Here is a 57,671-nt window from a genome sequence, read left to right as displayed (position 1 = left end):
CTGCAGCGGCAACGGCTACAGGTATGGGAGCGGTATCGGCTTCAGTACTGAGCTTTTTATCACAAGGCGATCACTTAGTTGCATCAAGTGCGCTTTATGGTTGCACCTTTGCTTTTTTTGCGCATATGTTGCCGCGTTGGGGCATTGAAGTCACCTTTGTGGATATGACCAATGAAGATGAGTTACGTGCTGCAATAAAGCCAAACTCAAAAATGATATTTGCAGAAACCCCGATAAACCCAACGATGGCCGTTATTGATTTAGCACTTATTGGTGATGTATCAAAACAGCATAATTTAATAAGTGTGGTCGACAATACCTTTTTAACGCCGCTGCTACAGTCACCTAAACAATACGGCATCGATATTATTATGCACAGTGCTACCAAGTATTTAAATGGTCACGGCGATGTAGTCGCAGGTATTGTGTGTGGATCCCTTGAGCACATTACACATATTAAAATGACGGTGTTAAAAGATATAGGCGCGACGATTAGCCCACACGATGCATGGTTAATTAACCGAGGCTTAAAAACATTAGCTATACGGGTAGAGCGTCATTGCCAGAGTGCGCAAACAATTGCTGAATATTTAGAGGCTCACCCTCAAGTGAGTAAAGTGTACTATCCTGGACTGAAGTCGCACCCAGGTCATCGGTTTATTGGTAAGCAAATGAAAGCTGCTGGCGGTGTTATTGCTTTTGAAATTAAAGGGAGTTTAACCGACGGTGAGCAGTTTATTGATAGCATGAAGCTATGTACTTTAGCGGTTAGCTTAGGCGATGCCGAAACACTTATTCAACACCCTGCATCGATGACCCATTCGCCTTACACACCCGAAGAAAGATTAGCAGCCGGAATTAGTGATGGTTTAATTCGCTTATCTGTTGGGCTTGAAGATGTTAATGATATTATTAACGATCTCAACCAAGCATTTACTAAAATATCGTAACGTGTAATTTATTGTTTACAGTGATTTCGATCTGTAAGTACTGTTAAATATAGGGTGTGTTTTTATCTTTGCTCTGATGTAATTATAAATTTACGATCTGTGCAATATGCGAAAGTATTGATCTGAGTCAAGCTATTAAACTTTTGTTCACTTTTGCATAGTATGGCTACATCGAATAGCCGAGCATGTGGCTATTATTTTGACACCGATTTAGGGTTTAAACCCAAAGAAGGTATTTATGGCTAAAGCAAGTAATTACACCTCTAAAACACCAGATGAAAATGGCGTTATACATTGGAGCGATGAAGAAAATAAAATTTGGTCTGAGCTTGTAGCACGCCAACTTGCGTGCATTGAAGGCAAAGCCTGTAACGAGTACATGGAAGGGTTAAAAAAAATTAACCTACCGCATGATCGTATTCCACAGCTAAGTGAGCTAAACGAAGTGTTATTGGCAACAACAGGTTGGCAAGTAGCACCTGTACCTGCACTTATCGACTTTGATGAGTTTTTTAGACTACTGGCCAACAAGCAGTTTCCTGTTGCTACGTTTATTCGTAGCCGTGAAGAATTTGATTATTTACAAGAGCCAGATATTTTTCATGAAATATTCGGCCACTGTGCCATGCTAACAAATCCTGACTTTGCTGAATTTACGCATAAGTACGGGCAACTAGGTTACGCGGCAGAGAAAAAAGACCGCGTTTATTTAGCGCGCATGTATTGGTTTACGGTCGAATTTGGTTTGATGCAAACTGAAAAAGGATTACGTATTTACGGGGGCGGTATTTTATCAAGCCCAGGAGAAACCCAATACGTGTATTCAGATACACCAGAAATTAATCCAATGAATGTGCTAGATGTGCTGCGCACGCCATACCGTATTGATATTATGCAGCCGCTGTACTACACCATTAATTCGATTCATGATCTGTTTGAAATATCGCAAATGGATATAATGACTTTAGTTGAGCAAGCTAAGGCGCTTGGTTTACACGAGCCGAAATTTCCCCCAAAAGAAAAATTAGCTAGTTAGTTTTTTAATAAAAGTAACACTAGAATTAAGGATTTAAAATGTCTTCATTAAGTGAACAAAAATGTGAAGCCTGTCATGCAGATGCTCCAAAAGTATCAGATGCAGAATTGGCTGAATTAATTAAAAAAATCCCTGATTGGGTGCCGGAAGTACGCGACGGTATTATGCAATTAGAGCGCGTTTATAAGTTTAAAAACTTTAAGCAGGCTATTGCATTTACCAATAAAGTTGGCGATATGGCTGAAGATGAAGGCCATCACCCTGGTCTATTAACCGAATGGGGTAAAGTAACTGTTACTTGGTGGAGCCATTCAATTAAAGGTTTGCATAAAAACGATTTTATTTGTGCCGCTAAAACAGATGATTTGTTTAACGCGCTGTAATTAATTATATTTGAGTTAATAAAAAGGCACTTTACAGTGCCTTTTTTATTTTTAATTACCGTTTTACCAATATTGACTGCATCCGTTAAGCTTTATCGGTATTTAACATGTCATCATGTTCGGCCATATCCCAAGGAAGTTCGCCTGGGCTATTACCTAGAAAGTGTAAGTAGTTCTCAAATTGGTCGAGAATATCTTTCACAATATCATCTTCAGTGTAGCCATAAACATCGTATGACAGACCACCACGACGTAAAAACACGTCGGCCTTATAATACTTTTCAGCATCGTTGTTATCAGGCTTTAGCTCTGAGTAAGCAAAGCTTGGCATAGGATGCTCGGTAAGGCGAATATCATAAACAAAATCCACATGTTCATGGCGCAGTACCGTTAAATGAGCGCGGCCTAAATCCGTATCAAATTCCACCACTGCATGCCATTGTCTAGATTTCAATTCTGCTTGTACGGCTTTCATTGCCTCAACTACCACGCTACCAATAAAAGTATGTACTTTTTCTTTATTAGGGTAATTGACCATAGCCGCTAAACGACGCTTCCAGTGAGACAAGTTAATGTTGCGGCTATTAAGTGTATGTGCTTGCAAGCTGGTGTCTCGATGGCCTTCAATTTTTAGAGCTCGCCAAAGCCCCGCCGTGGCAATTAGCATAATAATAGCAAAGGGTAAGGCACTGGCTATGGTCATGGTTTGCAGCGCACTTAGTCCGCCTGCCACTAATAAAACAGCCGCCACAGCACCTTCAAGTACCGCCCAAAACACGCGTTGCCAAGCCGGCGTATTAATGCTTCCTCCAGAGGCGAGTGAATCAATGACTAAAGAGCCTGAATCAGATGATGTAACAAAAAAAGTTATGATCAAAATGACAGTGAGCAGTGAAATGAAAAATGACAGTGGTAACACTTCAAATAATTGAAATAATGCGACGGCATGATTTGCTTGTACATCGCCAATAAGCGTATCAAACCCCTCATTCATAATTAAGTTAAGTGCGGTATCACCAAAGACTGAAAACCATAAAAAGGTAAAAATAGTGGGAACTAACATTACCCCAACAACAAATTGTCGGATGGTCCTACCACGGCTAATTTTTGCGATGAACATACCCACAAACGGTGCCCACGCAATCGTCCAGCCAAATATAAATAAAGTCCAGTTACCAATCCAATCACTGCGACTATAAGCTTGTAAATTAAAAGTACGCTCAACAATACCGCTTAGGTAGCTGCCGGTATTTTGTAAAAATGATTCTAAGATGTGAATAGTTGGGCCAATGAAAAACACAAAAGTCATTAGTGAAACCGCTAAGGTCATATTCACAATTGATAATCGCTTGACCCCTTTATCCATACCGGCCACTACTGAGAGCGTAGCTGCCGCAGTAATTACGGCAATCGCGGTAATTTGCACTGTGGTATTAATAGGGATGTTTGGCCATAAGTAATGTAGGCCAGCATTTATTTGGGTAACCGAAAGCCCTAGTGTAGTGGCAATACCAAATAAAGTACCTAATATGGCAAATACATCCACAGTATGGCCGATTGGGCCATAAATTTTATCGCCAATAAGTGGATACAAGGCAGAGCGAATAGACAGTGGTAAGCCATGGCGAAATGCAAAATAAGCAAGCACTAAACCAACAATTCCATAGATAGCCCAAATATGAAATCCCCAATGGAAAAAGGCAATTTGCATTGCCTGCTTGGCGGCATCAACGGTTTCAGCCGCCCCCGATGGCGGGGATGCGTAATGCAGCACAGGTTCAGCAACACCAAAATAAAGCAGTGCCACGCCATAACCGGCAGAAAAGAGCATGGCAAACCATTCACCAAAGCTGTATTGTGGCTCTGCATGATCAGGGCCTAATTTTATATTCCCCCAGCTAGAAGCCGCGACTGAGACAATAAATACCAAGAAAATAGCGACAGACAACATATAAAACCAGCCAAAGGTTTCAGTAATCCACGCAAGGGCAACACTAAATGCCTGACCAGCGAGTTCAGGGTTACTACTTGTACCAATCACCAAAAGTAGAATAATAAATACGGCGGGCAAAAATACAGGTAGCAAAATGGTTGAGCGTAAAGCAGTTTTTGTCATATTAATCCTTAATATTAATTGCTAACTTTCAAGTATGCCTGACTACCTTATTATAAATTCACTAGGGTTGGCTAATTTTGCAGCTTAAAAATGTCACTTTTTTAAATTAAAGTTAATATATACAGCAGCTTGGTTTTAAAAAAGAAAGTAAGAGAAAGTTGATGCGAGAGTATTAAGTATTTATTTTAGAGGGGTATAGCCTTATATAGACTAAGGACTAAATCGAGTCTTAGCGTTTCCAATCACATTGTTTTACCAGCTCAAACCAAGGGCTGGTAAAGTCTTTAGCGACAATAGGGGCGGGTAAGGTTACAGCTACATCTAGCTTGTTGGCTAAATAGCGCGCGACCAGTTGTTTCATTTTATCGCTTTCTAATTGCTCATACGCTGTTTGTAACTGTTGTTTGTCTTTTTGGCTTATAAAACCCCCGGTCAAATTTTTGTAGCCTATTTCAAGCCAAAAAAGTAATGCTTGTTTCGCTTCGTTGGGAAAGGCATGGGTTAATGTGGCCGTTGGGCTATAGAGTCGCTCAAAATTAATTTGCTGCTCTTGAATCAAAAAAACCATTAATAAATTAAGCCCGGTTGAGATTTGCCCCGCGCGTTTATCAATGTTTTGGTTATTTCTTAATGCACTTCTAAAATAGCGCTCAGCTTCGGGTATATTGCCCTCATCCAGGGCTAAATAACCTAAGTTACTTTCTATCAGTGCGGTTACATTGGGAAGCTGTAATTGTGTGGTGATCTTATGACTGTCGAGGTATAAAGCACGCGCTTTTGCAAAGTCATCTTGCGAGCGAGCAACCAATGCCATACTGTTGGTGAGTGTTAAGCGTTGACGATCGTTTTGCGCATATTTGTAAGCACATTTAAATGAGTACTGGGCATCGTCTAAATATTCTGCATGGCGAAGCCATATTCCCAAGGCACTCATAATGGTGGTCAGTTTTTGTTTGAAATAGTCAGTTTGATGATGCTGAAATATTGCGTCAATCGATGTATAAAGCTCGTCATAGTGACTTGTAGGTACTGCTGTACGGGCATAGATAAGGTGCCAGCGGATAAATAATTCTGGCGGCATGAGTTGTAACCCTGTGAGGTTTTCTAAAATAGTAATAGATTGAGCTGGATTAACAGTAAGATAATCTTCGGCTTCGTCTAATTTTTTTTCAAAGGTATTGAAGTCATTAGCAAAGACGTGTTTTGAACATAATAATATCAACCAACTTATTACAAAAAGCCGCAACAACTTAACCTCGACAATCGAACTATGCGTTAATTCACTATAGTTGTTGGCATCTAACAAAGCAACGCAATTAAAGGGGACAGGTTTGTGAGAAAGTATTTTAAAATCACTAAAAAAGCCCTAAAGCTATACAAGCTTAGGGCTTTTTCTGTATGTAATTAAATTTTAGCGAATACACATTAACTTAATGTGTCGTTGGGTTTCGTTTTATTCAACCCAACCTACGTTTAACATCAACCTGCTTAGCGCTAACAGCTAAAAACTTACAGCTGCTCTTAATCATCAATCGAGCGCAGTAGGGCATTAATGCCCACTTTTTCGCGAGTTTGTTTGTCTACTTTTTTCACAATAATAGCCGCATACAAGCTATGGCTGCCATCTTTTGAAGGCAGTGCACCTGGAACCACAACAGCGCCGGCAGGCACGCGGCCATAGTGAATTTCACCGGTTTCACGGTCGTAAATACGGGTACTTTGGCTAATGTAAACCCCCATTGAAATAACGGCGCCTTCTTCAACAATTACGCCTTCAACAATTTCTGAACGTGCGCCAATAAAACAGTTGTCTTCAATGATGGTAGGATTCGCTTGTAACGGCTCTAAAACGCCGCCTATGCCTACGCCGCCAGATAAGTGTACGTTCTTGCCAATTTGAGCACATGAGCCCACTGTCGCCCATGTATCAACCATGGTGCCATCGTCAACAAATGCACCTATGTTTACGTACGATGGCATTAATACGACATTTTTACCTACAAAGCTGCCTTTACGAGCAACGGCGTTGGGTACGACACGCATGCCGCCTTGCTGAAATTGCTCCGGCGTGTAGTCGCTAAATTTAAGCGGTACTTTGTCGTAAAATTGGTTTACGCCGTCGTTCATTGGCTGATTTTCACGAATTCTAAATGAAAGTAGTACTGCTTTTTTAAGCCACTGGTGAACAACCCATTCGCCTGAAATTTTCTCTGCAACGCGAGCAGCGCCGCTATCTAATAGCTCAAGCGCATCTATAATCGCTTGTTTAACATCGCTTGATACTGTAGCAGGGCTAATGCTGTCGCGGTTATCCCACGCATTTTCAATCATGGTTTTTAAATCTGACATAGTGTCCTCTTATTCAATTTCGGCGTTGAGTTTTTTACGTAATGCCTGATGAATTTTTGCTTGCTCTTCATCAGTCAGCGCTTGATATTCGTTATTTGATACCACAAAGAAATCTTCTGCACGTTCGCCTACCGTGGTAATACGTGCGGCATGTATGTGGAGTAAGTAAGCTTGAAAAACCTCGGCTATTTTAGTTAATAGTCCAGGTATATCAACCGCTTGAATTTCTATTAAGCTACGATCCTTACGAGGGTGCGGGCGCAGTACAATTTTAGGTTTAATATTAAAGTCTTTAAAACGCTGTGATCGGCTCTTTTTAAAGCGTATTTTTTTACGTGGATCATGAAGCGCTTGCTCTAATCCGCGTTTAATCGATTGTGCGCGGCTACTGGCAATCGGATCGCCGTTAACTTCTAAAATAACAAAGTTGAACAGTACGTAGCCATCTTTGGTGGTCAGTACTTGGGCGTGCTGAATTTGCGCTTTTTTAGAGCCAATAACACTTACCAGTCGAGCAAAGAGGGCACCTGAATAGGGGCTATAAGCAAACACTTGGGTACCGCCATGCATCGCTTTATTAGAAACGATAACACTGGGCTGGCTTAAATCAGTGCACTTGAGTAAGTGCTCAGTATGCCAAGAAATTTGTTGCTCACTAAAAGCGGTAAAGTAATTTGCTTTAAAACGGCTCCAAATTAAGTCAATTTGCTCCTCGTGATAATGCAAATTAAGCAGGCGTTGCTTAGCTTGGTGCTTTTTATCACGAATTTGGTCGCGTTGATCCATTGGGTTTTCAAGCCCAAGGCGCAAGGCGCGCTGTGTGTGCAAATAAAGCTCGCGCAGCAGCGTGTTTTTCCAGTCATTCCATAGGTTGTCATTGGTGGCTCGAATATCAGCCACGGTTAAACAATAGAGGTAATCGAGTTGGCGTTCGGTTTTTACTCGCGATGCAAAATCTTTTATTACATCGGGGTCGTTAATATCTTTACGTTGCGCAGTTACCGACATAAGTAAGTGATTGCTTACCAACCACGCTATGAGTTTACCATCTGAAGAGGCAAAACCATGCAGCTTTGAAAACGCTATGGCATCAACAGCGCCCAGCTCTGAGTGATCGCCACCACGCCCCTTAGCAATATCATGAAAAATACCAGCCAAATAGAGTAATTCGGGCTTATCCATACGCGTGACTATTTCACTGCAAATTGGAAAATCACTAATACTGGTTTTATCGAAGTATTGGTAAATATTATTAATTAATTTATGGGTATGTTCATCTACGGTATAGGCATGAAACAAATCAAACTGCATTTGGCCAAAAATATTGCGCCACTGCGGAAGGTAAGCCGCAATCATGCCGTGCTTATGCATCAGCGTAAATGCACGGCCCATGCCGTTAGGGTGCTTTATAATACGTAAAAAAGCTTCGCGGCACGCAGCATAATCTTGTAAGTCACCTAATAAGCGACGACGCACTTGGCGGATAGTTCGAATAGTGCTTGGGTATATATGGGTAATTTCTGGGTGATCAGCAATGTGCTCAAATAATACAAAAAGTTGGTCACGCCTAAAAAATACTGACGGACTTTTTACCCGAATTTGATGGCCAACGCGTTCAAAATTGCGGTCAAGCTCTTCAACGGTGGCTTGACTGCTGTCTGGTGAAATACTTTGCTCAAAGTACGAAAGTAGCATTTGATTAAGTTCACGAACACGGCTCATTATTCTGAACAAGCGTTTCATCATGCGCTCAACAGAGGCTTTTCCATCACTACCAAAACCCAAAATTTCAGCCGCTTGCGGCTGGTGATCAAACAATAAACGGTTTTCTGAGCGACCCGCGGCTAAATGCAAAGCAAAGCGAATGTTCCATAAATTTTCAAGGCACTCTAACAGTTCTTGATATTCTTCGTGAGTTAGGTAGCCGTGATTTATCAGCTCTTGCAGGGTTTCGGCTCTAAAGTGTTTTTTAGCAACCCAAATAATCGTTTGTAAATCGCGCAGCCCGCCTGGATTTTCTTTTATATTAGGCTCTAGATTATAAGCCGTACCATGACATTTTTTGTGGCGTAAATTTTGCTCTTGTACTTTTGCAACAAAGAACTCTCCAGAGCCCCATACAGGCCTTTCGATGAGGTGACTTTTGAGCTTTTCGAATTCAATATGGTTGCCGAAAATTAATCGGCTTTCTAGTAGGCTGGTGGCAAAGGTAACATCTTCACGTTTTTGCTCTATGGCTTGTTCAATGGTACGTACACTGTGACCTATTTCTAAATTAAGATCCCACAGCATAGTGACAAACTGGCCAATTTTTTCGCAAATATCGTCATTGGGTTGCTGGGTAACAAGCAGTAAAAAGTCAATGTCGGAGTAGGGATGAAGTTCACCGCGACCATAACCTCCTACAGCAATTAAAGCGAGATCTGGCTCGTGGGCTAAATCGAAAACATGAAAGAGTTTAATCAGTAACCGGTCTATAAATTCTGCACGGGCGTTTATTAGATTACCAACGGGTTGTTTTGAGAATTCATTATGCAACCATTTATAAAAATAGGCGGAGCAATCGCGGTATTCGCTAAGTTGCTGAGCATCATTGAGCAACTTTTTTACTTTGTTAGGTAATGCCACTTAGGCTGGCTCCTATATATGGACTGCATTATAAGTCTTGGATTAAGTTATTTTTATACTGTGTTTGCTGCAAAGGGAATAAATCATGTTATTTCCCTTTGCAGCAAACCACTTAATCTGTACGCAGGCTAAAGCCTGTTATTACTATGATTAAGCACACACTACTATTAGTGCTCGATGATTCTATCGATAGTATCATCTGATCGTAGTGTTAAAATTTCAACACCATTTTCAGTTACCAGTAAGGTATGTTCCCACTGAGCTGATAAACTACGGTCTTTTGTTACCACAGTCCAGTCGTCTTTTAGTAATTTACATTGGCGTTTGCCTGCATTGACCATGGGCTCGATTGTTAAACACATACCGGCTTTTAATGTTTCGCCTGTACCTGGTTTTCCGTAATGCATTACCTGTGGTTCTTCATGAAATTCACTGCCAATACCGTGCCCGCAGTATTCACGGACGATAGAGTAATTAAAGCTCTCTGCATATTTTTGAATAGCTGCACCAATATCACCAAGGCGAACACCCGGTTTTACCATTTTAATGGCAAGGTAAAGGCTTTCTTGAGTCACTTCTGCAAGGCGTTTGCCTTGAATGTTAGGTGTGCCAACATGGAACATTTTTGAAGTATCACCATGGTAACCATCTTTAATAACAGTAATGTCAATATTGACACTGTCACCGTCTTTTAATGCTTTGTCGTTCGGAATTCCGTGACAAATTACATGATTTACCGAGGTACAAATTGATTTTGGAAAACCATGATAATTAAGAGGAGCAGGAACGGCATCTTGCACATTAACAATATAATCATGACAAATTGTATTTAGCTCATCGGTGGTGATACCTGGTACCACATGTGGTTCGATCATTTCTAGCACATCAGCAGCCAAACGGCCGGCTACACGCATTTTCTCGATTTCTTCAGGGGTCTTAATCACAGCGCTCATTGAGGCTCCAAAGTTGCGTTTTTAGATGATTATCGTCGCACAATTTTTGCACGAGACGTTGAGTATTTAATTTTAATATGGTATAAAGCGCGCCGTCTTTTTACAAATAAATTCTTAAATGATTTTTTGTATTTAAGGCAAACACAATTTTATTTTAACACACACACGTATCGTCACATACACTTGGGTGCATTTCAGTTTCATTTAACTGCGGTGTTGGTGCTATGGGATATGTGGAGGCCTAACCCTAAACAACTTAGAGGATTTACAAAATGGCAAACGTTTCAATGCGCGATATGCTTCAAGCTGGTGTTCACTTTGGTCACCAAGCACGTTACTGGAACCCTAAGATGAAGCCTTTCATCTTCGGCGCACGTAACCGTGTACATATCATCAACCTTGAGCAAACTGTACCAATGTTCAACACTGCACTTAAGTTTTTATCTGGTGCTGCTGCAAACAAAGGTAAAGTTCTTTTCGTTGGTACTAAGCGCGCAGCAAGCGAAGCAGTAAAAGAAGCTGCTTTACAAAGCGATCAATTCTTCGTTAACCACCGTTGGTTAGGCGGCATGTTGACTAACTGGAAAACAGTTCGTCAATCAATCAAGCGTCTTAAAGACCTTGAAGCTCAAAGCCAAGACGGTACTTTCGAGAAGTTAACTAAGAAAGAAGCGTTAATGCTTACTCGTGAAATGGACAAGCTTGAAAAAAGCCTTGGTGGTATTAAAAACATGGGTGGCCTTCCAGACGCTATCTTTGTAATCGATGCTGACCACGAGCACATTGCTATCCGTGAAGCTAACAACCTAGGTATCCCAGTTGTTGCAATCGTTGATACTAACTCTAACCCAGACGGTGTTGATTACATCGTACCTGGTAACGATGATGCTATCCGTGCAATCAACCTTTACACTAGTGCTGTTGCAGCTGCGATCACTGAAGGCCGTGAGAGTAACATCGTTGCTCAAGCTGAAAAAGATGACTTCGTAGAAGCTGAGTAATTAGCTGTCATCAAGTCTTCATCTTTTAAAGGTGAAGACTTGCTATTCTTGTGGAGCGGGTAACCCGCTTATCTAAACCTGATTTCAGATTTGAGGATTTACTAATGGCTGTAACTACTGCCCTAGTTAAAGAATTACGCGAGCGTACTGGCGCTGGCATGATGGATTGTAAAAAAGCGTTAACTGAGACTGATGGTGACATCGAGTTAGCGATTGAAAACATGCGTAAGAGCGGTGCTGCAAAGGCTGCTAAAAAAGCAGGTAACATCGCTGCTGAAGGTACTATCATCATCAAGCAAAACGCGGGTGTTGCAGTACTTGTAGAAGTTAACTGTCAAACTGACTTCGTAGCTAAAGATGCAAGCTTCTTAGCATTTGCTAATAAAGTTGCAGATGCTGCTATCGCTGACACTTCATCTATCGAAGACTTACAAGCTAAGTTTGAAGAAGATCGTGTTGAGCTAGTAACTAAAATTGGTGAAAACATCAATGTACGTCGTCTTCAGTACATCACTGGTGAGCAACTAGTTGAGTACCGTCACGGCGAGCGTATTGGTGTTGTTGTTGCAGGTGTTGCTGATGAAGAAACACTTAAGCACGTTGCAATGCACGTTGCTGCTTCAAACCCAGACTACCTAACGCCAGATGATGTACCTGCTGATGTTGTTGAAAAAGAAAAGCAAGTACAAATCGACATCGCGATGAATGAAGGCAAGCCTGCTGAAATCGCTGAGAAGATGGTTGTTGGTCGTATGAAGAAATTTACTGGTGAGGTTTCTCTTACTGGTCAAGCTTTCATCATGGAACCTAAAAAGTCTGTTGGCGAAATTCTTAAAGAGAAAAACGCAACAGTTACTGGCTTTGTACGTATGGAAGTTGGTGCAGGTATCGAGAAGAAAGAAGAAGATTTTGCTGCTGAAGTTGCTGCTCAAATTGCAGCTGCTAAAGCTAAGTAAGATTAGCTATTTGTGATGCCAAAGGAAAATAGATGCAATTAAAGTACTATTTGCTTTTGCGTCACGCTTAGAAATTCTTTAAAATAACCGCGCTTTTATGTTTAACATAAGCGCGGTTATTTTTTATCCATAATTCAATAAAAGTTGGCCCCAAAACTATGACTATCAATCGCAAACCTATTTTTAGACGTGTTCTTCTCAAATTAAGTGGTGAAGCTTTAATGGGAGACGAAGGCTTCGGCATCGACCCTAAAGTTTTAGATCGTATGGCACAAGAAATTAAAGAGCTCGTAGAACTCGACGTAGAAGTGGGTTTAGTTATTGGTGGCGGTAACTTTTTACGTGGTGGCTCACTAGCCGAAGCGGGTATGAACCGCGTTGTTGGCGACCACATGGGTATGCTTGCAACCGTCATGAATGGCCTTGCTATGCGTGATGCGTTGCACCGTGCATTTGTAAATTGCCGTTTAATGTCAGCCATTCCTTTAAATGGCGTATGTGATGCGTATAACTGGGCAGAAGCCATTAGCTTATTAAAAACAGGTCGCGTTGTTATTTTTGCAGCCGGTACGGGTAACCCGTTCTTCACAACTGACTCTGCAGCGTGTTTACGTGGCATTGAAATTGAAGCTGACACAGTAATTAAAGCAACCAAAGTAGATGGTGTATTTAGCGATGATCCGGTTAAAAACCCAGATGCGACACTTTACCGTCACTTAAGCTACAATGAAATTATTGATAAAGAACTAAAAGTAATGGATTTAGCGGCATTTACATTAGCTCGCGACCATAATATGCCATTGAGCGTATTTAATATGAATAAATCAGGCGCATTAAAACGCGTAATAATGGGTGAAGAAGAAGGAACCCTTATTTCTTCACAAGCCTCAGATGAAGTTAGTAACTAGATTAGGATTAAACCGTGATTAACGATATTCAAAAAGATGCGCAAGCGCGCATGCAAAAAAGTGTAGCAGCACTTGGTAGTCAATTATCTAAAATTCGTACTGGCCGTGCTCATCCTGCAATTTTAGACGGCATCATGGTGTCGTACTACGGCGCACCAACACCGTTAAACCAAGTTGCAAATGTAACAATTGAAGACTCACGTACATTGGCTATTGGTGTATTTGATAAGTCATTAGCGCAAGCTGTTGAAAAAGCGATTATGGCATCTGACCTTGGTTTAAATCCAATGTCTGCAGGTACAGTGATCCGTGTACCACTTCCTCCATTGACTGAAGAACGTCGTAAAGATTTAATTAAAATCGTACGTGGTGAAGTAGAAGGCGGTCGTGTTGCTATTCGTAACATTCGTCGTGATGCAAATGGCGATATTAAAAACTTATTAAAAGATAAAGACATCTCTGAAGATGAAGCGCGTCAAGCTGAAGATGCTATCCAAAAAATCACTGATAAGTTTATCAAAGAAATGGATACGCAACTAACAGCGAAAGAAGCTGAGTTGATGGAAATCTAATTGCTAATCTAGGCTCGGATTAACAGCTTTACTAAAGTAACTAAGTCGTTGTTTATATGCCTTCGCACTTAACTTTAATTGTGTGATTTTAAAGAGTAACAGATTGTGTTTACTCTTTGCTATTGGCTCGATTATCAGTAAATACAGGGTTGTTAGCTGTATAATTATTTGCTTTATGTAGATTTATTATCACGGGTACAGGTTAAAATTATTAGTTTTGAAACGCCGTCTGGGGTATACTAGGCGGCGTTTTTTTATGGAATACACAAAATTTATGGTTCTAGACGCTGATACAATTTCACAGCAATGTTTACCTAAACATGTTGCCATCATCATGGATGGGAACGGGCGTTGGGCACAAGCTAGAAATAGACCTCGTGTATATGGGCATAAAAAAGGCGTGGATGCAGTTCGTCAATCCGTGCAGTTTTGTACTAAATTAGGAATACAATCGTTAACCTTATTTGCTTTTAGTAGTGAAAACTGGCGCCGCCCTGAAGACGAAGTAAATACACTTATGGAGCTTTTTTTATTTGTACTGAGTAAAGAAGTTAAAAAGCTGCATAAAAATAACGTAAAACTAACCATCATTGGAGATTTATCTCGATTCTCTGAAAGCTTGCGCGCTAAAGTACATACAGCTCAAGAACTAACAGCGAACAATACCGGGCTGCACTTAAATGTTGCGGCAAATTACGGTGGTCGCTGGGATATGACTCACGCTGCTAAGCAAGTTGCTTTACAAGTAGCGAATGGAGAAATTGACCCAGCAGATATTACAGAAGAACATATTGCACAGCATATGAGTATGGCAGATCAAGCTCAGCCTGATTTATTGATCCGTACCGGTGGCGATGTCAGAATTAGTAACTTTTTACTTTGGCAGGCAGCCTACGCTGAACTTTATTTCACAAATACACTTTGGCCTGACTTTAATGAAGCTGCTTTTGCAGAGGCCATTGCATGTTACGTTGCCAGAGAGCGACGTTTTGGTTGCACGGGCGAACAAATAAAACAATTACTCGCTCAAACCTAAAATAGATTAAGGGTCATCATTTTGTTAAAACAACGTATTTTAACCTCACTAGTGCTAGCGCCATTAGCACTGGCTTTGGTTTTTTACACCCCACTAACGTTATTTAGTTATTTTGCGGGTGCTATTGTATTAATGGGCGCGTGGGAATGGTCTGCCTTTATGGGACTATGCGATAAGCTAAAACGTGGCGCCTTTGTGTTATTAGTGGCAGTATTACTAGGGTTACTCAATTTGCATTGGCCTATAGAGACTCTATGGCAAGATGGTCAACTTGTAGGCGATGCTAATTACTTATTTACCTTGTCGTTTTCTTGGTGGTTGGTAGCCAGTTATTTAGTGTGGCGTTACCCTGCTATGGCGAAAGGGTGGAACGAAGGGCTTGTGATGCGCGGCATTGCTGGTTTGTTGACCTTAGTACCGCTATGGCTTGCACTTAACACACTGCGTAGTGCGCAATATACGGAATCTACTCACTATGGCTCTATGCTCATTTTAGTTGTATTAGGCATTGTATGGAGTGCCGATATAGGCGCTTACTTTACAGGTAAAAGTTTTGGTAAACATAAGTTAATGCCTAAAGTTAGTCCAAATAAAACCATAGAAGGCCTCGCAGGTGGCGTGGTTGCTGCGGTGTTATTTGTACTGGCTTTTTGTTATTACACTAACGTTGATACCTCTGTATGGCCTATTTATGCAGTTATGACAGCGTTTATTGCCTTGTTTTCTGCGGTAGGTGATTTACTTGAGAGTATGTTTAAGCGCGAAGCGGGACTTAAAGATAGCGGCAGTTGCTTACCAGGACACGGTGGTATTTTAGACCGTATTGATAGTTTAACTGCGGCAGCACCGATGTTTGTTATTTGCTTTGCTTGGACGCTTAGCTTATGAGTGCTGTGCAACAACTGGTTATTTTGGGTGCGACGGGGTCGATAGGTCTTAGCACGTTAGATGTTGTTGCAAGAAACCAACAGCAATTTAAAGTTTTTGCATTGACCGCAGGACAAAATGCAAAAAAAATGGCTGAACTGTGTATAGCTCACCAGCCTCGTTATGCTGTAATGGCATCTGAATCGGCGGCTAAGCAGCTTTCTGCGCTTTTAAAGCATGAGAGTAAAACGCAAGTAATGCATGGCGAGAAAGCCATGAGTGAGCTCTGTGCTCATGGTGATGTTGATACGGTTATGTCAGCGATTGTCGGTGCAGCCGGATTACTACCTACCTTGAGCGCTGTTGAAGCGGGCAAAAAAGTATTGCTTGCCAACAAAGAGTCACTGGTGATGTCGGGTCAGTTATTCATTGATAAAGTTAAAAAGCATCAAGCAACTTTATTACCCATCGACAGCGAGCATAATGCTATTTTTCAGTGTTTACCTAGTGCTTTACAAAATACCCAAGGGCAAGTAAGGCTTGAGCAACATGGGGTTAGCAAAATTTTATTAACTGGCTCAGGTGGCCCGTTTTTAAATCGCGATATCAATACCCTTAACACCGTTAGCGTCAGTGAAGCGGTTGCTCATCCTAATTGGTCTATGGGGCAAAAAATATCAGTAGACTCAGCTACGATGATGAACAAAGGCTTAGAGTTTATTGAGGCTAAATGGTTATTTAACTGTGATGCAAACGATATTGATGTGGTGATTCATCCTCAAAGTATTATCCATTCTATGGTGCAATACCAAGATGGCTCTATTTTAGCGCAAATGGGTAACCCTGATATGCGCACCCCGATAGCGCATGCACTTGCGTATCCAGAGCGCATTGATGCGGGTGTCAAGCCGTTAAATTTTTCTGATATTTGTGATTTTTCGTTCACTAAACCTGATTTCTCACGTTACCCCAATTTAAAGCTTGCAATTGCAGCCTGTGATGCAGGCCAAGGAGCCACCACCACCGTTAATGCGGCTAATGAGATTGCAGTTAATGCGTTTCTTCAGGGGCAGATTGGGTTTACGGATATTTATAAAGTGAATGCGCAAACGCTAGACGCCGCACAATTTACTGATGCGAAAACACTCGATGAAATTTTAGAGTGTGACCGTTTAGCTCGCATCAGTGCTGCGCAGTTTATAACAAAAGTGGTGCATTGATATGTTCGATTTTTTTTGGAATTTAGGTTCGTTTATACTCGCACTAGGCATTTTAGTAACCGTTCATGAATATGGTCATTTTTGGGTTGCGCGTAAAGCGGGTGTAAAGGTACTGCGCTTTTCAATTGGTTTTGGTAAACCCTTACTAAAATGGCACGATAAATATAATACTGAGTACGTTATTGCGGCAATCCCGCTGGGCGGATACGTGAAAATGCTCGACGAGCGTGTTGATGAAGTGCCTGCCAATCAACGTCATTTATCGTTTAATGCTAAATCAGTTCAAGCCCGCATAGCCATTGTGGCAGCAGGGCCGATGGCGAACTTTTTGTTCGCTATTTTTGCTTTAGCGGTGATGTACATGGTAGGTGTGCAAACCATAAAACCAGTTGTGGGTAGTGTTGTTGAAGGCAGCCGAGCTGAACAAGCCGGTATTATGCCAACCCAGCAAATTATTAAAATTGGTGATGACGACATAAGTAATTGGCAAGATGCGACCTTTTCTTTGATGTCTCATTTAGGTGATAAAAGCGTTGCCGTAACCTTACGTAACGAAAATTATCAGCAAACAGTGCAAACACTTAACCTAGATGGTTGGAAGCTTGATCAACAAGATGTACCGCCGCTCAGTTCGTTAGGTATTGTACCGTTTCGTCCTCAGGCAACCTTGGTTATTGCCGCTATTACTAAAAACTCAGCTGCTGAACAGGCTAATTTACAGGTTGACGACGTTATTTTAGCTGTGAATGGTGAAACAATGACCAGTTGGCAGCAATTAGTTAATCTTATTACTCAATCGGCTAACAAATCCTTACAATTTAGTGTAAAAAGACAAGATAGTATAAAAACAATAACAGTTACTCCAAAGAGCCGGGTCGTCAGTAATGGCATAGAGCAAGGCTTTTTGGGTGTTGCTCCCGTTGTAGAGCAGTGGCCTGATGATTTTGTAGAGACTAGACATTATGGGCCACTAGATAGTATTGTGCTGGGCACAAAAGAAACATGGCGTTTAATTACGCTGAGTTTTGACATGATAGGTAACTTAATAACAGGCCAAGTGTCGGTTAAAAACCTAAGTGGGCCAGTCGGCATAGCTGTAGGCGCCGGCACCAGTGTTAGTTATGGATTAGTCGCATTTTTAAGCTTTTTAGCTTTGATAAGCGTTAACTTGGGAGTATTTAATTTACTTCCTCTGCCAGTGCTTGATGGTGGGCACTTAATGTATTACATAATTGAACTTTTTCGTAAAAAGCCAGTCTCTGAAAAGACACAAGAGTTTGGTTTTAAAGTGGGAGCCTTGCTACTCATTTTTCTAACATGTTTCGCTTTGTTCAATGATGTATCGCGCTTGTAGTTATGTAAGCGTGGTAACGACAAATTAGAACACGATTGTAAAGCTCGTAAATATTTAATTTTCGATGCTAAGCGGTAATACAGTTGTAAAGGATAAAGATAATAAAATGGCTATAAAAAAACATTTGGTAGTTTCAAGTTTATTGGGTGCAAGCTTTGCAGCCCTAGGCCAAAACTCCTTTATTGTTGAAGATTTAAAAGTTGAGGGATTGCAACGTGTCGCACTTGGTGCTGCATTAACGCATATTCCTATTAACGTGGGCGACAATGTTGATGAATATACAATTTCAAAAACAATTAAGTCACTTTATCGCTCTGGTCACTTTGACAATATAAAAGCGTTACGTGATGGTAATAACGTTATTTTTAAAGTAACTGAACGTCCAACCATTAGCTTTATTGAATTTGAAGGCAATAAAGACATAAAAGATGAGCAGTTAAATCAGTCACTCGATCAACAAGATATTCGCCAAGGCGAGCCGCTTGATAAAACGGTAATCGATAACATCGAAAAAGGCCTGATTGAATTTTTCCACAGTATTGGTAAATACAATGCAAAAGTGGATATCAGTGTCACTAAATTACCACGTAATCGGGTTAAATTAAGACTTGAGTTTGACGAGGGCGATGCAGCCTCCATTCGTCAAATTAACTTAGTGGGTAATGAGCTTTTCTCAAACGAAGAGTTATTGCAACTAGTTGAGTCGCAGCAAGACTTACCATGGTGGCAGTTTATGGGTAGCGACCGCTATCAAAAACAAACCATTGAAGGCGATTTAGAGAAAATTCGCAGCTTTTATTTAGACCGTGGCTATTTACGCTTTAATATTGACTCAACTCAAGTATCAGTTAGCCCTGAACGTGAGTCTGTTTATGTAACGGCAAATATTACCGAAGGCGTTAAATACAAAGTGAAAGGCTTTGATTTCATCGGTGATTTACTCGGTCGTGAAGAATTAATAAAAAGTGTTATTCCACTGCGTACAGGCGAGCTTTATAACGGATCAGTGGTTACCTCATCAGAAGAATTTATCAAAAGCTACTTGGCGCGTTTTGGTTACGCCAATGCTGAAGTACGTACGATTCCAGAAATTGATGACGAGAACCAAGAAGTACAATTGACTCTGTCGGTTGACCCAGGCAAGCGTGTGTATGTTCGTCGAATTATTGTAGGTGGTAACCAAAACACGGCTGATGAAGTACTGCGCCGTGAAATGACACAGCTTGAAGGTGCATGGTTATCTAATCAAAACCTAGAGCGTTCTAAACTACAAATTCAACGTTTACCTTATATGGAAACCGTTGATTTTAATGTGGTGCCAGTTCCAGGTGTTGATGACCAAGTAGACGTTGACTTTACTGTTAAAGAGCAGTCAGCGGGTAGCTTTAATGCGGGCCTTGCCTATGGTTCATACTTAGGTCTGCAGTTTAATATTGGTGTAACCGAGTCTAACTTTTTAGGCACAGGTAACCAAATTGGCTTTAACATTAATACTTCACGCGGCTCTGAGCGTGTCAGTGTATCGTATACCGACCCTTACTTTACGCCGGATGGCGTATCGCAGGGCAGCAGCATCTTTTACAGTAACTACGATGCCAGTCAGTTTAGCTTGATTGACTATAAGTCAAAAAGTTATGGGTTAGGGACAAACATTGGTTTCCCAATTGATGCCATTAACCGTATTAACTTTGGCGCACGTTGGATAGAAGAAGAGTTGTCAGATATTGCTGAATATGAGCAAACACGTGTACTACGTGAAACCTTCCTCGATCCAGAAAATCCAGATGCGGGCTTTGAATTTACAAAGTACGAGCTAAGTGTTGGTTGGTCACGTGTTACAGTTAACCGTGGTTTATTCCCAACGGCAGGTTCACGACAAACATTAAACTTAACAGCCACAACGCCAAACTCTGATTTACAGTACTTTAAATTAAATTATGATTCGCGTTTTTACTGGCCGATTTCTAACGATCATCGTTGGGTTTTCTCAACGCGTGCTGCATTAGGTTATGGTAATGGTTATGGCTCTACCAATGGCTATGATCAAACTTTACCGTTCCAAGAATACTTCCGTATCACTGAAATGGAATTACGTGGCTTTGATAGAAATACCATTTTACCGCGTGCTGTTTCGCGTATACCGCAATCAATACCAGGTACGCCATCAGGTGATGGCACAACCACAGGCAACATTGGTGGGGCGTCAGAGTTTGACGTGCTAATACCACAAGGTCGTATTGGTGGTAATGCTAAAGCAGTGGCAGGTATGGAGCTTATTGTACCTACTCCATTCTTAGATGAAGAGAATACTAGCTCAGTGCGAACGAGTTTCTTTGTTGACGCTGCCAATGTATGGGATACCGAATTCAGTGTTGATCGCTATCAAAACTTAGGGATTGATGAGCGTGCAAAATTAGATGACTACTCAGACCCAATGCGCTTTAGGGTTGCAACCGGTTTATCATTACAGTGGATCTCACCTATGGGTCCGATGCTGATCAGCTTTGCGTATCCGTTGCAAAAAGAAGAAGATGACGATACCAAGACCATCAGTTTTAATATTAGTAACACTTTCTAAAGGAGTTTATTGTGAAAAAATTATTCAAATCAACAGCAGTTGCCGTTTTAGCTACACTTATGATGGGTACATCAGTTAACGCTTTTGCTCATAAAGTGGGTATTGTAGATATGCAAGAAATCTACAAGCAGCTTCCACAAATGGCTAAAATTGAACAGTCTCTGCAAACTGAGTTTGCAGAGCGTCGTCAAGAGCTTGAAAAGTTACAAGGTGACATTCGCTTTGAAGCTGAAAAGTTTAAGCGTGAAAGCACTACAATGAGTCAAGACCAAAAAGACGCATTACGTGATAAAATTCAAGGTATGCAAAAAAATCTTGCTGAAAAAGGTCGTCCTCTAGAGCAAGAAATTAAATCACGCCAAAATCAAGAGTTGGCTAAAGTTCAGACTCTAATCATTGAAACAATCCAAGAGATTGCTAAAAAAGGCGACTTCGACGAAGTTAAAGTAAAAGACACAACAATTTACTTTAACCCTAAAGAAGTAACTGATCTTTCTGAAAAAGTTGTAGACGCTGTAAGTAAGAAATAATTAATCTATGCAAAATTATACGCTTTCGCAAATTGCGGAACTTCTAAGCGCCGAGCTACAAGGTGATGGCGCTTTAGAAATTAAAAAAATAGCAACACTTGCAAATGCCCAGACTGGGCATATTGCATTTTTAGCGAACAAGAAATATCGCTCTCAGCTTGAAACAACACAAGCCAGTGCTGTGATACTGAGTCCTGAGGATGCGCCTTATTTTTCAGGCAACAAAATCATCGTCGCCAATCCGTATGTGAATTACGCCAAACTCGCTCAGTTAATGGATACCACGCCACGTAGTGCCATTAGTGGTATACACCCAAGTGCGGTTATACATGCCAGGGCGCAAGTCAGTAAAAGCGCAGCCATAGGCGCGAATGTTGTAATTGAAGCTGACGCTGTGATTGGCGATAACGTACAAATTGGTCCGAACAGTTTTATTGGTGAACGTGTTAAAATAGGCTCAGGCACCAAACTATGGTCAAGTGTGAGCGTTTATCATGATGTTGAGATTGGCGCAGACTGTTTATTTCAAGCGAATACTGTTATTGGCAGCGACGGTTTTGGTTATGCGAATGAACGTGGTCAGTGGCTTAAAATTCCACAACTAGGCTCAGTGATCATTGGCGATAAAGTCGAAATTGGTGCAAGCACCACCATAGATCGTGGTGCACTCGATGACACTATTATTCACAGTAACGTTATTATTGATAATCAGTGTCAAATAGCACACAACGTTGAAGTTCAGTCAGGCACTGCAATTGCCGGTTGTACTGTACTTGCAGGCAGTGTCAGCATAGGTAAAAATTGCCAGATTGGCGGCATGACCGCAATTAACGGTCACATGTCTGTATGTGATGGTGTTATAATTACTGGTATGAGTATGGTGACTAAATCGATCACCGAACCGGGTATTTACTCATCCGGTATGCCTCATACGACTAACAAAGAATGGCGAAAATCAATTGCTCATTTGCGTAACCTTTCAGACATGAAGTCACGTCTAAAAGCGCTTGAAGCATTGAATAAGTCATGAACGTTGAACACTAATAAGGATGCTATTTTGGCAAACGAATTAAATAGCCTTGATATTCAAGAAATTTTAAGTTTATTACCGCACCGTTACCCGATGCTTCTGATTGATCGCGTTATAGATTTCACCCCTGGTGAATCGTTACATGCAATTAAAAACGTATCGATTAATGAACCCATTTTCACCGGCCATTTCCCAAACCAGCCGATTTTCCCTGGTGTGCTAATATTAGAGTCAATGGCGCAAGCAACGGGTCTATTAGGGTTTAAAACGGTTGAAAATCGTAGTGAAAACGAACTTTACCTATTTGCAGCCGTAGACAATGCTCGTTTCAAGCAGCCGGTTGTGCCAGGTGATACCATGCATCTTCATGTTAAGTTTTTAAAAGAGCGTCGTAACATATGGAAATTTGCGGCTGAAGCTAAAGTTGACGGCAAAACAGTGTGTAGCGCCGAAATCATGTGTGCTAGAAGAGAGTTTTAATTGTGATCCATGCTACGGCAATAATCGAACCGGGTGCAAAACTTGGTAACAATGTGTCAGTTGGACCATACAGTTACATCGGTAATGATGTTGTTATTGGTGATGACTGTATTATTGAGTCTCACGTTGTTGTTAAAGGGCCTGCTACTATTGGCTCTGGTAACCATATTTTTCAGTTTGCTTCTGTGGGCGAAGCCTGCCAAGACAAAAAATATAACAACGAACCAACAAGCTTAATTATTGGCGACAATAATGTTATTCGTGAATGTGCGACTATTCATCGCGGTACAATCCAAGATGAAGGTGTTACCAAAATAGGTAGCAATAACTTATTTATGGCTTACACTCACGTTGCACACGATGCGGTGATTGGCGATAACGTTATTTTTGCAAATAATGCCAGTGTAGCGGGTCACGTTCATGTTGGTGATTGGGTTATTTTAGCGGGTAACTCAGGTGTGCATCAATTTTGTAAAATTGGTGCTCATGCATTTGTTGGTATGTATTCTGGTGTAAATAAAGACGTACCTCCTTTTGTTACCACCATTGGGATGCCAGCAGGCCCTGCAGCAATCAATACCGAAGGTATGAAACGCCGTGGTTTTGAAAGTGATGAGATAATGGCAGTACGCCGCGCGTACAAAGCGTTTTATCGTAAGAGCTTAGGCGTTGATGAAGCGATAGAATCGCTTTCAGAAGACGCTGAAAAATACCCTGCTGTGCAGCTGATGATTGATTTTGTTAAAAGCTCAGAGCGCGGTATTGTGCGTTAATACAGAGCATTTTAATTTATAAAAAAACCACCTCTGAGTAATCAAGGTGGTTTTTTATTAGCTGATATTTGATTAATAACTCAGCCATGAAGTGCATGTTGCTATGTTTATTAAATTCAGTCTCTACTCAGGCTTACCTTATTACACTCCCTACACATTTTCCTATAAAGTATAAATAATGAAACGGATAAAGTTAGTATTGTTTTCAATGCTATTGGTTATGTTAACTGCTTGTAGTACTGCGCCAAGGCAAATAATTAATCAACAAAGTGATATGTCAGAGCGAGGTAAAGCATCATTCTATGCAGACAAATATCATGGCAGAACCACGGCTAATGGCGAACGTTTTAGCCAACAGGCGGCAACGGCTGCGCATCTAAGACTCCCATTTGGTACAAAAGTGAAAGTTACCAATATTGCTAATAATAAGTCTGTAGTGGTCAGAATTAATGACAGGGGGCCTTATATTCGGGGTCGAATTATTGATTTATCTAAGGCGATGTTTAAAAAAATAGCCGACCCTAAAGTCGGCGTTATTGATGTAACGGTCACCGTTATTGATAAAAGTAATACTGCTAAGGACTAAAAGCGGGTCGTTAACGCCACATAGTCAGGGTGTTCATTGAGCAATTGTTGATGTGAACCTTGAGCGATGATTTGTCCACTGTCTAACCAGATGACACTATCCATTTGCGATAACAACGCTGGATCATGAGTAATTGTTAATACACTAGCATGCTCTTTTAGCTGTAAAATACTGTTCATAACGGCTTGTTTAGAAATATTATCGAGCCCTTCAGTGGGTTCATCGAGCACTACAATGGCGGGTTGTTGCAGCAGCGCTTGTGCCAAGGCAATGCGTCTTGACTGGCCTTGAGAGACACTGCGTCCCCCTGTACCTAAACGAGTATTTAAGCCTTCTTTTAGCGCGCTAAACCAGTTACCCAGCTCGGCTTGTTTTAACGCCGCTGTCATTTGTTGCGGTGTTGCATCAGGTGCCGCATAGGCAAGATTATCGCTTAATGTACCATCAAAAATATGATGTTGCTGCGCTAAAATATTTAATGTTTTTGCACGGCTTTCATTATTTAAATTATGCAGGTTTATTGTTTCTTTTTCGCTTTGTAAGCTAATTGCACCTTGTTGCAGAGGCCATAAACCGCTGAGTAAATTCACTAAGGTTGTTTTACCACTGCCGCTTCGTCCAACAATCGCCACTTTATGCTTTGCAGGTAGCTCAAAACTCACATTATTTAATGCCTGCTTTTGGCCATAGTGGTAGCTAATTTTATCTAGCGAAAGTGTCCATTTTTTATTATGTGAATCAATAACCTGTGAAGGTACCTCGTTTTTCTTCAGTACTTTATCTTCAAGGGTAAATAGTCGCTCAGCTGCTTTTAATACATTAGGTAGTTCAATAAACGCGTTGGGTAGTAACAATACGCTTTCAAAACTGGCCAGTACAAACAAACTCAACATCGCCAATTCAACATTTACCATCTCGGCGCTAAACACCAGCGGCACAATAGTGACAATGCTGGCGAGCATAGCCAGTTGTACTATGAGTAAGCTCAAACCATCAGCATTGCCAAGAGCCTTATGACGAATAAATAATTGCTGGTTATACTGCTTACTTAACTGATCACACTTAGTGAGTTGTTGGTTTCGAGCTTGGTAAATATTTAGTTCTCTAAGACCCGTTAAGGTATCAGATAGCTCAGCTCTTAATTGGGCGCTGAGTAATGTTTCTTGGTGGCTGTTTTTATCTAATTGTCTGCTCAATATAGCGGGTATAACCACCCCAATAACAACGATACCCGTAAAGCAAATTAAGGCTACACTTGGGCTGTAAGCAGACATAAACAGCATAATAATAGGCACAGTGAGTAAGGCTACCAACATCGGCAGCAACACATTTAAATAAAATTTATCTAGTGCGTCTACATCATTTTGTAAGCGGTTAACTAAATCGGCACTGCGGCTCATAGCCAAATCAAGATTATTAAGTTTACTGAGTGTGGCGAACATATTTACTCGTATTTCACTTAACAATAAAAATGTGGCGTTGTGAGTAACTAAGCGTTCAGCGTAACGTGAAGCGGTGCGCACAATCGCCAAAAAACGAATGGTGCCAGCTGGGGTAAAGTAGTTCATATGGACGCCTGCAATTCCTGCGGCAGCCATAGAAGCTAAAAACCAGCCGGAAATAGCGAGTAAGCCTACATTAGCTAGCACCGTGAGTGACGCTAGAAACGTCCCTAGAAGCATCGCTTTATAATGAGGGCGGCACAATTTAAGTAAACGAATAAAGTTAGTCATTAGTCGCTCCATGTTGCGCTGTTTGCAGCAGCTTTGCAAATTCGCCAGCTTGCTGGCTGAGCGTTATAAAGTCGCCTTGCTGAGCGATGGCACCGTTTTCCATAACGATAAGTTGTTTGGCATTTCTTACTGTATTTAAGCGGTGCGCTATGGTGATCACTAAGTGTTCTTTTGCATACTCAGCAATAGCGTTTTGAATGAGCTGTTCAGTTTGACTGTCTAAATGAGCGGTTGGCTCATCAAGCATTAAAATAGGGGCGTTTTTTAAAAATGCACGAGCTAAAGCAATACGCTGCTTTTGCCCTCCAGAGAGCCCTTCGCCTTGTTCACCTATTAAGGTGTTAAACCCATCAGGTAAGTCGTTAATAAATTCCAGCGCACCAGCTTGCTGCGCCGCCTGCTCAAGTGCTGCATTTGAAACGCCTGGGTTACCTAGCTTTATATTAGCGCCAATGGTGTCGAAAAATAAGGTTGGCTTTTGTGGGATCCAGGCAATGTTTTGTTGTAATTGGCTTATATCGGCTGTCGTCAATGATTGTTGGTCAATGGATATGTGTTGTATTACTTCTGGGTGAAAACCAAGCATGCAATCAAGTAGGGTGCTCTTACCTGAGCCGCTAGCTCCCACAATGGCTACTAGTCCTGTGCTTGGCAGGGTTAAATTAATGTTATTAATTCCCTCATTGCTATTAGGGTAACTAAAATTGAGATCATGGACGCTGATAGTGCTGTTACCCTCCATGTTTATATGAGCTGTGTGGTTATTATTTTTTGATGGCAGTGGTGCATTTAAAATGATTAGCATATCTGCAGCAGCACTAATTCCTTGTAAGCGCGCATGATAATGGCTGCCTAATTGGCGAAGCGGTAAGTAAAATTCAGGCGCTAGCAGCAATACTACAAAGCCGGTTGCAAAATCGAGCGTGCCAAAAAATAATCTAAAACCAATAATAACCGCTACCAGTGCCACACTAATTGTGGCTAAAAACTCCAGTGCAAAAGAAGATAAAAAAGCAATTTTTAACACGCTTAGCGTTGCATGCCTAAAATCATCTGAAATTTGGGCTATTTGCTTTAGCTCTTTGCGCGTAGCATTAAACAATTTTAGTTGGGTAAGCCCTTGTATGCGGTCAAAAAAGTAGTTGCCTAATACCGCCAGTTGTTGCCAGCGCTTTTGGTTAAGCGCTTCTGCCTTATGACCAACTAGAATCATAAAAAACGGAATAAGTGGTGCGGTTAATAAAAATATCAGTCCCGCTTTATAATCGGTCGGAAATATAACCACTAATATTGCCAGAGGAATAAGCGCACTATAGGCAACCCCTGGTAAGTACTTTGCATAGTAGTCATGCAGAGCTTCTACACCATTGTGCAGCGTGTTGAGCGTAGCGCCTTGGCCGTGTTGTTCTATATAACTTGGCCCAAGTAGCGTGAGTTTATCGAGTAAAGTTTGGCGAATAGCCGATTTGATTTTAAGCGCTGCAAATGCGCTTAAGCGCTCACTTAACGCTAAAAAAATGGCGCGCAGTAAAATAATACCCGCTAAAGGCCATAAAAAGTGGGTTACTTGGGCTAAATTACGCCCTTCAAACATCACATCATGAATGGTTTGTGCAAGTAAATAAGCGCCTGCAATCATTAAAATCGCATTAACTGTACCTAGGGCAATGCTTAGCTTTAACCACATTGCTGCCGGTTTACTTTGCTGCTTTAAAAAAGCGCGCAGAGACTGTTGCTGCGCGCGATTAGGTCGGGGGTTAGTCGTCATTATGAGTTGTATTATGCTCGTTTAATAAATCATGGGTGGCTTGTTCATCATCAGCAATGCTGTTTTTATTTTGATGAAACTCATACCACATTACATTTATTACGCCTAAGGTACAGGCAAGTAATACACCTAAAATCCACGCGAAATACCACATAATTTAGTCTCCTTAATAGCTGCCGTGAGGGTTGTTTTCAATTTCATCAACCGTCACTCTGCGCCACATTTTTACATAACACCACGTGGTGTAGGCTAAAATGAGTGGCACAAATATAACCACAGCAATAAACATAACATTGAGTGTTCTGTGGCTTGATACCGCATCCCAAATGGTTAAGCTAATATCAGGGTTGTTACTTGAGGGCATAATAAATGGGAATAACGAAACGCCCGCGGTCATAATCACTCCAATTAACATCACACTGGTTGCCAGTAAGCCTAAAGCGGGTTTATTTACTTTAGAAAACAGCAGTGCACACAGTGCCATTGCAAATGCCAAAATAGGGAAGGTCATTGTCCATGGGCGTTCGCTGTAGTTATTAAGCCATGCGCCTTGGGCGGTTGTGACTACTTTTGCCAGTGGATCTGCATGGCCTTGAGTATCACCCATAGAAACAATTTGATAGCCCGTTAGGTTGGCAACCCACACACCAGCCGCCGCAAATAACACTATAAAGGCAAGTAATGAGTAGCGACCGTATTGTCCTGAGCGCTCAGCGACCTGATCTGCGGTGCGCAGTTGTAGCCACATTCCCGCGTGTGCAATTAACATGGTAATACTAACTAAGCCGGCAATGAGCGCAAACGGATTAAGTAAAGCAAAAAACGACCCTTGGTAACTGACTCTTAATAAATTATCGATATTAAACGGTACACCCAAAAACAAGTTACCAAACGCTACACCAAATACCAGCGCAGGTATGGCACTACCGGCAAACAAGCCCCAGTCCCAGTTATTACGCCAGCGTTTAGAGTCAACTTTAGAGCGATAATCAAAGCCAAGAGGCCTAAAAAATAATGCAAATAACACCAGCATCATGGCAAAGTAAAAACCAGAAAACGCTGCGGCATAAACCATAGGCCACGCTGCAAACAAAGCTCCGCCTGCAGTAATAAACCATACTTGGTTACCATCCCAGTGGGCACCAATGGTATTAATAACGGTACGCCGTTCACTGTCTGTTTTGCCCACAATACGCAGTAACATGGCAACGCCCATGTCCATACCATCGGTAATGGCAAAACCAATTAACAGCACACCAATAATTAACCACCAGAGCATTTTTAATGTTTCATAATCAAAAATCATGATAGTTCTCCTTTAGCAGCCGTGCTGTGATCAGGTAATTCAAAATGGTACTTACCGGTATGCAAAGAGCTTGGGCCTTGCTTAATAAATTTAATCATTAACCATGCTTCAACAATCGCCAATCCAGTATAGAAAACAATAAAACCAGTTAAGCTAATTAAAATATCATTTACCGTCAGCGATGACGTTGCTAAAAAGGTCGGTAATACTTCAGAAATAGCCCATGGCTGGCGGCCATATTCAGCCACAATCCAACCAAATTCAATAGCAATCCAAGGCAGAGGAATGCTCAATACCGCCGCCCACAACAACCAACGTTTTTGTTCAATAATACGATGGGCGTTGTAATAAAAAGAAAGGATGAATACGCCAAGCATAATTACGCCACAGCCAACCATAATCCTAAATGACCAAAACATAGGGCCCACTTTAGGGAAGGAGTCTTTAACGGCTTGTTGTATTTGTGCCTCGCTGGCATCTACCACATTAGGAGTGTAACGTTTAAGTAATAAGCCATAGCCTAAATCATCTTTGACGTTATCAAACTTTTCGATATTTGCAGGGGTATCGTCACCTGCGCGAAGTTTTTCTAGGTATTCATAAGCAATCATGCCATTGCGAATACGCTTTTCGTGTTTTTTCTCAAGATCTGAAATACCAATCACTTGCTCATCAAGTGAGCGAGTTGCAATAATCCCTAATGCGTAGGGAATTTTTACTGCAGCATGAGTGACTTGCTCTTCTGAGTCAGGGAAACCTATTGCAGTAAAGGCTGCTGGAGCTTCTTCTGTATGCCATTCAGCTTCTATGGTCGCGAGTTTTACTTTTTGTACTTCACCGACTTCGTAGCCAGATTCATCACCGAGTAAAATAACACACAAAATAGAGGCTAAACCAAAGCCTGATGCCACCGAGAACGACCGTTTAGCAAATGCCAAATCACGTCCTTTTAATATGTACCAGCTACTAATTCCAAGTACAAACATAGAGGCGGCCACATAACCTGCAGACACGGTATGAATAAACTTAACTTGTGCTACAGGGTTAAATACCAGCTCTGCAAAACTGGTCATTTCCATGCGCATGGTTTGATAGTTAAACTCAGCCCCTACTGGATTTTGCATCCACGCATTAGCGACTAAAATCCACAGCGCAGACATATTTGTGCCCAGCGCCATTAAAAATGTGACCCCTAAATGCTGGCGTTTAGAGAGCCTATCCCAACCTAAAAAGAACATTCCCACAAAGGTTGATTCTAAAAAGAAGGCCATTAAGCCTTCAATGGCCAGTGGCGCACCAAATACATCACCCACATAGTGCGAGTAATACGACCAGTTAGTACCAAACTCAAATTCCATGGTGAGGCCCGTCGCCACGCCAATAGCAAAGTTAATACCAAATAACTTGCCCCAAAACTTAGTCATATCACGATAAATCTCGCGACCGGTCATAACATAAACCGATTCCATGATAACTAAAATCCAGGTCATACCGATTGTTAACGGCACAAATAAAAAATGAAATAGAGCGGTGACAGCAAACTGTAATCGCGATAGATCCACAAAGGTTTCATCTATCATTTTTGGCTCCTTTGGTTGTGATGCAGTGACAGCACAAAGCAATTGTTAATGTTTTAATGAACTTTCAGTAATTTCTGAAAGTTTGCATCATTATTAGCGTTTGTACAATTTTTGTCAATATGTATATTAGAAAACTTTAATATACTATGACATTACATCAGTCTATAAAATACGCAATCATCAATTAAGAGTAAGTTAGAAAAAAGTGGTGTGTTTTAAGCGTTTAACCTAGCCTTAAAACACGGTAAACTAATCGGTATGAACGCCGGGTTTACTTGTGAAAAAATAGCAAATGAAAAAAGATAAAAAACAACTACGAATTGGTATTGTGGCAGGTGAACTGTCGGGCGATATTTTAGGTGAAGGGCTCATAAAAGCGCTTAAAATACACTTTCCTGATGCCACTTTTGAAGGTATTGCAGGCCCTAAAATGCAAGCTCAAGGCTGCAAAACGCTGTTTGATATGGATGAGTTGTCGGTTATGGGCTTGGTTGAAGTCCTAGGCCGTTTACCGCGTTTACTAAAAATCCGCAAACAGTTAGTACAGCACTTTATTGATAACCCTCCTGATGTATTTATTGGTATTGATGCGCCGGACTTTAATTTACGTGTAGAAAAACCGTTAAAAGACGCAGGCATCAAAACCGTGCAATACGTAAGCCCTTCAGTGTGGGCGTGGCGTGAAAAACGGATTCACACTATAAGTGCAGCAACTAACTTAGTATTGGCTTTATTGCCTTTTGAAAAAGAATTTTACGACAAACACCAAGTACCGTGTACTTTTGTAGGTCATACATTAGCTGACGACATTGCACTTAAGCACGACGATAGCCAAGCCCGCAGCCAACTAGGCTTAAGTGCTGATGACAAGGTGTTAGCGTTATTGCCCGGGAGCCGGGGCTCAGAAGTGGGCTTGTTAAGCGAAACTTACATAAAAACAGCGGCGCAGTTACAAGCGCAGAACCCTGCATTAAAAGTCGTGGTGCCACTGGTGAACGCAAAGCGCAAAGCGCAGTTTATTGCTATTTTAAATGCCACAGCGCCCTCACTTAATGTTAACTTACTGGATGGGCAATCAAATTTAGCCATGCAAGCCGCCGATGCTATATTGCTTGCATCAGGTACAGCAACGCTTGAGGGCATGTTATATAAAAAGCCAATGGTGGTTGGTTATAAAATTAAACCCATGAGTTATTGGATTTTTAAAACCTTATTTACCTTTAATATTAAATATTTTTCGCTACCCAATTTATTGGCAGACGAAGAGTTAGTACCAGAGTTTTTACAAAGTGAGTGTAATGTGGCTAATTTAACCGCGGCGCTCACTCCTATGCTCAATAGCGATAATAAAGAATTAAAAGCACGCTTTTTAGCCATACATGAAAAAATTAGATTAGATGCAAGTAAACAAGCTGCAAATGCAGTGGCGGAGTTAATAGATGCAAATTGAACGACCCAATGTAACCTTAATTGCCGGTGTAGATGAAGTAGGTCGTGGGCCGCTGGTGGGTGATGTGGTTACTGCCGCTGTTATTTTAAATCCCAATAAGCCAATCGCAGGCTTGGCCGATTCTAAAAAATTAACGGATAAAAAACGTCAATTATTAGCCACTGAAATAAAAGAAAAAGCACTGTGTTATGCTATTGGCCGTTGTAGTCCAAGCGAAATAGATGAGTTAAATATATTACAGGCCACCATGCTTGCTATGAGCCGCGCGGTGGAAGCGCTTAGCACAGTGCCTGAATTTGTATTTGTTGATGGTAACCGTTTACCTAAATTAGCAATGCCCGCACAAGCGGTGGTAAAAGGCGATAGCCTAGTTGCTGAAATATCAGCCGCGTCTATTTTAGCAAAAGTTGCCCGGGATGATGAAATGATAGAACTTGATGCGCGCTACCCACAATATGGGTTTGCAGGGCATAAGGGGTATCCAACTAAGGCGCATTTTGCAGCGCTTGAACAATACGGTGCGATAGATGAGCATCGCAAGAGCTTTAAACCTGTGCAGCGTGTGCTTGCGCTTTCGGGTAAGGAGTAATTATGGCGGCTCCTGAATTTGTACATCTAAGAGTTCACTCAGACTTTTCGATGGTTGATGGTTTGGCAAAAACCAAACCAATCGTCGCTAAAGCACAAGAGCTTGAAATGCCAGCGTTGGCAATTACCGATCAAATGAACTTTTGTGGTCTGGTGCGTTTTTATGGCGCAGCGCATAATGCGGGTATTAAGCCGATTGTTGGTGCGGATTTTTGGGTACGTAGCCCAGAATTCCCCGACGAACCAAGCCGATTAACATTATTAGCCAAAGATAACATTGGCTATAAAAATATTACTTTATTGATCTCTAAAGCCTATCAACGTGGCCATGTTTTTCATCGCCCTGTCATTGACCGTGAGTGGTTAGTTGATTTAAAAGAGGGGCTTATCATACTCTCGGGCGCTAAAGATGGCGATTTAGGAAAAGCCTTAATAAAAGGTAACCCCGCTATTGTTGAGTCGGTGGTCAGTTTTTATAAGCAGCACTTTAGCGATCATTATTATATAGAGCTTATTCGTACCAACCGTGCTCAAGAAGAAAACTATTTGCACATGGCGGTGGAGCTTGCAACAAATGAGCAATTGCCAGTAGTGGCCACCAATGAAGTGGTATTTTTAAAACCTGAAAACTTTGAAGCCCATGAAATTCGTGTGGCTATTTTTGATGGTTACACTCTAGATGATAAACGCCGACCAAAGCGTTTTTCACAAGAGCAATACCTAAAAACGCCAGAACAAATGGCAGAGCTATTTAGTGATATTCCAGAAGCGCTACAAAATACCGTAGAAATTGCAAAGCGCTGTAATGTAACCGTGCAATTAGGTGAGTATTTCTTACCAGATTACCCGACGGGCTCACTAAAAATTGATGAGTTTTTGGTTAAAGTGTCACAAGACGGCCTTGAAGAACGATTACAGTTTTTATTCCCTGACGAGCAAGAACGCCAACAAAAACGCGGCGAATACGATGAGCGTTTAAAAATAGAACTTGATGTAATTAACCAAATGGGATTCCCTGGTTACTTCTTGATCGTAATGGAGTTTATTCAGTGGAGTAAAGATAACAATATTCCAGTAGGCCCAGGGCGTGGTTCAGGTGCGGGTTCATTAGTGGCTTATGCCCTTAAAATTACCGACCTTGATCCGCTCGAATTTGACCTACTCTTCGAGCGATTCTTAAACCCTGAACGTGTTTCTATGCCCGACTTTGACGTCGACTTTTGCATGGATAGGCGTGATGAAGTAATTGATCATGTATCGGCCTTGTATGGCCGTGACGCGGTATCGCAAATTATTACCTTTGGTACTATGGCAGCAAAAGCGGTAATACGCGATGTAGGCCGTGTACTTGGTCATCCGTATGGGTTTGTCGATCGTATTTCTAAGCTTATTCCGGGCGACCCTGGGATGACACTGGCTAAAGCATTTGACGTAGAACCCCGTTTGCAAGAAGCCTACGACGGCGATGAAGAAGTTAAAGACTTAATCGACATGTGTCGTATTCTTGAGGGCTGTACGCGTAATGCCGGTAAACATGCCGGGGGTGTTGTTATATCGCCTACCACCATTACCGATTTTGCGGCGCTCTATTGCGATGACGAAGGCAAGTTTCCAGTTACCCAGTTTGATAAAAACGATGTAGAAACCGCCGGTTTAGTTAAGTTTGACTTTTTAGGCTTACGTACGCTCACCATATTACAGTGGGCGCTGGATATGACCAATGAGCGCTTAAAGCGTGAAGGCAAACAGCCGGTCGATATCAACACCATTCCATTGGATGATAAAAAAAGTATAGAGTTACTGCTGCGCGCTGAAACCACCGCGGTATTCCAGCTAGAATCACGCGGCATGAAAGACCTAGTTCGCCGATTAAAGCCCGATTGCTTTGAAGATATGATAGCCTTAGTGGCCTTGTTCCGCCCAGGTCCACTGCAATCAGGCATGGTAGATAACTTCATCGACCGAAAGCTCGGCAGAGAAGAAATCTCATATCCCGATGCGCAATATCAACACGAAAGTTTAAAGCCGATTCTTGAGCCGACATACGGCATTATTTTGTATCAAGAACAAGTTATGCAAATAGCACAGGTGCTGGCCGGTTATACACTGGGTGGCGCTGATATGCTACGTCGTGCTATGGGTAAGAAAAAGCCCGAAGAAATGGCAAAGCAGCGTTCAACCTTTGAAGAGGGCGCACGTAATAATGGCATTGATGGCGAGCTGGCGATAAAAATATTCGACTTGGTAGAGAAGTTCGCAGGCTACGGTTTCAATAAATCGCACTCAGCAGCTTATGCATTAGTATCGTATCAAACGCTGTGGATGAAAACGCATTATCCGGCCGAGTTTATGGCGGCGGTAATGTCGGCTGATATGGATAACACCGACAAAATAGTAACGCTGGTGGATGAGTGTGAAAACATGAAACTCACTTTGTTACCGCCCGATGTAAACGCCGGTGAATACAAGTTTACTGTTAACCTTCAAGGTGAAATTGTCTATGGCATAGGGGCAATTAAAGGCGTAGGTGAAGCGCCGGTTGATGCCATATTAGAGGCGCGAGCAAAAGGCGGCCCATTTAAAGACCTATTTGATTTTTGTGCGCGTGTTGATTTAAAACGCTTAAATAAACGCGTTACCGAGAAATTAATCTATGCAGGCGCATTAGACCAACTAGGGCCTGAAAAAACTCAACCTGGGCGAGCAACACTATTAGCCAGCTTAAAAGATGCGATGCGCGCAGCCGATCAGCACAACAAAGCTGAATTATTAGGGCAAAGTGATTTATTTGGTTTATTGGCTACAGAGCCTGATGAAGTAGAGCAAGCGTTTATAAAAGCGACACCGCTTACGGATAATCAGTGGCTTGATGGCGAAAAAGACACCCTAGGCCTTTATTTAACCGGACATCCTATAAACCAGTATCGACGAGAGCTTGGGCATTACACCAGTGGCCGACTCATCGACTTACAACCAACTAATCGTGATGTGCTCTCAACCGGAGCAGGTTTAGTGATTGCAGCGAGAACCTTAATCAATAAAAAAGGAAATCGTTGGGGGCTGATAACTTTAGATGACAAAAGCGCCCGAATTGATGTACGCTTGTTTCCAGAACAGTTTGAAATGTACCAAGATATGTTGCAAATCAACAATATTTTGGTGATATCCGGACAGGTCAGCTTTGATAACTTCTCTGGTGGTATTACAATGACCGCCAGAGAAATAAACACCATTGCTCAGGCGCGTGAAAAGCGTATAAAAGCGATTAAGATGACGCTGAATATGGTGCAGATCGAGGCTGGTTTCTTCGATAAATTACAAAAAGTACTCGAACCATACAAAATGGGAACGTGTCCGATCAAGGTATATTATCAACGCCCCGATGCGTTGGTGCAATTAACCCTAGGGATCGAATGGTGTGTTACGCCAAGTGACGACTTAATTCATAAGTTATCGCTGATGGCAGCGCAAAATGTAGAACTAGAATTTAACTAATTAGGTAGTTTAGAGCATGAGCCTCAATTATCTTGATTTTGAGCTTCCAATTGCAGAATTAGAAGCAAAAATTGAAGAATTACAAAATGTAAGCCGCGCTGGCGAATTAGACCTTGGATTAGAAGAGGAAGTCAGCAAACTTAAAGAAAAGAGCGCACAAATGAAGGAGAAAATTTTCTCTGAACTAGGCGCTTGGCAAGTATCACAGTTAGCACGTCATCCGTTGCGTCCTTATACTCGAGATTATATCGAGCGTATTTTTACGGAATTTGACGAATTTGCGGGTGATCGCACGTTTGCTAACGACCCTGCCATTTTAGGCGGCGTAGCCCGTTTAGATGGTGAGCCAGTAATGGTGATCGGTCAGCAAAAAGGCCGTGGTACTGCTGAAAAAATCAAACGTAATTTTGGCATGCCAAAACCTGAAGGTTACCGTAAAGCATTGCGCTTAATGGAAATGGCAGAGCGTTTTAAAATGCCAATCATGACCTTTATCGACACCCCAGGTGCATACCCTGGTGTTGGCGCTGAAGAGCGTGGTCAGTCTGAAGCAATTGCACGTAACCTAAAAGTAATGGCCGCACTTAAAGTACCAACAATTTGTACTGTTATTGGTGAAGGTGGTTCAGGTGGTGCATTAGCCATTGGTGTCGGCGACAGAGTAAACATGTTGCAATACAGCACTTACTCGGTTATTTCACCAGAGGGTTGTGCCTCTATTTTATGGAAAAGTGCCGACAAAGCACCATTGGCTGCAGAGGCAATGGGTGTAACAGCAGAGCGTGTTAAAGAGCTAGATTTAATTAATAATTTAGTTGAAGAGCCTCTAGGCGGCGCGCACCGTAATTACGATGCGATGGCACGTAACTTAAAAGTACGCCTTAAGCGCGATTTAGCAGACCTACAAGCGTTATCGCTTGAAGAGATGCTTGACCAACGTTACAAGCGTTTAATGTCGTTTGGTTATTGTTAAAAATAGCTAAATATAGAAAAAAGCCGCCTATGCGGCTTTTTTTGTTTTAAAATACCGTAACGTAGAGCCTTTATTGTTCGGGTTATTAGCAATTTACTCATTGGGTATATTAATGCACAAAACACCTATTTATCTGCAGGTAAAAAAATCCCTTAATCACTACTTAGAAAATGGGCAATTCACATTTACAGTAGCCTTATCTGGTGGGGTAGACTCGGTGGTGCTGTTGCAGGTAATGCATGCGTTAAAACAGCAGTGCCCGCAATTAGATTTAAGTGCAATTTATGTCAATCATGGCTTAAGTGATAACGCCCATCACTGGCAGCAATTTTGCCAAGCACGCTGTGAGCAGCTTTCAATTGATTTTAAGGCGGCAAACGTCATTATTGAGCCGAAATCGCGCACCAGTATTGAAGCGCAGGCTCGCGAAGCGCGTTATCAAGCGCTTGATGAACACAGCCCAAGTGATAGTGTCATTTTGTTAGGCCAGCATTTAAACGACCAAGTAGAGACATTTTTACTTCGTTTAAAGCGCGGTTCAGGCTTAAAAGGGCTCGGCGCTATGCAGCAAACTCGCGTGCTTGAAAGTGGCCGTGAGTGCTATAGGCCATTACTTGGGGTAAAACGCAGCGACATAAAAGCGTTTGCTCAGCAATTTAATATTAGCCATATTACTGATGAGTCAAACTCCAATGAACGCTTTGATCGTAATTTTTTGCGTCAACAAATCGTGCCTAAGTTGGCTGAGCGTTTTACTGGGTTTGAGCAGTGTACAGCCCGTAGTATAGAATTATTACAACAGCAACAAGCACTGCTTGATGAATATACCCAGCAAGATCTCGCACAGTGTATTAACCAACATCAGGCGCTTAATATACAAAATATGGCTCATTACAGCGCTATTCGCATTGCGAATCTTCTGCGTGCATGGCTGGCTTTATTTACTCATACCATGCCTTCGCAAAAACAGTTAATGCAAATAATGAGTCAGGCTATTCATGCCAAAGCTGATGCGCAAATGGTTATTGAGCTAAGCGATGGACAAATACGCCGTCATCAAGGTTATCTGTATTTTGTGCAACCGACGCCTTTAGCCGTTAATATTGAACGCGTAACAAGTCGCGAACTAGTGCTGAATGACGGACAAATACTACAATGCCTGCAGGGAATAGGTATACGCGCCCCTAAACCTGATGAACAAGTCAGTGTTCGTTTTAACTGTAATAGTGCGCGTATTAAACCACTCAAAAAACCAGGCAGTAATACCCTTAAGCATTGGTTTAAAGATGCAAAAGTAGCGCCTTGGCTACGTGCTGATATTCCATTAATTTTTTACAATGATGAGCTAGTTCAAGTGGTTGGCTATTTTATTAGTGATAATCACAAAGATGATACTGGTTTTATTTGGGAGTATAAATCATGAGTCAACAATCCCATGTTGGGCTGTCGCTTATAAATAAGGCACCTACTGGCATATTAATTACGCTATTGATTGCGGTTTTAGCGAATGTATTTTTAACCCTTAATATAATTACATTAGGCTACGCTGTGTTGGGCGGTATGGTATGTGCCGCCATTTTACTTGCCTATTGGTTAGGTAAGGGGGGCGTATTTTTCATTCTAGGGGTGAGTATGCCCTTACTGTTAGTGCTTTTTACACCGCTTGCGACAATTGCCGCATTACTTAATTTACTCAGTGGCTTCTTTTTTGGTTTTTGTGCCATGCTGCTAATTTATAAGTACTTTATATTAAAAAAGTAGCGTATATAAGCACGTGATATTAAAAAAGTAGCGTAAAAAAGCCCAGCGGGGGAGGCTAGGCTTTTTAAAAATAATGTTTTTATTACTTAATAGGCTTTTGCGCAGTTTCGCCCAGATGCTTTTGCTTTATATAAGCCTTTATCTGCGCGAGAAAATATCTCGTTCTGGCAATCGTCGCTATTAGTCAGCGTAAAACCAATACTGGCTGTGACGTTGTATTTAGACATAATCGGTGAGTTTCTGACTAAACGCATAATACGTTCAGCCACCACTTTATTGGTGGTAAAAGCCGGGTCTTCGATTAATATTGAAAACTCATCGCCACCAAAGCGAAATACCGAATCAGTCCCCCTAATACTACTAGATAAAACCGCAGCAAACTCGATTAAAACGTCATCGCCAATTTTGTGACCATAGTTGTCATTTACTTGCTTAAAATTATCTAAATCAAGCAGCATTAAACTAAACGAATGACCGTTACGTCGATGATTTTCAAGCTTTTGTAGCAACATGTCATTAAATTGACTACGGTTGTTTAATCCGGTTAATGAATCTTTTGTGGCTAACCTTAATACACGGTTATACATAAGCGCATTACGCAATGGATAAATTAGTACACTATGAAAGTGTTGTAGCTTTTTCTCAATAGCCGCACTAAGCGGATACTTTGTATAATAAGTTAATGTGCCTAAGTACTCATTTTCAACTTTTAAATCAAACGAGTACGCTGGATTTTCAACATCACTATTGGGTGTTTTTACATCAATACTTGTTGCTTTAAAATGCACACCAGAAAAATTAAGCAGTTGTTTTGCAAAATTTGCAAACGTTCCTAAAATATCTTCTAAAACTAAGCTCGTTTGCAGTTTAGCTGCCAGCTCATGCAGTGCTGTCGGTGTATTGCTATTATATTGCTCTGCTGAGAACGGCAAAAATTCGCCGCGACCAGAGATACGTTGTGTCAAAATATGAACGTTTTCCACTATTTCTTCCCCCTATAGTATTACTTTTTATAACTAAGCAGGTTATATGCCACATTTACATTCTGGCTGAAACTTATACGGTTGCTATAGTTAAGTTACATTCCATTGATTGCTTATAAGGATTGCATTGCAAAATATTAATGCTCAGGTTTTTGGACTTTTAGTTGCTGCGGTTCTATTTGTATGGCTATTTAAGCGAATAGGGCTTCCCCCTGTATTAGCTTATTTAGCGGTAGGTTTACTAGCTGGTGGCCATGGCGTTGGTTGGATGGCACAAAGCCATGAAATGGACTTTATTGCTGAGCTGGGTATTGTGTTTTTGTTATTTAGTTTGGGGCTGGAGTTTTCTGTATCGCGCTTAATGGCAATGCGAAATATCGTATTTGGCTTAGGCTCATTGCAAGTCATAGTCAGCAGTATCTTGCTTATTTTAATCCTTTATTTATTAAATTTTAGTTTATTAACTAGTTTTACCATCGGCATTATTATTATGCTCTCCTCTACGGCAGTGGTTGCTAAATTATTAAAAGAGAGTGGTGATTTAAATAAACGCCGAGGGCAATTGGCAATCGGTGTTTTACTATTTCAAGACATTGCGGTTGTGCCGTTACTCATTATTTTGCCTTTATTTGCCAGCAGTGATCCCAATAGTATTGGTTGGGCATTACTGTTTGCGCTGACTAAAGGCGCGTTTGTGTGTGTATTGCTATGGGCTATTGGCAAGTGGGTTTTGCCCAAGGTGTTTAAAGAAGTGGCACTAGCACGAAGCGATGAGCTGTTTGTATTAACCACGTTATTGGTGTCTTTGTTTGCCGGGTTACTCACATACTCTTTTGGTTTATCGATGGCATTAGGGGCTTTTTTAGCAGGCATGATGCTAGGGGAGAGCCACTATCGTCATCAATTAGAGGCCGATATTCGCCCGTTTCGCGATATTCTCATGGGGTTATTTTTTGTAACCGTGGGGATGCAGTTAGACATTGGTTTTGTTGTTGATCATGCGGGTATTATTATTGTTGCCTTGATGGGCATCTTAATCTTAAAAATTGCCGTAGTGATGTTATCTTCTTTATTTATGGGAGAGCGAAAACAAGATGCGTTAGCGTGCGCTATAATGTTGTGGCAAATGGGTGAGTTTGGCTTTGTGTTAATTGCACTCGCTGCACAGCATAACTTGCTGAGCGTTGAGCAAGTATCATTTTTAATTGCCATGGGCGTAATTTCTATGGCGCTTACGCCCTATTTAATTGATAAAACCCCTTTTATTTTAAAACGACTAGGCATGTTAGAACGCGCAAAGTTTGCCTTTGAAGACGAGCTTCAAAGTAGCACGCTTTATCATAACCATGTGGTGATATGCGGTTTTTCTCGAGTAGGACAAACTATTGCCCGCTTTTTATCCCCAGAGGCAATTGATTATGTGGCAATAGAGAGCGACCCCATTTTAGTACAGGAAGGAAAAGCGGCGGGCGAGCCTTTAATATTTGGTCATGTTGAGCAAAAAGATATTTTAAAGTGTGCGGGGGTAGAGCGAGCGCGACTAGTCATTATTACTTTTACCGAATTTCAACAAACTCAAATAGTCATTAATGCCATTAAACAGGTTGCACCTAAGGTTAAAATACTCATAAGAACCCGTGATGATAGTCAGTTAGAGCGCTTAAAAGCGCTAGGGGTTACTGAGGTTGTGCCTGAGGCGCTTGAAGCAAGCTTAATGTTGGTGTCGCATGTGTTGTCAATGTCTGGTGTGCCAATGAGCCGTATTATCCGCCGTGTTAGCAGTGAGCGACGAAACCGCTATAAATTATTGCACAGCTTTTTTGCAGGCGAAAATATTGACAGCGATACCAACTTGCCAGAGCGTTTAGAGTATTTACATGTAATAGCCTTACCAGATAAAGCATTTGCGGTTAATAAAGCAATTAGCGAACTCAATTTAGCAAAAAGAAAAGTGCTAATTAAGGCGCTTCGCCGCGAGGGCGAAGAAATAGACACACCACAAGAACACACAATATTGTATGCTAATGATATTATAGTGCTGCAAGGTAAACCACGGCGTGTAGAACGAGTAGAGCATTATTTACTTGATGGTATAGAGTAGCCCATCAAGCAAAAAAACTTACTCTAGCTCTAAGAACTTTCTGATTTCAGGGAGTTGTTTCATACCATCGTCGTATCCGATTTGAATTAAATGCTGGGTGTAGCGTTTTTCAAATAACAAATAGCTGGTCAAACTCGACTGAGAGCGCTTTTTTACCCCTATCATACGTAATAAAACTTTTATCGCCCAAGGCATATCATCGTAATACTGCGCGGCAATGGCATTGAAGTTTTGCGATGGATTAATAATAAAGCTATCTATTTGTTTCAATTCTTGATGCTTATGCTTATTGGGCAGTAAACCGAGTGTGCGGTTTATTCTGTCCAAGCGCTCTAAATCAGATTGCATGGTGTCAGTAAATACACTGTCGAGTAAATGCCCTGCCACGGCCGAAAGCCCCGGGAAATGTGCAGAGTAGCCTGGAGGGTGTGGCTCTTTGGGTTGATCAACCCCAATAATAAATATTTTATTTGCCCCTAAGTGAATAGAGGGGCTTAAAGGTGAAAGCTGATGTATTGAGCCATCGCCAAAGTAATGGTTATAAATATTCACACTTGGAAACACCATAGGAATGGCACTTGAGGCCATTAGGTGTTCAACATTGATACGAGTAGCGCGTCCTTCGCGCTTGGCTCGTTGCCAAGAATGCTGCGTATTTGACTGAAAAAAAGCAACAGAATCGCCAGTAGTATAACTGGATGCAGTGATAGACAGCGCCTCTAAATAGTCACGGTGTAAATTACGCTCAATACGATGTAAATCTAGTATATCGTTTAACAGTTTTCTAAGTGGTCGGTTATTTAACAAGCTTGCTGGTGGATGGTTTATATGCTCTGACTGGAAACTGGTTAAAATATTACGGGTAATATGACCAAACACACTTAAAAAGTCGCTTTTATATACCATCGAAGTTGAAAAGTTTTTCCAAACTGTTTCTAGTTTTCTTACCGCTAAATGCATACATGAGGCGTAACATGCTAAGGCCGCAGAATTAATTGCACCGGCAGAGGTGCCATTTATCACTCTAAAGGGGAGCGGGGCGGTTCTGGGCATACTTTGCGCTAACGCTTTCAAAACACCCACTTGATAAGCCGCTCGGGCACCACCACCTGTTAGTAATAAGGCAATTTTAGGTTTACTAGGATCGACTTGCTTAATTTTCATGTTAGGTATTTAAACTGTTCGCTGTCTTTACTTTATTTATTCACTGTAAGTCTTTAAGCTAGAAGAATCAAAGGATACATTAGCTACATTAATAAATATTAGTGTAAGTTATGAATTAAACCTGTTTAGAGTACTCTAAACAGTATCGCATTTTTATATTTATGGAGTTCGTATGTCAGATAAACCATCAGAATCAGATGTTCAAAAACGTCCACCGAATAACAACCTTATCTTCGCAGGGGTTATTTTATTAATCATTATTATTGCCGCCGCGTTTGTATTATTAAAACCAAGCGAAGCCCCAGAAACAGTTATGCAGGTTGAAGAACCCATAAAAGAGCAACCCGTTATGGAGCTAAAACCTGAAAACGACCCAGTGGTGGGGGCGCCATCGGTTAAGCCAGAAAAACCTGAAGAGTTGGCAGTGCCAACACAGCGCCCAGACGTTGAGCCAGAGTCTGAGGTTATGTCTTTACCAACATTAAATGACAGTGATCCTGTCGTGGTTGCAAAATTAGATGAATACTTAGGCGATGCAGCAATGAGCCTAGTGTTAAACGATGATGTTATTCGTCGTGGTGTGGTGTTTATCGATAACTTAGCAAAAGGTAAAGTGGCTAAAAAACACACCCCAGTTACAAAATTAGAAGAAGGTTTTAGCGTAAACGAAGGCGATATTTTAACCATTGACCCTAATAGCTATGAACGCTACACCCCATATGTAAAAGTACTAACAAGTATGAGTGCCGCACAAGCCGTGCGTTTATACGAAGAATATAAACCGCTAATCAACAGTGCATACACTGAAATTGGCTATGGCGATGATGAGTTTACACAAACACTTGAAGATGCCATTGACTTGCTACTTGATACTCCAGAGCCAAAAGGCAGCTTACCTTTATTGCGTGACTCGGTTACTTATCAGTATGCGTTTTCTGAGTGGGAGCAATTACCCGCTGCACAAAAACAACTTTTACGCATGGGCCCAGAGAACATGAAAAAAGTAAAAGCAGCGCTACGTAATATAAAAGCGCAGTTAGAGAGTAATTAATAACCGCTTTAACCACTAAATACCCTGCGATTGTATATGAAGTATGCAATCGCACTTTCTTTTTTGATTATCCCTTGAATAACAGAGTAAAAGTAGCGATAATCTCAATCGCGCCAACCAAGGCCCTCAATGGTAGTCTTATTGGTCCTCTCGCAACACTAGCAGGCGAACCTGGTCAGGCCCGGAAGGGAGCAGCCACAGTTTGTGACGTGTGTGCCGAGATGTGGCTGGTAAGACTGCCACCCAAATTCCTCATTTGGGTGTATTAAAATTCCATTTTTCAATATTTCTTATTTATATTATTCGTACACTAATTCTAGATCATACCCACTTAGCTAAATTTTTACCTTTATAGACAATAGCTAATGAGTGAGCAATAATTAAAACTCGTGATTATACTTTACGCCGCAGGTGTTAAATAAGCTATTAAGGGTCAATATGACGTCTCAGAAGAATAAGTGGGCGCTTGCTATATTATTAGGGCTTTTGGGGGGATGCGCTAACCTTTTACCTCTGTATTTTTTTGATAGCTCTGAATTTTTATTTGGTCAGACGTTTGTAATACTCAGTTTAGTGTTTGCTGGGCTTCGTTATTCCCTCCTTAGTTTAACTATTGTCACTGGTTTTTTATTTTATCGCTGGGGGCATAGCTGGACCAGTATTGTTTATGTGCTTGAGCTGTTTTGGCTTTATACCTTTTGCTTAAAGCGTTCTAAGCCAATACTTCCTTTAGGCGCAGTGTTTTGGTTTTTAGTCGGCTTACCACTGGTGTGGGCTTTGGGTCACTTTGTTATAGGCCTGCCTTGGCTCACGCTTGTTGTGGCTGCCTCAAAATACTTTATCAATGCCATGATAGCGTTAGCTTTGGTCGACTTAGTGAGTGTGTTTGTTCCCCACGCAAGCCGGGCTTATCAAGGGCAGCCTCTGGCCCGTATATTAAGTTATGTTGTCAGTATCATTATTGTTTTGGTGGTTTTGATCACCAGTGTCTTTTTGGTTAATCAGCATTACTCGCGCTTAGAATACGAAGTAAATACGCAACTTAAAGAAAAATCACGCTCGATCAGTGCCCAGCTTAGTGACTATTTGTTGTTTCATAAAAATGCAATGGTAATAACCAGTGATGCAATGAGTGCCGGAGCACCAATACAGCAGCAGCTTGAGCGGCTAATGGCTTTATACCCTGGTTTTGCAACTAGTCTGTATGCGAGCTCCGAAGGTTATGTTGAGAAAAGTATACCCAGTGAATTGCTCAGTGGTTTAAGTCAGAGTCAGCGTTATGTTAATGATCGTCCTTATTTCGCTCAGGCTCAGCAGTTCCCCTTAGGCTACAGCAGTGGCGTTTTTCAAGGCAGAGGATTAGGCGATCAACCTATTGTTGCGCTTTCGGCTCCCATTTATAAAAATGATGAGTTTTATGGTGTAGTTGAGGGGTCGCTCAAGCTAGATCAGTTAGAGCGGTTTATTCCCAATTTATTTGAGTATAAAGGGGATTTACTTGTTCTTGATGCCGATAAAAAAGTAGTATTTAGCTCGTTAAGTCAGTTTGCTGCGCTGACTGATTTTAAGCAGCAGGATCTTAGTATCCAACGTTTTAGTGGTAATCAGCTTTTTCGCTCAAACGATAACGAGGTGTACCATACAAATCAGTATGTTGACGACACCACAGGGTGGCAGGTTATATCGCTCTATAATCGTAAATATTTAAGCTTGGTGGTAGTGGCTGCTTGGTTACCCACTATGTTGCTGGGGCTATTTTCCATTGCACTGGTGGTATTATTTATTTATAAATTCACCCATTTGCTGGTTAAACCCATCATAGAGTTAACTAATTTAATCAACAGCTTTAGTAAAACTAAAAAACACGTATTTAATACCGATTCTAGTTGGTACGAAGTACTGCAATTACAGCAACAATTTGAAATGTTGGGCAATGCACTTCTGCATTCAATCAAAAGTTTGCAAGCCTCTAATGTAAAAAATGAAGACCTTAATAAACAACTTAGCCAATTTAATCAGCAACTAGCAGATAAAGTAGCAGAACAAACAACTGAGCTAACACAAGCCGTTAAACTCGCTAATGAAGCAAATATCGCTAAGTCACAATTTTTAGCTAATATGAGTCACGAACTTCGTACACCTATGAATGGCATATTAGGTATGGGAGAGGTTTTGCTTCGAGATCAGTCTTTAAGTAATGAACAAAAAGAGTTGTTGCTCACGCAGCAAAAAAGCGCAAAAAACTTGCTTAATATTCTTAACGATATTTTAGATTTTTCTAAAATTGAAGCAAATGCCATGGAGCTAAATAGTAGACCCACGCAGGTAGCTCCATTTATCGAAAATATACGCTCTTTATTTACGCCGATTGTTAGTACTAAAGAAGTAGAATTTAGCATAATTCAAACCACAAATTTACCACTGTATATTAGTGTTGATGAATTACGCTTAAATCAGGTGATTATTAATTTACTCTCTAATGCGTATAAATTTACAGAGCAAGGCTTTGTGCGATTATCGTTCGATTATAACGATAATAAACTTCAGGTTAGCGTTGAAGATAGCGGTATTGGTATTGCAAAGGCACAGCAATCATTATTATTTAGTGAGTTTACCCAGGCAGATGTGGGCGTTGCTCGTAAGTATGGCGGAACAGGGCTGGGGCTGGCTATTTCTCAAAAGCTAATAAAAATGATGGACGGTGAAATTCATTTACACAGTGAAGAGGGTAAAGGTAGTACGTTCACCTTTAGTATTAGTGCGCCAGAATCAGCAGACGCTCCCTCAAAGTTACCTAAAAAAACAGCTTCGCAGCCAAATCTTTTGGATAAACGCATACTGTTGGTAGAAGATAATGCGATTAACCGACAGGTGATTGCAAAAATGCTTGAGCCTACTAAAGCGAGTTTAACAATGGCTGAAGATGGCTTAAAGGCGCTTGAAGTATTGAATAGTCAGTCGTTTGATTTGATTTTAATGGATTGCCAAATGCCGAACATGGATGGCTATGAATGCACTCGCGCGATTAGAACCACTGAAATTAAAACCGGCTTACGAGTACCTATAGTGGCGATCACTGCAAATGCTTATGAGGAAGATAAGCAGCGCTGTTTAATTGTTGGTATGGATGACTTTATAGCCAAACCCATTAATAGCGATGATTTATATACAGTGATTGGTAATATACTCAGTTGAGCAGCAGTTGAAGAGCACACAACATAGATCACGGTTAGTATGCTAAGTGGCCGAGGCGTGCTCGGCAATTCATATTATACTTTTTTGGTCAGCCACATACCGCCAAGTACGGAAGCAAAAAATAGCCAAAACTCTGTTTTAAGTGATACCAGTTGTACAAGCCCGGGGCCCGGGCACACGCCGCTTAAGCCCCAACCTAAACCAAATAAAATAGAGCCAGTAATTAACCGCGTATCGACCTTTTTTAAATCGCTAAGGCTTAGTTTGTCGTTAAACACCGGCGTGCCTTTTTTAGTGAGCCAAAACCATGCGCCCATCATAATGGTCATTGCAACAGCCATAACAATAATTAAGCTACCGTCCCATTGCTGATTAAAAGTGAGAAAGTTAAGCACTTTATCTGGGTTGGTCATGCCACTAATAATTAGTCCCAAACCAAATACAAACCCTAAAATAAGCGTAATAATTGCGTGCATGATTTACCCTACTAAATTAGCGGTGATAATGGCGATTGCCATAAACGTACAGGTTGATACCCATGAACGGGCCGAAAAGCGAGACATACCACATACGCCGTGACCACTCGTGCAGCCATTCGCTAACGTGGTCCCCGCACCGACCAAAAGCCCTGCAATAATAATCATCCAAGGCGATAAGTTTAATTCGCCTACTAACAGCTCAGGGGCAAATAATTGTATAAATACACCTGCTAGTAATAACCCCATCACAAAACACAGTTTCCAACGAGAAGCTGCTGCCAGTGGATTAAAAATTGATTTTATAAGCCCTGAAATTCCCGCTACTTTACCAAATAAAACCAGTAATAACGCGCAGGCTAGACCAATTAACCCACCGCCAATAGCCCCAGATAGTGGTGTGAATTCGGTTGTCATCGTTTAAATCCTCCAAGCAAGGGATACACCCAATCCTGATTGTTCCATTGAAATTGATAGTTGTTGATTAGGCGCTAAATAGTTTGCACCTGTTACATTTTTAGAGGGTGAATAAAAAGCCATTGCGTTAAATTCTACCGCGTCACTAAGCGCATGACTAATGCCTGCTGTAAAATGCCATTCTTGCACACCGGGCGCTAAAATATTAAATAAAATGTCAGATGATGGAATGGGTTGCTCAGTATAAGAAGCACCAAACCTAATTTTTTGTTGCTCAGTGCGTTGCCATTGATAACCCAGTTTATAAATACTCATATCGTGCCAACCAAAGCCTGCTCCGGCTTCAGCCCCTAGTGGCGCTGACATTAAATTAGTGATAGGGTTGGCGATACTTTTTACTTCACTGTAATTTATTTTTTGCCAATCAAACACCACTTGGTGCGATGGTAAAAACTGCCAAGCGGTACCGAGCTGAATAGAGCTTGGTAAATCAAACCCGCCTTGCTCTGCAAACAGGCCGCTGTAACGGTCAAATTCATCCATAGACACTGATGAACGGTAACTGGCGCCCCAGCTAAATGACGAATTAATAATGTGGCTGATCCCAAGTTGCATTCCAATGCCTGTGCTGGTATCAACGCCATTATTAGACAGCGCCTCTGGCTTTTGCGAAAAGGCGGCAAAATTTGCCAAACCTTGTGCTTCAAATTGTTGCACTACATAAATAGCAGAAACACCTAGGCGTATTTGTTCATTTAATTGATAGCTCATGGTTGGACTGACAAATAACTGTTTTAAGTCAACACCAGTGGTGCCGCCATAAAATGTGCCTTGAGGGGCAGAAGCAGCCACATATTCTGTGTTCATTCCGCCGTTACCGTAAACTAATAGGCCAATATTAATGCGCTCATTTAATTGATGGCCAATAGCAAATTCGGGAATTGCAAATAAGCTGTTATCACTTTTTTTGGTTGTTGCGTCCAAATACAGTGCATTGGGAAAGTATTCATCGACCTTTGCAGCGGTGTAGTTACGCTCAGGAGCAAATAATTCTATGCCTACCGACATTTGCGTGCCATTAGCTGAAAAAGTAGCCGGGTTATTTGCACCCGACATTAATTCTTCTGATAACGCTACACCAGCACCTGCCATGCCTTTGTGAGTCATACCGTAGCCATGAGTAAAATAGCCATTCGTTGCAAATACATTAAATGTGCTTAACGCAGAGGTGAAAACAAGGCCTGAGAGTAACTGTTTTTTCATTTAAATTGAGACTAAGTAGAGAAAGTTGGAGAACAATAGCTAACTTTTTATATTCCAAAAAAGAACTTTAAAAGATTATATATACTAAAAAAGCATATTGTTTGTGGATGAGGAACAGGTAAATGAAAGGGCTTACAAAGGAGGGTTAAATACACTGGAGTAAAACAGCATTTTTAAGCGCTATTTTACTCCAGCCAAGTAATTACATTGACTCTAACTTCATACCGCGTGTCTCTTTAATGTATTTAACTACAAAAAACACACTAATAAACGCCGAGAGGGTATAAAAGCCATAGGCGCCTGCTAAACCAATACTACCTAGCATGATAGGGAAGGTCATAGTAATAGCAAAGTTAGCTATCCACTGCGCACTAGCAGCAACTGCAAGCGCGGCGCCGCGAATGCGGTTATTAAACATTTCACCAAGCAGTACCCACACAATTGGGCCCCAGCTTAAACCAAAAAATACCACAAACAGGTTAGCCATTATTAAAGCAAAGGTACCCATATTTTCGCTAAGTGCTAACTTGCCCGCTTCATCAAGGCCTGCACTGCCAAAGGTGTAGGTAAGTGCACTTAAACTAATAAACATACCTATACTACCTACCAGTAACAATGGCTTACGTCCCACTTTATCAACTAAAGCAATAGCAATAAAAGTAGACAAAATATTAGTGGTACCCGCAAGCACGTTTATAAACAGTGATTGTGACTCATCAAAACCAGCGGCTTGCCAAAGCTCTGAACCGTAATAAAATACCACGTTAATACCAACAAATTGTTGAAACACTGACAAGGCCACACCCACCCAAACAATAGAGTGTACCTTTTTACTGCCATCGATAAATAAATCGCGAATACTTGGTTTTTTATCGCTTTTCAGAGACTGCTTAACGTCATTGATTTGCGCATCAGCATCATCGTTTGAAATTTTATTAAATACAGTTTTAGCGTGTTTAAGCTTGCCTTGTGCGACTAAGTAACGCGGTGACTCAGGAATAAACAAGACCCCAATTAAAAATAAGCCTGCAGGAACCAGTTCAGCCCAAAACATCCAGCGCCATGCTGCTAAGTCTAACAGTAAAATACCCTCGGCACCGCCTGCGGCATTAGCAATTAGGTAGTTACTTAAAAAGGCAGCAAACAGACCCAGCACAATAGCAAGCTGCTGCAGTGTTGCTAAACGGCCGCGTAAGCTGGCAGGTGCTACTTCTGCAATATAAGCCGGCGCTAAAACAGATGCCGCACCTATACCTAATCCACCAAATAAGCGGTAAAAAATAAACTCAGCTGAGCTATCAGCAATACCAGAGCCAAATGCACTGATAGCAAATATAAGTGCAGTGACAATCATAATAGCGCGACGGCCAAATTTGTCAGCTAATGGGCCAGCAGCTAAAGCACCCAGCGCACAACCAAGTAAAACAGAGGCAACATTAAACCCTGTTGCTACACTGCTTGAGTTAAATGTATTACCTAATGCCGATACAGTGCCATTTATAACGCCTGAATCAAAACCAAATAAAAAGCCACCAATGGCGGCAACAGCCGATATAAAAATAACGTATAAAAGTGAGCACTTTGTCTGTGCGCTTTGCTCACCTTTAGTTGCATGCTGTGTTGTCATGTTGTTCAATCCTAATTTTTATTATGTGTAATGAAGTTAAAGTACCACTAATAATTTGCGGGCAACCTTAGCACAGAGTAATCACGCTAAAAAAGATATTTCAATAGTAATACGTATGCATAAATAAATTAATTGAGTTGCGCGAGGGTCTGTTTATCTTTTGAGGTTGAAGTTTCAGCAGTGTGTTTGGTTTTTAAGCAAAATAGATCTTTTGCCATGTGAATGCCCGTAAATAGGTACTAACGCTTCGTTAATGTTAAACACGCACTGCTTGAAGGGTTCTGCTATCTACACAGGTGAAGATAAGGGCCAGGGTATAAAAAGGGTGCTCGGTTTTAACTTAGTTTATTAAGTAACAAACCTCGCTGAAATTAAAGCGCCCGAGATTGAATCAATTTAAATTCTAAAAGGCTATTAACTCCCAATTGGGTTGCTAAAAGCGCTCAAATAATTATACTGTTTTTATATACAGTATTGGCGGTTGTTATGAGAAAAGAGTTACCAGCAAAATATTATTTGGCACATTTTAAAGAGCTAATAGGCTTTGTGAGCGATAAATGTATGCATTTACTTGAGCAAAAGCACATTACATTTATTAATAAAATAAACACCCTCGACGAGCAAAGCCAATGCATGCTAGCACGTATTTATTCTCGTAAACCTTATTTAGTGCAAACTCAGTCATTAAATTATGAAGAGATTATTTCGCCTTATCAGGCACTTTTTAATTTAAAAACAGCTGGGTTAATCTGTGAACCCTCACAAGCAGACGCTAAGCAACTGCTTAGTCATCTAACAAAGCCGGCCTTAATTGAGTTGTTATCTCAACAAGAGCAGCCACCATTATTTAAAAAAAGTGCTGCTAAAAGTTGTTTAGTTGAAGTCGCTATTTCATTTTTTGAATCTAAGCCAGAGCGTCTTTCGCATTTGTATAATCAGTACGTGATCAATAATAGAGATGAGTGTTACCAGTATTTTGAGTTTTTGTATATTGGCAGGCTCAGTGCCGGTGATGTGAATCATCAAAACCGGTTTGTACTAAGAGACTTAGGGGTAACTCCTGTTAGGCAAGGGCATAATGAAAGTTTGTCTCGCTTTGACTCAATTGAGGAAGCGCAATCTAACTATGTGTTAAACCGTTTTCGGTTAGCCGTTAAAAACGCGAAAGATGACAATGAAAATGAGACGTTAGCAAAACAGTTAATAAATGAATTAGCAGTAGGGGTTGTAGCTCGAGAGCTAAAGAATAAGTTATTGGTCATACTTTATAAGCAACTAAAAACAACTAACCCTGTATTAGCGTTTGATGTACTCAATGCCTGCGAAGACGATGCGCACGCACTAGAAATTCAAATAAGAGAGCAATACCGTTTAGGTAATAAAGAATGGGTAAAGGCGCAACTTGAGAAAATTATAGAAAATCCGCTCACCGATGAGTTACTGTACTTTGCGGATGACTTTTTAATGCGCAAATTTAACAAGCAAACACGCTCACGGCTTAGTGAAATGTTAGCCAGTACACGCTGTATTATAGAGGTTGATGAACTTTACCGTGGCGATGTTGAGTTAGGTGTAAGTGATCACTACACTCGTCAAGGCAAACAGGTTTTTTATACTGAAAATACTTTGTGGCAAAGCTTATTTGCGCTGGTTTTTTGGCAGGAACTTTTTATTGAAACCCCGACACCGCCTTGTAATGAATTTGATATTTACCCGCAAGCCTTAAAAACAGACACCTTTTATTTAAATCAATCCTCACAAATAGAAGCGCGGCTAGCTGCGTGTAATAGTACCCAAAAATTGCTGCGTTTAGTGTGTAACCATGCAGCGAAGTATTATGAGCAACCAAATGGCTTATTTAGATGGCACAAAGATGTATTAAAGCCATTAGAGATGCTTATTTTAAACAGCCCGATAAATGCGCTATTAAGCCATTTAAAAAACATGGCAAAAAACTACCGACAGCTAAAAGATGGTTACCCCGATTTAATGATTGTTGATAACAATGCCGTTCATTTTGAAGAGGTTAAAGCGCCCGGAGATAAGCTTAAAAGAAACCAGCTAGTGAGTATCGATAATTTAAAAAGCTGTGGCTTTATCGTAAATATTGCAGCGGTGAAGTGGTATGTAGACCCTAACCGTATTTATAGTGTAGTTGATATTGAAACTACAGGAGGCCTCAAAGGCGGTAACCGCATTACCGAAATTGGTATTGTTAAAGTAAAGCAGGGCGAAATAGTTGATACATGGACCACATTGATAAACCCAGAGCGACCCATCCCTCGTTTTATTACCTCGCTTACAGGCATTAACGATGCCATGGTAAGCAATGCGCCCATATTTAGCGAGATTGCAGCGCCGTTACTGAATCAATTATCAGGCAGTATTTTTGTGGCGCATAATGTTAATTTTGATTATGGATTTATTAAAAAAGAGCTTGAGAGGATAGGGATTAATTTTAAAATGCCGAAACTGTGTACAGTCGTTGAATCACGTAAAGCATTTAAGGGGCTAAAGTCATACTCGCTGGGAAATTTATCTGCACACTTTAATTTAGACTTAACCAATCATCACCGTGCATTAGACGATGCCAAAGCTGCCGCGCAGTTATTATTACTGGTTCAGCAATCTGCAGATGAAAATATAGTTGCTGTTTAAAAAAGCAAAAAGCGCTACGCGCGCTTTGTTACTTTTTTCTCAAAGTCACTTTTTACAATGTCGAGTGCTTTTAAAACCTCTTCGGGCTCTACGTCGTGTTGTTCTAATATCATAATTAAATCAACAGCCAGTTTTATGTGCGTAGGGGCTTCTTCTAGCGGGTTACTCATTAATATCTTTCTTTTTAGCAATCTGATCAATCGCAAAGTTAATGGCAAGTTCAACGCGTTGTTCCATGTCCATACGATCTGTTTGGGTTAAATAAAACGCCATGTCTACATCGTATCGAATATAGCGAGGTGGTAACTGATTGAGCACGGTACAGCAAAAGTCAGCCATTACATCGTCGTTGTAACGCTCATTAAGTTTACGTTTTTCTATTTCTTCTAGAACGATTTTTTCGTAAAAGTTGTGTATGTCGTCATCTAAGCGCATATTCCTGTCACTCTTTTTTATTGTCTTTGTTGAGTCTATACCAAGGATTGTTATAAATCGAGAGCCGCTTTAAATAGTTGTTTACGGACACTGACTAAATCATTGATGTTACGCTGATAACCACCACCTAAAGCGCACATAAGCGGGATGTTTCGCTGCTTACAAAAGTTAAGAACGGCAAAGTCACGCGCGTATACGCCAGCCAAAGAAACATCAAATAAGCCAAGTTCGTCTTTGGTATAAATATCGGCGCCCGCATTATATAAAATAATATCGGGCTGGTGGAGGCGAACACATAACTCAAGAGCTTGCTCTAGTGTTGTTAAATACTCTGCATCTGTGGTGTTTGCAGGTAAGCCAAAGTCGTAGTTTGAGTGCTGTTTTTGCCGAGGAAAGTTTTGTTCACAGTGAATTGAACAACTAATTATCTGCTCGTGCTGTTGGGTTATTTGTGCTGTGCCGTCACCTTGATGCACGTCACAATCAAATATTAATACGGTGTCGGCTTGCTCCGTTGCAATAAGGTGGGCTGCAGCAATGGCTAAATCATTAAAAATACAAAAGCCACTGCCGTAATTGCTGTAAGCATGATGATAACCGCCACTTAAATTAGCCGCTAAACCACTTTTAATTGCACTTTCAGCGGCTTGAATGCTGGCACCAACAGAGTAAAGTGTTCGCTCAACAAGTTCAGGAGAGTGAGGGAATCCCATTTTCTTAACCGCTTTGTCAGTTAACGAGCCATTTAAAAAATCAGCGATGTACTCTGAGCTATGACACAATTTCAATTGCGCTGTTGTTGCTGGCGAAGGTGATATAAATTGGGTGTAGCCTAAAAATTCAACTTCATGCTTGAGCTGCTGATACTTTTTAATTGGAAAGCGATGGCGTTCAGGTAACTCTAATTGCGAGTACAGATAGTGATAATAAAGCTGCATTAGCGTAGCTGTTGTTTTTCTACTTGTTGAATTTTGTCTTCGGTGGCAGAAATTGCTTTTCTGCAACGGCCGAGTCGTGCATGAGTGGTTAAAATTTCTTGATTAAGTTTTTGTGCTTGCGCAGGTGATGCTTTTTCCATTTGTAACTTACGCTCTTCAATCATCAGCACTAGGCGGCGTTCAAACTCATGGTTTTGTTTAAGCTCATCATATAACTCATGGGATGATTGCATGATTTTTTGCACTGCTTGTTTGTAAATAGGCTGTTTGGCACGAGGCTTATAATGACTTTTGTTTTCTTTCACCCAAATAGGGGTCGATTTAATTACATTAAAGACCGCTTGTACCTGACTAGCAATGCGCTCAAGTGCGTAAGTGTAGGCATGGCGGTGATCGCTCGGTGGTAGGCTGGCTATTTCATCTTCTATTTCTACTACGTAATCAACCAAGTTCATGCTTTTGGTGCTAAATACGGCTCTGTCAAATAAGCTTGGCTGTGCCTGCATATAACGGTTTTTAGCAAATAATTTTGCTTTATCAAATTGCTCAGCTTGTTGCTTAAGCGTAGCAACTTGTTGGCGTAGTTTGTCTAAAGCAGCAGATTGCATATTAAAAGTATGCCTCGTAAATTAGTTTTAACGCTAAAAGTATAACCATAGTATTAAATACTGGGCGAATAAATTTACTGCCAAAACGAATAGCTGAATGTGCGCCAAACCATGCACCAAGCATGATAAAGAAGCCCATTGTAATTCCCAGTAAAAAGTTAACATGGCCAAGTGCAACAAAGGTGATCAGAGAGATGAAGTTAGAAACAAAATTCATTGAACGCGCCAAACCACAATTGAGTAGCAAACTCATTTTATAAAGCATACCGTTTGAGGCAGTCCAAAAAGTTCCCGTTCCAGGCCCAGCTAAACCATCAAAAAAACCTAGGCTTAATCCTTGTAGCCACTGTTTTACTTTTATTGTGCGGGTTAATTTAGGCAGATCATCACTTTGTGTGGTACTTAAATTACCAAACAAGCTGTAGCAAGCCACTAAAATAATAATAATGGGTAAGAGCTTATTTAGAAACTCGATACTTAAATGATCAACAATAAGTGTGCCTAACAAAGCACCTATGGCGGTAGCCATAATAGAAGCAAACCAAAATCGTGGGTTAAATAGTTGTTTTTTATAATAGGTGATACTGGCCGTTAACGAGCCAAAACTGGCGGCCAATTTATTAGTGCCAAGCGTTAAATGAGGAGGTAATCCTGCCGTTAACAGTGCTGGTACAGTGAGTAATCCACCGCCGCCAGCAATAGCATCAATAAAGCCAGCTAAAAGTGCAACGCCACATAAAATAGCCCAAGTTGTTGGGTCGAGTGCAAGTTCAAACATCAGTAATCTATTTGTCTTTTAAAAGGTGGTAAGGTGTCAAGCATGGCTTTGCCATATCGTTTGGTGACTAGGCGTCTATCTAAAATAGTTATTGTGCCTGCATCACTTTCTTTACGCAGCAGTCTACCACAGCTTTGTACCAATTTCTTTGCTGCGTCTGGCACGGTTATCGATAAAAACGGATTACCGCCTTTACTTTGCACAAACTCTGCTTGCGCTTCTTCGATAGGCGAGGTGGGCACCGCAAACGGAATTTTGGTAATAATCAGGTTTTCTAAATACTTCCCAGGTAAATCAAGCCCTTCAGAAAGACTTTGGGTACCAAATAAAATACTGCCCTTGCCTTCATCAATATTTTTAGTATGTAATTTGAGTAAAGCTTCTCGTGACATTTCACCTTGTACTAATAAGTTAAATCCTTTTGTTCTAAGAAACTTACTTACATGGTCCATTTGCCAGTAAGAGGCAAATAACACTAAGTTGGCTTTTTTAGTGTTTAGATACTCGGGTAATGTTTTAGCAATATGATCGCTAAACTCTTTATCTGTTGGCTCTATACTTGAGGCCGGAATGCGTAAAGTGGCTTGTTTTGGGTAGTCAAACGGAGAGGGGACTTTAATAAATTTCACCCCTTCCTCTTTGGCAAGGCCGCTTTCATAGGCAAAATGATCAAATGAACCGAGTGCGCTCAAGGTAGCTGAACATAACACGGCTCCAGCACATTCGCTCCACAGCTTATCTTTTAAATAGTAACCGACTTCAATAGGGCAGTCGCTAAGCAGGTGATCATGATGGCTTTTATATTCAAGTCGTTTTATCCATCGCGCATGCGGCGTGCCTTCGCCTTTAGTGGCGTAACTAAACCATAATTTATTAAGTTGCTCTAATCGGTTTATGTATTGCCCGCTTTCAGCCAGAATAGGGTCGGCAACATAAGGTTTAATATCACCGTCGCTTACATCTTGGGTGAGGGTGTCGTGCATTTTATTTAAACACCGTAATGCATCAAGCGTGGCT

The 57,671-nt window shown here is 41.1% G+C and carries 49 protein-coding genes and 1 other RNA gene (2 of these 50 running past the window's edge); 28 read left to right on the top strand and 22 right to left on the bottom strand.

Annotated elements, in window-relative coordinates; translation table 11 throughout:
- The 3 genes from megL to BM380_RS10890 all read left to right on the top strand — a co-directional run.
- On the top strand, positions 1 to 950 hold the 3' portion of the coding sequence (gene megL, locus BM380_RS10900) for a methionine gamma-lyase (protein WP_090494355.1). 232 nt of this gene lie to the left of the window's left edge; only the last 950 of its 1,182 coding nucleotides appear in the window; the start codon falls outside the window, past its left edge; its stop codon occupies positions 948 to 950.
- 238 nt (positions 951 to 1,188) lie between these two features.
- Positions 1,189 to 1,986, top strand: coding sequence for a phenylalanine 4-monooxygenase (phhA, locus tag BM380_RS10895; protein ID WP_090494353.1), 798 nt, complete (start codon positions 1,189 to 1,191; stop codon positions 1,984 to 1,986).
- 38 nt (positions 1,987 to 2,024) lie between these two features.
- Positions 2,025 to 2,369 (top strand): 4a-hydroxytetrahydrobiopterin dehydratase, encoded by a 345-nt coding sequence (locus BM380_RS10890; RefSeq protein WP_090494351.1) that lies wholly within the window; start codon positions 2,025 to 2,027, stop codon positions 2,367 to 2,369.
- 85 nt (positions 2,370 to 2,454) lie between these two features.
- Here the strand turns inward: BM380_RS10890 and BM380_RS10885 are convergent, their stop codons facing one another.
- The 5 genes from BM380_RS10885 to map all read right to left on the bottom strand — a co-directional run bounded on the left by BM380_RS10885 (position 2,455) and on the right by map (position 10,415).
- Positions 2,455 to 4,485, bottom strand: a complete 2,031-nt coding sequence (locus BM380_RS10885) for a BCCT family transporter (RefSeq protein WP_090494349.1) — start codon at positions 4,483 to 4,485, stop codon at positions 2,455 to 2,457.
- Between the two features lie 229 nt (positions 4,486 to 4,714).
- The gene (locus BM380_RS10880) at positions 4,715 to 5,731 is read right to left on the bottom strand and encodes a tetratricopeptide repeat protein (protein WP_024601803.1); all 1,017 of its coding nucleotides are present in this window, start codon (positions 5,729 to 5,731) and stop codon (positions 4,715 to 4,717) included.
- A gap of 275 nt (positions 5,732 to 6,006) precedes the next feature.
- The gene (dapD, locus tag BM380_RS10875) at positions 6,007 to 6,834 is read right to left on the bottom strand and encodes a 2,3,4,5-tetrahydropyridine-2,6-dicarboxylate N-succinyltransferase (protein ID WP_008467531.1); all 828 of its coding nucleotides are present in this window, start codon (positions 6,832 to 6,834) and stop codon (positions 6,007 to 6,009) included.
- A gap of 9 nt (positions 6,835 to 6,843) precedes the next feature.
- Positions 6,844 to 9,462, bottom strand: a complete 2,619-nt coding sequence (glnD, locus tag BM380_RS10870) for a [protein-PII] uridylyltransferase (protein ID WP_016899280.1) — start codon at positions 9,460 to 9,462, stop codon at positions 6,844 to 6,846.
- 167 nt (positions 9,463 to 9,629) lie between these two features.
- Positions 9,630 to 10,415: a type I methionyl aminopeptidase gene (gene map / locus BM380_RS10865; RefSeq protein WP_008467527.1), complete on the bottom strand. Its 786-nt coding sequence runs from the start codon at positions 10,413 to 10,415 to the stop codon at positions 9,630 to 9,632.
- A gap of 272 nt (positions 10,416 to 10,687) precedes the next feature.
- Between map and rpsB the strand changes: the two genes are divergently transcribed.
- The 14 genes from rpsB (at position 10,688) to BM380_RS10795 (ending at position 24,306) form a co-directional block, all read left to right on the top strand.
- Complete coding sequence (rpsB, locus tag BM380_RS10860; RefSeq protein WP_013465430.1) at positions 10,688 to 11,416, top strand: 30S ribosomal protein S2; 729 nt, start codon at positions 10,688 to 10,690, stop codon at positions 11,414 to 11,416.
- 104 nt (positions 11,417 to 11,520) lie between these two features.
- A complete protein-coding gene (tsf, locus tag BM380_RS10855) occupies positions 11,521 to 12,372 on the top strand; it encodes a translation elongation factor Ts (protein WP_013465429.1) in 852 nt (283 codons plus the stop codon).
- Positions 12,373 to 12,530: 158 nt separating this feature from the next.
- On the top strand, positions 12,531 to 13,280 hold the full coding sequence (pyrH, locus tag BM380_RS10850) for a UMP kinase (RefSeq protein WP_016899281.1): 750 nt from the start codon (positions 12,531 to 12,533) through the stop codon (positions 13,278 to 13,280).
- Between the two features lie 14 nt (positions 13,281 to 13,294).
- A complete protein-coding gene (gene frr / locus BM380_RS10845; protein ID WP_008467521.1) occupies positions 13,295 to 13,852 on the top strand; it encodes a ribosome recycling factor in 558 nt (185 codons plus the stop codon).
- 256 nt (positions 13,853 to 14,108) lie between these two features.
- Positions 14,109 to 14,888 carry an isoprenyl transferase gene (locus BM380_RS10840; protein WP_008110986.1) on the top strand — a complete coding sequence of 260 codons (780 nt, stop codon included), beginning with the start codon at positions 14,109 to 14,111 and terminating at the stop codon, positions 14,886 to 14,888.
- 21 nt (positions 14,889 to 14,909) lie between these two features.
- Positions 14,910 to 15,776: a phosphatidate cytidylyltransferase gene (locus tag BM380_RS10835; protein WP_008110985.1), complete on the top strand. Its 867-nt coding sequence runs from the start codon at positions 14,910 to 14,912 to the stop codon at positions 15,774 to 15,776.
- The gene (gene ispC, locus BM380_RS10830) at positions 15,773 to 16,975 is read left to right on the top strand and encodes a 1-deoxy-D-xylulose-5-phosphate reductoisomerase (protein ID WP_090494347.1); all 1,203 of its coding nucleotides are present in this window, start codon (positions 15,773 to 15,775) and stop codon (positions 16,973 to 16,975) included. The genes BM380_RS10835 and ispC overlap by 4 nt, the downstream gene beginning before the upstream one ends.
- A gap of 1 nt (position 16,976) precedes the next feature.
- Complete coding sequence (gene rseP, locus BM380_RS10825; RefSeq protein ID WP_090494345.1) at positions 16,977 to 18,329, top strand: sigma E protease regulator RseP; 1,353 nt, start codon at positions 16,977 to 16,979, stop codon at positions 18,327 to 18,329.
- 106 nt (positions 18,330 to 18,435) lie between these two features.
- A complete protein-coding gene (bamA, locus tag BM380_RS10820; RefSeq protein ID WP_013465425.1) occupies positions 18,436 to 20,907 on the top strand; it encodes an outer membrane protein assembly factor BamA in 2,472 nt (823 codons plus the stop codon).
- 11 nt (positions 20,908 to 20,918) lie between these two features.
- Positions 20,919 to 21,437, top strand: coding sequence for an OmpH/Skp family outer membrane protein (locus tag BM380_RS10815; RefSeq protein WP_008467513.1), 519 nt, complete (start codon positions 20,919 to 20,921; stop codon positions 21,435 to 21,437).
- A 7-nt stretch (positions 21,438 to 21,444) separates the two neighbouring features.
- On the top strand, positions 21,445 to 22,467 hold the full coding sequence (gene lpxD / locus BM380_RS10810; RefSeq protein WP_090494343.1) for a UDP-3-O-(3-hydroxymyristoyl)glucosamine N-acyltransferase: 1,023 nt from the start codon (positions 21,445 to 21,447) through the stop codon (positions 22,465 to 22,467).
- 27 nt (positions 22,468 to 22,494) lie between these two features.
- Entirely contained in the window at positions 22,495 to 22,947 is a 453-nt protein-coding gene (fabZ, locus tag BM380_RS10805; RefSeq protein WP_008110974.1) for a 3-hydroxyacyl-ACP dehydratase FabZ, read from the top strand.
- Between the two features lie 2 nt (positions 22,948 to 22,949).
- Complete coding sequence (gene lpxA, locus BM380_RS10800; RefSeq protein ID WP_013465422.1) at positions 22,950 to 23,720, top strand: acyl-ACP--UDP-N-acetylglucosamine O-acyltransferase; 771 nt, start codon at positions 22,950 to 22,952, stop codon at positions 23,718 to 23,720.
- A 178-nt stretch (positions 23,721 to 23,898) separates the two neighbouring features.
- The gene (locus BM380_RS10795; RefSeq protein WP_090494341.1) at positions 23,899 to 24,306 is read left to right on the top strand and encodes a septal ring lytic transglycosylase RlpA family protein; all 408 of its coding nucleotides are present in this window, start codon (positions 23,899 to 23,901) and stop codon (positions 24,304 to 24,306) included.
- Here BM380_RS10795 and cydC read toward each other — a convergent pair.
- The 5 genes from cydC to BM380_RS10770 are packed head-to-tail and all read right to left on the bottom strand — an operon-like array spanning position 24,303 to position 30,693.
- On the bottom strand, positions 24,303 to 26,039 hold the full coding sequence (gene cydC, locus BM380_RS10790; RefSeq protein WP_090494340.1) for a thiol reductant ABC exporter subunit CydC: 1,737 nt from the start codon (positions 26,037 to 26,039) through the stop codon (positions 24,303 to 24,305). The genes BM380_RS10795 and cydC overlap by 4 nt on opposite strands.
- The gene (cydD, locus tag BM380_RS10785) at positions 26,032 to 27,807 is read right to left on the bottom strand and encodes a thiol reductant ABC exporter subunit CydD (RefSeq protein ID WP_090494338.1); all 1,776 of its coding nucleotides are present in this window, start codon (positions 27,805 to 27,807) and stop codon (positions 26,032 to 26,034) included. Before cydD ends, cydC begins: the two co-directional genes overlap by 8 nt.
- Positions 27,797 to 27,961: a cytochrome bd-I oxidase subunit CydX gene (gene cydX, locus BM380_RS10780; protein ID WP_013465418.1), complete on the bottom strand. Its 165-nt coding sequence runs from the start codon at positions 27,959 to 27,961 to the stop codon at positions 27,797 to 27,799. Before cydX ends, cydD begins: the two co-directional genes overlap by 11 nt.
- Before the next feature lie 12 nt (positions 27,962 to 27,973).
- Positions 27,974 to 29,113 (bottom strand): cytochrome d ubiquinol oxidase subunit II, encoded by a 1,140-nt coding sequence (cydB, locus tag BM380_RS10775; protein WP_013465417.1) that lies wholly within the window; start codon positions 29,111 to 29,113, stop codon positions 27,974 to 27,976.
- Complete coding sequence (locus tag BM380_RS10770; protein WP_013465416.1) at positions 29,110 to 30,693, bottom strand: cytochrome ubiquinol oxidase subunit I; 1,584 nt, start codon at positions 30,691 to 30,693, stop codon at positions 29,110 to 29,112. Before BM380_RS10770 ends, cydB begins: the two co-directional genes overlap by 4 nt.
- Before the next feature lie 292 nt (positions 30,694 to 30,985).
- On the opposite strand from BM380_RS10770, the gene lpxB reads away from it, so the two are divergent.
- The 6 genes from lpxB to BM380_RS10740 all read left to right on the top strand — a co-directional run bounded on the left by lpxB (position 30,986) and on the right by BM380_RS10740 (position 38,960).
- Positions 30,986 to 32,143, top strand: coding sequence for a lipid-A-disaccharide synthase (lpxB, locus tag BM380_RS10765; protein WP_016899290.1), 1,158 nt, complete (start codon positions 30,986 to 30,988; stop codon positions 32,141 to 32,143).
- The gene (gene rnhB / locus BM380_RS10760) at positions 32,133 to 32,732 is read left to right on the top strand and encodes a ribonuclease HII (protein WP_010388148.1); all 600 of its coding nucleotides are present in this window, start codon (positions 32,133 to 32,135) and stop codon (positions 32,730 to 32,732) included. The genes lpxB and rnhB overlap by 11 nt, the downstream gene beginning before the upstream one ends.
- Positions 32,733 to 32,734: 2 nt before the next feature.
- Positions 32,735 to 36,226 (top strand): DNA polymerase III subunit alpha, encoded by a 3,492-nt coding sequence (gene dnaE / locus BM380_RS10755; RefSeq protein ID WP_033103773.1) that lies wholly within the window; start codon positions 32,735 to 32,737, stop codon positions 36,224 to 36,226.
- Between the two features lie 16 nt (positions 36,227 to 36,242).
- Positions 36,243 to 37,199 carry an acetyl-CoA carboxylase carboxyl transferase subunit alpha gene (accA, locus tag BM380_RS10750; protein WP_008467493.1) on the top strand — a complete coding sequence of 319 codons (957 nt, stop codon included), beginning with the start codon at positions 36,243 to 36,245 and terminating at the stop codon, positions 37,197 to 37,199.
- A 112-nt stretch (positions 37,200 to 37,311) separates the two neighbouring features.
- Positions 37,312 to 38,622, top strand: coding sequence for a tRNA lysidine(34) synthetase TilS (gene tilS, locus BM380_RS10745; protein WP_090494336.1), 1,311 nt, complete (start codon positions 37,312 to 37,314; stop codon positions 38,620 to 38,622).
- Entirely contained in the window at positions 38,619 to 38,960 is a 342-nt protein-coding gene (locus tag BM380_RS10740) for a hypothetical protein (protein ID WP_090494334.1), read from the top strand. The genes tilS and BM380_RS10740 overlap by 4 nt, the downstream gene beginning before the upstream one ends.
- Before the next feature lie 86 nt (positions 38,961 to 39,046).
- On the opposite strand, the gene BM380_RS10735 is transcribed toward BM380_RS10740, so the two are convergent.
- Entirely contained in the window at positions 39,047 to 39,943 is an 897-nt protein-coding gene (locus BM380_RS10735) for a GGDEF domain-containing protein (RefSeq protein ID WP_008467488.1), read from the bottom strand.
- A 127-nt stretch (positions 39,944 to 40,070) separates the two neighbouring features.
- Here BM380_RS10735 and BM380_RS10730 point away from each other — a divergent pair, with 127 nt between their 5' ends.
- Positions 40,071 to 42,044 carry a monovalent cation:proton antiporter family protein gene (locus BM380_RS10730; RefSeq protein WP_090494332.1) on the top strand — a complete coding sequence of 658 codons (1,974 nt, stop codon included), beginning with the start codon at positions 40,071 to 40,073 and terminating at the stop codon, positions 42,042 to 42,044.
- Positions 42,045 to 42,062: 18 nt separating this feature from the next.
- On the opposite strand, the gene BM380_RS10725 is transcribed toward BM380_RS10730, so the two are convergent.
- Entirely contained in the window at positions 42,063 to 43,208 is a 1,146-nt protein-coding gene (locus tag BM380_RS10725) for a patatin-like phospholipase family protein (protein ID WP_016899295.1), read from the bottom strand.
- A gap of 172 nt (positions 43,209 to 43,380) precedes the next feature.
- Between BM380_RS10725 and BM380_RS10720 the strand changes: the two genes are divergently transcribed.
- The 3 genes from BM380_RS10720 (at position 43,381) to BM380_RS10710 (ending at position 47,454) form a co-directional block, all read left to right on the top strand.
- Positions 43,381 to 44,259, top strand: coding sequence for a DUF3014 domain-containing protein (locus BM380_RS10720; protein ID WP_090494330.1), 879 nt, complete (start codon positions 43,381 to 43,383; stop codon positions 44,257 to 44,259).
- Between the two features lie 139 nt (positions 44,260 to 44,398).
- An RNA gene (ffs, locus tag BM380_RS10715) (signal recognition particle sRNA small type) lies at positions 44,399 to 44,495 on the top strand.
- Between the two features lie 202 nt (positions 44,496 to 44,697).
- A complete protein-coding gene (locus BM380_RS10710; RefSeq protein WP_090494328.1) occupies positions 44,698 to 47,454 on the top strand; it encodes a hybrid sensor histidine kinase/response regulator in 2,757 nt (918 codons plus the stop codon).
- Between the two features lie 74 nt (positions 47,455 to 47,528).
- Here the strand turns inward: BM380_RS10710 and BM380_RS10705 are convergent, their stop codons facing one another.
- The 4 genes from BM380_RS10705 to BM380_RS10690 all read right to left on the bottom strand — a co-directional run bounded on the left by BM380_RS10705 (position 47,529) and on the right by BM380_RS10690 (position 51,237).
- Positions 47,529 to 47,930 carry a DUF6691 family protein gene (locus BM380_RS10705; protein WP_013465390.1) on the bottom strand — a complete coding sequence of 134 codons (402 nt, stop codon included), beginning with the start codon at positions 47,928 to 47,930 and terminating at the stop codon, positions 47,529 to 47,531.
- 3 nt (positions 47,931 to 47,933) lie between these two features.
- Positions 47,934 to 48,347 (bottom strand): YeeE/YedE family protein, encoded by a 414-nt coding sequence (locus BM380_RS10700; RefSeq protein ID WP_036981994.1) that lies wholly within the window; start codon positions 48,345 to 48,347, stop codon positions 47,934 to 47,936.
- Positions 48,348 to 48,350: 3 nt separating this feature from the next.
- The gene (locus BM380_RS10695; RefSeq protein ID WP_090494326.1) at positions 48,351 to 49,610 is read right to left on the bottom strand and encodes an OmpP1/FadL family transporter; all 1,260 of its coding nucleotides are present in this window, start codon (positions 49,608 to 49,610) and stop codon (positions 48,351 to 48,353) included.
- A gap of 202 nt (positions 49,611 to 49,812) precedes the next feature.
- Positions 49,813 to 51,237, bottom strand: a complete 1,425-nt coding sequence (locus tag BM380_RS10690) for a sugar porter family MFS transporter (protein ID WP_090494324.1) — start codon at positions 51,235 to 51,237, stop codon at positions 49,813 to 49,815.
- Positions 51,238 to 51,723: 486 nt separating this feature from the next.
- On the opposite strand from BM380_RS10690, the gene BM380_RS10685 reads away from it, so the two are divergent.
- Entirely contained in the window at positions 51,724 to 53,895 is a 2,172-nt protein-coding gene (locus BM380_RS10685; RefSeq protein ID WP_090494322.1) for an exonuclease domain-containing protein, read from the top strand.
- 14 nt (positions 53,896 to 53,909) lie between these two features.
- On the opposite strand, the gene BM380_RS10680 is transcribed toward BM380_RS10685, so the two are convergent.
- The 6 genes in view from BM380_RS10680 to dinG are tightly spaced (at most 50 nt apart) and all read right to left on the bottom strand, a layout consistent with a single transcriptional unit that may run on beyond the window.
- Entirely contained in the window at positions 53,910 to 54,065 is a 156-nt protein-coding gene (locus BM380_RS10680) for a YbaM family protein (protein WP_090494320.1), read from the bottom strand.
- The gene (locus BM380_RS10675) at positions 54,058 to 54,330 is read right to left on the bottom strand and encodes a late competence development ComFB family protein (protein ID WP_090494317.1); all 273 of its coding nucleotides are present in this window, start codon (positions 54,328 to 54,330) and stop codon (positions 54,058 to 54,060) included. Before BM380_RS10675 ends, BM380_RS10680 begins: the two co-directional genes overlap by 8 nt.
- A gap of 50 nt (positions 54,331 to 54,380) precedes the next feature.
- A complete protein-coding gene (locus BM380_RS10670) occupies positions 54,381 to 55,268 on the bottom strand; it encodes a histone deacetylase family protein (RefSeq protein ID WP_090494315.1) in 888 nt (295 codons plus the stop codon).
- Complete coding sequence (locus BM380_RS10665; RefSeq protein WP_090494313.1) at positions 55,268 to 55,876, bottom strand: primosomal replication protein; 609 nt, start codon at positions 55,874 to 55,876, stop codon at positions 55,268 to 55,270. The genes BM380_RS10670 and BM380_RS10665 overlap by 1 nt, the downstream gene beginning before the upstream one ends.
- A gap of 1 nt (position 55,877) precedes the next feature.
- Positions 55,878 to 56,654: a TSUP family transporter gene (locus tag BM380_RS10660; protein WP_016898974.1), complete on the bottom strand. Its 777-nt coding sequence runs from the start codon at positions 56,652 to 56,654 to the stop codon at positions 55,878 to 55,880.
- Positions 56,654 to 57,671, bottom strand: partial view of an ATP-dependent DNA helicase DinG gene (gene dinG / locus BM380_RS10655; RefSeq protein WP_033103784.1) — the 3' end only. It continues 1,058 nt past the right edge of the window; only the last 1,018 of its 2,076 coding nucleotides appear in the window; its start codon lies off the right edge, out of view — the gene reads right to left on this strand; the stop codon is at positions 56,654 to 56,656. Before dinG ends, BM380_RS10660 begins: the two co-directional genes overlap by 1 nt.

Origin of the sequence: Pseudoalteromonas sp. DSM 26666 (assembly GCF_900116475.1) — a bacterium.
Taxonomy (GTDB): domain Bacteria; phylum Pseudomonadota; class Gammaproteobacteria; order Enterobacterales; family Alteromonadaceae; genus Pseudoalteromonas; species Pseudoalteromonas tetraodonis.
The sequence above is the reverse complement of the archived record's forward strand: the minus strand, read 5'-3'. Positions and strand labels throughout refer to the sequence as shown.

Bases quoted from the DNA above. Each gene is read 5' to 3' on its own strand.
- phhA (WP_090494353.1), top strand. From the start codon at position 1,189: ATGGCTAAAGCAAGTAATTACACCTCTAAAACACCAGATGAAAATGGC.
- BM380_RS10890 (WP_090494351.1), top strand. From the start codon at position 2,025: ATGTCTTCATTAAGTGAACAAAAATGTGAAGCCTGTCATGCAGATGCT.
- BM380_RS10885 (WP_090494349.1), bottom strand. From the start codon at position 4,485: ATGACAAAAACTGCTTTACGCTCAACCATTTTGCTACCTGTATTTTTG.
- dapD (WP_008467531.1), bottom strand. From the start codon at position 6,834: ATGTCAGATTTAAAAACCATGATTGAAAATGCGTGGGATAACCGCGAC.
- map (WP_008467527.1), bottom strand. From the start codon at position 10,415: ATGAGCGCTGTGATTAAGACCCCTGAAGAAATCGAGAAAATGCGTGTA.
- rpsB (WP_013465430.1), top strand. From the start codon at position 10,688: ATGGCAAACGTTTCAATGCGCGATATGCTTCAAGCTGGTGTTCACTTT.
- tsf (WP_013465429.1), top strand. From the start codon at position 11,521: ATGGCTGTAACTACTGCCCTAGTTAAAGAATTACGCGAGCGTACTGGC.
- pyrH (WP_016899281.1), top strand. From the start codon at position 12,531: ATGACTATCAATCGCAAACCTATTTTTAGACGTGTTCTTCTCAAATTA.
- BM380_RS10840 (WP_008110986.1), top strand. From the start codon at position 14,109: ATGGAATACACAAAATTTATGGTTCTAGACGCTGATACAATTTCACAG.
- ispC (WP_090494347.1), top strand. From the start codon at position 15,773: ATGAGTGCTGTGCAACAACTGGTTATTTTGGGTGCGACGGGGTCGATA.
- rseP (WP_090494345.1), top strand. From the start codon at position 16,977: ATGTTCGATTTTTTTTGGAATTTAGGTTCGTTTATACTCGCACTAGGC.
- bamA (WP_013465425.1), top strand. From the start codon at position 18,436: ATGGCTATAAAAAAACATTTGGTAGTTTCAAGTTTATTGGGTGCAAGC.
- lpxD (WP_090494343.1), top strand. From the start codon at position 21,445: ATGCAAAATTATACGCTTTCGCAAATTGCGGAACTTCTAAGCGCCGAG.
- BM380_RS10795 (WP_090494341.1), top strand. From the start codon at position 23,899: ATGAAACGGATAAAGTTAGTATTGTTTTCAATGCTATTGGTTATGTTA.
- cydC (WP_090494340.1), bottom strand. From the start codon at position 26,039: ATGACTAACTTTATTCGTTTACTTAAATTGTGCCGCCCTCATTATAAA.
- cydD (WP_090494338.1), bottom strand. From the start codon at position 27,807: ATGACGACTAACCCCCGACCTAATCGCGCGCAGCAACAGTCTCTGCGC.
- cydX (WP_013465418.1), bottom strand. From the start codon at position 27,961: ATGTGGTATTTCGCGTGGATTTTAGGTGTATTACTTGCCTGTACCTTA.
- cydB (WP_013465417.1), bottom strand. From the start codon at position 29,113: ATGATTTTTGATTATGAAACATTAAAAATGCTCTGGTGGTTAATTATT.
- BM380_RS10770 (WP_013465416.1), bottom strand. From the start codon at position 30,693: ATGATAGATGAAACCTTTGTGGATCTATCGCGATTACAGTTTGCTGTC.
- lpxB (WP_016899290.1), top strand. From the start codon at position 30,986: ATGAAAAAAGATAAAAAACAACTACGAATTGGTATTGTGGCAGGTGAA.
- rnhB (WP_010388148.1), top strand. From the start codon at position 32,133: ATGCAAATTGAACGACCCAATGTAACCTTAATTGCCGGTGTAGATGAA.
- dnaE (WP_033103773.1), top strand. From the start codon at position 32,735: ATGGCGGCTCCTGAATTTGTACATCTAAGAGTTCACTCAGACTTTTCG.
- accA (WP_008467493.1), top strand. From the start codon at position 36,243: ATGAGCCTCAATTATCTTGATTTTGAGCTTCCAATTGCAGAATTAGAA.
- tilS (WP_090494336.1), top strand. From the start codon at position 37,312: ATGCACAAAACACCTATTTATCTGCAGGTAAAAAAATCCCTTAATCAC.
- BM380_RS10740 (WP_090494334.1), top strand. From the start codon at position 38,619: ATGAGTCAACAATCCCATGTTGGGCTGTCGCTTATAAATAAGGCACCT.
- BM380_RS10725 (WP_016899295.1), bottom strand. From the start codon at position 43,208: ATGAAAATTAAGCAAGTCGATCCTAGTAAACCTAAAATTGCCTTATTA.
- BM380_RS10720 (WP_090494330.1), top strand. From the start codon at position 43,381: ATGTCAGATAAACCATCAGAATCAGATGTTCAAAAACGTCCACCGAAT.
- BM380_RS10710 (WP_090494328.1), top strand. From the start codon at position 44,698: ATGACGTCTCAGAAGAATAAGTGGGCGCTTGCTATATTATTAGGGCTT.
- BM380_RS10705 (WP_013465390.1), bottom strand. From the start codon at position 47,930: ATGCACGCAATTATTACGCTTATTTTAGGGTTTGTATTTGGTTTGGGA.
- BM380_RS10700 (WP_036981994.1), bottom strand. From the start codon at position 48,347: ATGACAACCGAATTCACACCACTATCTGGGGCTATTGGCGGTGGGTTA.
- BM380_RS10695 (WP_090494326.1), bottom strand. From the start codon at position 49,610: ATGAAAAAACAGTTACTCTCAGGCCTTGTTTTCACCTCTGCGTTAAGC.
- BM380_RS10690 (WP_090494324.1), bottom strand. From the start codon at position 51,237: ATGACAACACAGCATGCAACTAAAGGTGAGCAAAGCGCACAGACAAAG.
- BM380_RS10685 (WP_090494322.1), top strand. From the start codon at position 51,724: ATGAGAAAAGAGTTACCAGCAAAATATTATTTGGCACATTTTAAAGAG.
- BM380_RS10680 (WP_090494320.1), bottom strand. From the start codon at position 54,065: ATGAGTAACCCGCTAGAAGAAGCCCCTACGCACATAAAACTGGCTGTT.
- BM380_RS10675 (WP_090494317.1), bottom strand. From the start codon at position 54,330: ATGCGCTTAGATGACGACATACACAACTTTTACGAAAAAATCGTTCTA.
- BM380_RS10670 (WP_090494315.1), bottom strand. From the start codon at position 55,268: ATGCAGCTTTATTATCACTATCTGTACTCGCAATTAGAGTTACCTGAA.
- BM380_RS10665 (WP_090494313.1), bottom strand. From the start codon at position 55,876: ATGCAATCTGCTGCTTTAGACAAACTACGCCAACAAGTTGCTACGCTT.
- BM380_RS10660 (WP_016898974.1), bottom strand. From the start codon at position 56,654: ATGTTTGAACTTGCACTCGACCCAACAACTTGGGCTATTTTATGTGGC.